The 57,671-nt window shown below is 52.0% G+C and carries 50 protein-coding genes (2 of these 50 running past the window's edge); 32 read left to right on the top strand and 18 right to left on the bottom strand.

The annotated features are described in order from the left end of the window. The 4 genes from D9N13_RS07350 to D9N13_RS07365 form a co-directional block, all read right to left on the bottom strand. On the bottom strand, positions 1-140 hold the beginning of the coding sequence (locus D9N13_RS07350) for an efflux RND transporter permease subunit (protein WP_290587759.1). Its footprint begins 2,281 nt before the window's first position; the window shows 140 of its 2,421 coding nt (coding positions 1-140); the start codon lies at positions 138-140; its stop codon lies beyond the left edge, outside the window. Positions 141-195: 55 nt separating this feature from the next. Next, a complete protein-coding gene (locus tag D9N13_RS07355; protein ID WP_290587761.1) occupies positions 196-1,218 on the bottom strand; it encodes a formylglycine-generating enzyme family protein in 1,023 nt (340 codons plus the stop codon). A 28-nt stretch (positions 1,219-1,246) separates the two neighbouring features. Next, entirely contained in the window at positions 1,247-1,873 is a 627-nt protein-coding gene (locus D9N13_RS07360) for a response regulator transcription factor (RefSeq protein ID WP_290587763.1), read from the bottom strand. 338 nt (positions 1,874-2,211) lie between these two features. After that, a complete protein-coding gene (locus D9N13_RS07365; RefSeq protein WP_290587765.1) occupies positions 2,212-2,919 on the bottom strand; it encodes an START domain-containing protein in 708 nt (235 codons plus the stop codon). 164 nt (positions 2,920-3,083) lie between these two features. On the opposite strand from D9N13_RS07365, the gene D9N13_RS07370 reads away from it, so the two are divergent. Then, complete coding sequence (locus tag D9N13_RS07370) at positions 3,084-4,775, top strand: HAD family hydrolase (protein WP_290587767.1); 1,692 nt, start codon at positions 3,084-3,086, stop codon at positions 4,773-4,775. Between the two features lie 17 nt (positions 4,776-4,792). Here the strand turns inward: D9N13_RS07370 and mdoH are convergent, their stop codons facing one another. The 8 genes from mdoH to D9N13_RS07410 all read right to left on the bottom strand — a co-directional run bounded on the left by mdoH (position 4,793) and on the right by D9N13_RS07410 (position 18,687). Then, positions 4,793-6,670, bottom strand: a complete 1,878-nt coding sequence (gene mdoH / locus D9N13_RS07375; RefSeq protein WP_290587769.1) for a glucans biosynthesis glucosyltransferase MdoH — start codon at positions 6,668-6,670, stop codon at positions 4,793-4,795. Further along, complete coding sequence (locus D9N13_RS07380; RefSeq protein WP_290587770.1) at positions 6,639-8,252, bottom strand: glucan biosynthesis protein; 1,614 nt, start codon at positions 8,250-8,252, stop codon at positions 6,639-6,641. Before D9N13_RS07380 ends, mdoH begins: the two co-directional genes overlap by 32 nt. Positions 8,253-8,497: 245 nt before the next feature. After that, a complete protein-coding gene (locus D9N13_RS07385) occupies positions 8,498-9,994 on the bottom strand; it encodes a hypothetical protein (RefSeq protein WP_290587771.1) in 1,497 nt (498 codons plus the stop codon). Positions 9,995-10,409: 415 nt separating this feature from the next. Then, positions 10,410-12,032 (bottom strand): carboxylesterase/lipase family protein, encoded by a 1,623-nt coding sequence (locus D9N13_RS07390; RefSeq protein ID WP_290587773.1) that lies wholly within the window; start codon positions 12,030-12,032, stop codon positions 10,410-10,412. Between the two features lie 101 nt (positions 12,033-12,133). After that, a complete protein-coding gene (locus D9N13_RS07395) occupies positions 12,134-13,057 on the bottom strand; it encodes a DNA-binding response regulator (protein ID WP_290587775.1) in 924 nt (307 codons plus the stop codon). Further along, a complete protein-coding gene (locus D9N13_RS07400; RefSeq protein WP_290588152.1) occupies positions 13,054-16,422 on the bottom strand; it encodes an ATP-binding protein in 3,369 nt (1,122 codons plus the stop codon). Before D9N13_RS07400 ends, D9N13_RS07395 begins: the two co-directional genes overlap by 4 nt. A 125-nt stretch (positions 16,423-16,547) precedes the next feature. Beyond that, positions 16,548-17,627, bottom strand: coding sequence for an AAA family ATPase (locus D9N13_RS07405; protein ID WP_290587777.1), 1,080 nt, complete (start codon positions 17,625-17,627; stop codon positions 16,548-16,550). 16 nt (positions 17,628-17,643) lie between these two features. Next, positions 17,644-18,687: an aliphatic amidase gene (locus D9N13_RS07410; RefSeq protein WP_290587779.1), complete on the bottom strand. Its 1,044-nt coding sequence runs from the start codon at positions 18,685-18,687 to the stop codon at positions 17,644-17,646. Positions 18,688-18,914: 227 nt separating this feature from the next. Here D9N13_RS07410 and urtA point away from each other — a divergent pair, with 227 nt between their 5' ends. From urtA to D9N13_RS07445, 7 genes are all read left to right on the top strand, one after another. After that, entirely contained in the window at positions 18,915-20,147 is a 1,233-nt protein-coding gene (urtA, locus tag D9N13_RS07415) for an urea ABC transporter substrate-binding protein (RefSeq protein ID WP_290587781.1), read from the top strand. Between the two features lie 75 nt (positions 20,148-20,222). Then, on the top strand, positions 20,223-21,149 hold the full coding sequence (gene urtB, locus D9N13_RS07420) for an urea ABC transporter permease subunit UrtB (RefSeq protein WP_290587783.1): 927 nt from the start codon (positions 20,223-20,225) through the stop codon (positions 21,147-21,149). A 12-nt stretch (positions 21,150-21,161) separates the two neighbouring features. Beyond that, positions 21,162-22,301 (top strand): urea ABC transporter permease subunit UrtC, encoded by a 1,140-nt coding sequence (gene urtC, locus D9N13_RS07425; protein WP_290587785.1) that lies wholly within the window; start codon positions 21,162-21,164, stop codon positions 22,299-22,301. A 3-nt stretch (positions 22,302-22,304) separates the two neighbouring features. Then, positions 22,305-23,060 (top strand): urea ABC transporter ATP-binding protein UrtD, encoded by a 756-nt coding sequence (urtD, locus tag D9N13_RS07430; RefSeq protein ID WP_290587787.1) that lies wholly within the window; start codon positions 22,305-22,307, stop codon positions 23,058-23,060. A gap of 13 nt (positions 23,061-23,073) precedes the next feature. After that, positions 23,074-23,760 (top strand): urea ABC transporter ATP-binding subunit UrtE, encoded by a 687-nt coding sequence (gene urtE, locus D9N13_RS07435; RefSeq protein WP_290587789.1) that lies wholly within the window; start codon positions 23,074-23,076, stop codon positions 23,758-23,760. Between the two features lie 45 nt (positions 23,761-23,805). Further along, positions 23,806-25,035 (top strand): formamidase, encoded by a 1,230-nt coding sequence (gene fmdA, locus D9N13_RS07440; RefSeq protein WP_290587791.1) that lies wholly within the window; start codon positions 23,806-23,808, stop codon positions 25,033-25,035. Between the two features lie 30 nt (positions 25,036-25,065). Continuing rightward, complete coding sequence (locus D9N13_RS07445) at positions 25,066-25,416, top strand: zinc ribbon domain-containing protein (protein ID WP_290587793.1); 351 nt, start codon at positions 25,066-25,068, stop codon at positions 25,414-25,416. A 58-nt stretch (positions 25,417-25,474) separates the two neighbouring features. On the opposite strand, the gene D9N13_RS07450 is transcribed toward D9N13_RS07445, so the two are convergent. Then, entirely contained in the window at positions 25,475-26,203 is a 729-nt protein-coding gene (locus D9N13_RS07450) for a glutathione S-transferase family protein (RefSeq protein ID WP_290587795.1), read from the bottom strand. Positions 26,204-26,295: 92 nt separating this feature from the next. Between D9N13_RS07450 and D9N13_RS07455 the strand changes: the two genes are divergently transcribed. The 4 genes from D9N13_RS07455 (at position 26,296) to D9N13_RS07470 (ending at position 32,611) form a co-directional block, all read left to right on the top strand. Beyond that, complete coding sequence (locus D9N13_RS07455) at positions 26,296-26,757, top strand: flavodoxin family protein (protein WP_290587797.1); 462 nt, start codon at positions 26,296-26,298, stop codon at positions 26,755-26,757. Between the two features lie 200 nt (positions 26,758-26,957). Further along, on the top strand, positions 26,958-29,375 hold the full coding sequence (locus D9N13_RS07460; RefSeq protein ID WP_290587799.1) for a PAS domain S-box protein: 2,418 nt from the start codon (positions 26,958-26,960) through the stop codon (positions 29,373-29,375). An 86-nt stretch (positions 29,376-29,461) separates the two neighbouring features. Then, positions 29,462-31,693, top strand: coding sequence for a YgiQ family radical SAM protein (locus tag D9N13_RS07465; RefSeq protein ID WP_290587801.1), 2,232 nt, complete (start codon positions 29,462-29,464; stop codon positions 31,691-31,693). Between the two features lie 12 nt (positions 31,694-31,705). After that, a complete protein-coding gene (locus D9N13_RS07470; RefSeq protein ID WP_290587803.1) occupies positions 31,706-32,611 on the top strand; it encodes a hypothetical protein in 906 nt (301 codons plus the stop codon). 11 nt (positions 32,612-32,622) lie between these two features. On the opposite strand, the gene D9N13_RS07475 is transcribed toward D9N13_RS07470, so the two are convergent. Then, positions 32,623-32,796, bottom strand: coding sequence for a hypothetical protein (locus tag D9N13_RS07475; RefSeq protein WP_290587805.1), 174 nt, complete (start codon positions 32,794-32,796; stop codon positions 32,623-32,625). Positions 32,797-32,884: 88 nt separating this feature from the next. Here D9N13_RS07475 and D9N13_RS07480 point away from each other — a divergent pair, with 88 nt between their 5' ends. The 11 genes from D9N13_RS07480 (at position 32,885) to D9N13_RS07525 (ending at position 47,341) form a co-directional block, all read left to right on the top strand. After that, on the top strand, positions 32,885-36,442 hold the full coding sequence (locus D9N13_RS07480) for a hypothetical protein (protein ID WP_290587807.1): 3,558 nt from the start codon (positions 32,885-32,887) through the stop codon (positions 36,440-36,442). Between the two features lie 147 nt (positions 36,443-36,589). Beyond that, complete coding sequence (locus D9N13_RS07485) at positions 36,590-36,964, top strand: hypothetical protein (RefSeq protein ID WP_290587809.1); 375 nt, start codon at positions 36,590-36,592, stop codon at positions 36,962-36,964. Next, a complete protein-coding gene (locus D9N13_RS07490) occupies positions 36,957-39,083 on the top strand; it encodes a caspase domain-containing protein (protein ID WP_290587811.1) in 2,127 nt (708 codons plus the stop codon). Before D9N13_RS07485 ends, D9N13_RS07490 begins: the two co-directional genes overlap by 8 nt. Before the next feature lie 132 nt (positions 39,084-39,215). Continuing rightward, positions 39,216-40,364, top strand: a complete 1,149-nt coding sequence (locus D9N13_RS07495) for an ABC-three component system protein (RefSeq protein ID WP_290587813.1) — start codon at positions 39,216-39,218, stop codon at positions 40,362-40,364. Between the two features lie 7 nt (positions 40,365-40,371). Next, positions 40,372-40,875, top strand: coding sequence for a three component ABC system middle component (locus D9N13_RS07500; protein ID WP_290587815.1), 504 nt, complete (start codon positions 40,372-40,374; stop codon positions 40,873-40,875). A 5-nt stretch (positions 40,876-40,880) separates the two neighbouring features. Next, positions 40,881-42,881, top strand: coding sequence for a DUF3732 domain-containing protein (locus D9N13_RS07505; RefSeq protein WP_290588154.1), 2,001 nt, complete (start codon positions 40,881-40,883; stop codon positions 42,879-42,881). Positions 42,882-43,131: 250 nt separating this feature from the next. Beyond that, positions 43,132-43,800, top strand: coding sequence for a hypothetical protein (locus D9N13_RS24235; RefSeq protein WP_317622474.1), 669 nt, complete (start codon positions 43,132-43,134; stop codon positions 43,798-43,800). Then, positions 43,791-44,681 (top strand): hypothetical protein, encoded by an 891-nt coding sequence (locus D9N13_RS07510; protein WP_290587817.1) that lies wholly within the window; start codon positions 43,791-43,793, stop codon positions 44,679-44,681. Before D9N13_RS24235 ends, D9N13_RS07510 begins: the two co-directional genes overlap by 10 nt. Positions 44,682-44,790: 109 nt before the next feature. After that, positions 44,791-45,258, top strand: a complete 468-nt coding sequence (locus D9N13_RS07515; protein ID WP_290587818.1) for a DUF2269 family protein — start codon at positions 44,791-44,793, stop codon at positions 45,256-45,258. Then, positions 45,255-46,256 (top strand): DUF4166 domain-containing protein, encoded by a 1,002-nt coding sequence (locus tag D9N13_RS07520; protein WP_290587820.1) that lies wholly within the window; start codon positions 45,255-45,257, stop codon positions 46,254-46,256. Before D9N13_RS07515 ends, D9N13_RS07520 begins: the two co-directional genes overlap by 4 nt. Then, on the top strand, positions 46,253-47,341 hold the full coding sequence (locus D9N13_RS07525) for a saccharopine dehydrogenase family protein (RefSeq protein WP_290587822.1): 1,089 nt from the start codon (positions 46,253-46,255) through the stop codon (positions 47,339-47,341). The genes D9N13_RS07520 and D9N13_RS07525 overlap by 4 nt, the downstream gene beginning before the upstream one ends. Positions 47,342-47,414: 73 nt before the next feature. Here the strand turns inward: D9N13_RS07525 and D9N13_RS07530 are convergent, their stop codons facing one another. Further along, positions 47,415-48,149 (bottom strand): YopT-type cysteine protease domain-containing protein, encoded by a 735-nt coding sequence (locus tag D9N13_RS07530; RefSeq protein WP_290587824.1) that lies wholly within the window; start codon positions 48,147-48,149, stop codon positions 47,415-47,417. A gap of 286 nt (positions 48,150-48,435) precedes the next feature. Beyond that, on the bottom strand, positions 48,436-49,167 hold the full coding sequence (locus D9N13_RS07535) for an SDR family NAD(P)-dependent oxidoreductase (RefSeq protein ID WP_290587826.1): 732 nt from the start codon (positions 49,165-49,167) through the stop codon (positions 48,436-48,438). 99 nt (positions 49,168-49,266) lie between these two features. On the opposite strand from D9N13_RS07535, the gene D9N13_RS07540 reads away from it, so the two are divergent. From D9N13_RS07540 to D9N13_RS07580, 9 genes are all read left to right on the top strand, one after another. Then, the gene (locus tag D9N13_RS07540) at positions 49,267-50,205 is read left to right on the top strand and encodes a LysR family transcriptional regulator (protein WP_290587828.1); all 939 of its coding nucleotides are present in this window, start codon (positions 49,267-49,269) and stop codon (positions 50,203-50,205) included. Then, positions 50,202-51,413, top strand: a complete 1,212-nt coding sequence (locus D9N13_RS07545; protein ID WP_290587830.1) for a winged helix-turn-helix domain-containing protein — start codon at positions 50,202-50,204, stop codon at positions 51,411-51,413. The genes D9N13_RS07540 and D9N13_RS07545 overlap by 4 nt, the downstream gene beginning before the upstream one ends. A gap of 96 nt (positions 51,414-51,509) precedes the next feature. After that, the gene (locus tag D9N13_RS07550) at positions 51,510-51,992 is read left to right on the top strand and encodes an AAA family ATPase (protein WP_290587832.1); all 483 of its coding nucleotides are present in this window, start codon (positions 51,510-51,512) and stop codon (positions 51,990-51,992) included. A gap of 239 nt (positions 51,993-52,231) precedes the next feature. After that, positions 52,232-52,747 carry a hypothetical protein gene (locus D9N13_RS07555; RefSeq protein ID WP_290587834.1) on the top strand — a complete coding sequence of 172 codons (516 nt, stop codon included), beginning with the start codon at positions 52,232-52,234 and terminating at the stop codon, positions 52,745-52,747. A 51-nt stretch (positions 52,748-52,798) separates the two neighbouring features. After that, on the top strand, positions 52,799-53,455 hold the full coding sequence (locus tag D9N13_RS07560; protein WP_290587836.1) for a hypothetical protein: 657 nt from the start codon (positions 52,799-52,801) through the stop codon (positions 53,453-53,455). A gap of 90 nt (positions 53,456-53,545) precedes the next feature. Further along, positions 53,546-53,842 (top strand): ArsR/SmtB family transcription factor, encoded by a 297-nt coding sequence (locus D9N13_RS07565; RefSeq protein ID WP_290587838.1) that lies wholly within the window; start codon positions 53,546-53,548, stop codon positions 53,840-53,842. Positions 53,843-53,929: 87 nt separating this feature from the next. Beyond that, complete coding sequence (locus D9N13_RS07570) at positions 53,930-55,138, top strand: serine hydrolase domain-containing protein (protein ID WP_290587840.1); 1,209 nt, start codon at positions 53,930-53,932, stop codon at positions 55,136-55,138. Positions 55,139-55,242: 104 nt separating this feature from the next. Next, positions 55,243-56,427: a WD40/YVTN/BNR-like repeat-containing protein gene (locus D9N13_RS07575; RefSeq protein WP_290587842.1), complete on the top strand. Its 1,185-nt coding sequence runs from the start codon at positions 55,243-55,245 to the stop codon at positions 56,425-56,427. Positions 56,428-56,432: 5 nt separating this feature from the next. Further along, positions 56,433-56,711, top strand: a complete 279-nt coding sequence (locus D9N13_RS07580; RefSeq protein ID WP_290587844.1) for a hypothetical protein — start codon at positions 56,433-56,435, stop codon at positions 56,709-56,711. A gap of 24 nt (positions 56,712-56,735) precedes the next feature. Here D9N13_RS07580 and D9N13_RS07585 read toward each other — a convergent pair whose 3' ends face one another. Both D9N13_RS07585 and D9N13_RS07590 read right to left on the bottom strand, forming a co-directional pair. Next, a complete protein-coding gene (locus D9N13_RS07585) occupies positions 56,736-57,035 on the bottom strand; it encodes a glutathione S-transferase N-terminal domain-containing protein (protein WP_290587846.1) in 300 nt (99 codons plus the stop codon). A gap of 32 nt (positions 57,036-57,067) precedes the next feature. Continuing rightward, a protein-coding gene (locus D9N13_RS07590; protein ID WP_290587848.1) for a VOC family protein crosses the window boundary here: on the bottom strand, positions 57,068-57,671 show its 3' portion. It continues 200 nt past the right edge of the window; the window shows 604 of its 804 coding nt (coding positions 201-804); the start codon falls outside the window, past its right edge; it ends in the stop codon at positions 57,068-57,070.

Raw genomic sequence — 57,671 nt, forward strand, 5'->3', positions numbered from 1 at the left:
AACGTAAGCTTGGTCAACTGATATCCAAACAGCAACACAACTGCAACTATCAAGGCCGACGTAAACCATTTGTGCCGTATCACGAAGCCGAATAAATGATGCAGAATGGCATGTAGCGGGCGACTTCCTGTTGCGTTCATTGTCAATTCCTTATTCTTTTTGGTTTGAGCAAGTCCAATGTAACCCAACTACAAACTAATTCCGGCGGATGTCTTCTGCCAGTCTGAAGCCCATCACGTAAAGCTCAGAGTCATACCGGCCATGACGGCGGGTGGTTCTTGCCAGATCACGAAAGCGCATATAGCTACCCCCGCGGGCGACCTGATAGGGCCCATTCTCCACATACAGATCGTCCTGAATCAGGGCATCCCCCTGATAGGCGAAGTAGAAACTCGACGTATACTCTTCCACATTGCCGGCCATATCCAAACAACCGAACGGGCTGCGCCCCTTCGGAAACAAGCCCACCGGTGTGGTATTAATCAGCCCGGTTTCCAGTGTATTGGCGCAATCTTTCTGGTACTGATTACCCCAGGGATACTCCAGTCCGCAAGGGCCTTTGGCTGCGAATTCCCATTCCGGCTCCGTCGGCAACCGAAACGCCCTTCCCGTGGTTTGATTAAGCCAGTTTATATAGGCATTGATGGAATCAATAGAGATTGAATGTACGGGATGATTGGCTAAATGAGCGGGAAAAACCTTGTACCGCCAATAGGGAGGACATTCAGCATATTTGTTCTCGTCCATATACCGTTTGTACTCAAGATTCGTGACCGGGTAGCGCCCGATTCGAAACGCCGACAACGCCACATCCGTCTCCGGAGTCTCCTTGAGTATCCACTCTTCCAACACCCCGATATCGGCAAACTCCTGTGCCACTGCGCGGGCTTTTTCCGCAGTGATTCCCAAGCGAAAGGTGCTGGCAGGAATATCCACCATGGATGGATCAAGTGGTTGAATACGCGGATCTCCCAGCGCGTTGATAACAGATGCAGCAAGATAACGCTCTTCAAAACTGCACTCGGCAGACTCCAACACCGACAAGTACCTGGGCAGCTCTGATTTTAATGATTTATGCAATGCGGTTTGCTCATGCTCCACATCATTACTTTGAAAGTAATCCGGCAGGTTCATGGCTTTTTCCGGCGCCACAGAATTGATATGCGATATGGATGAATTCAGCAAGCGGAAGCCCGTGAGGCAGTACTCTTCACTCATAACCCTGAGATCCTTCTTCTTTATCTGATTAGTTGTTGATGCTCATAACAATCAGCTCTGCGCGACCACTGATCGACAGTTTCTGATAGATACGGCTTAAATGAAGCTTTACCGTTTGTTCGCTGATACACAAGCGACAAGCAATATCCTTGTTGCGCAAACCACCGCAAACAGCATCGGCGACCATCTGTTCACGGGGGGTAAGACATTCACTTAGTATGGATGCCTTCTCTACCACCGGTTCAGTGGAACGGAACGCCATGCCCAGAACCTGACGACTGTACCAAAGCCCGCCACGGGCGACTTCTTCGATGGCTTTTTGCAGATAGGGTAGATGTTGGGGAAGAAACAGATAACCGGCAACACCGGTTTTCAGAAGATGCACAACCTGCTCACATTTTAACGGCTCGCCAACAAATAAAGTGGGCCAACCACTGGTAAGGCCTTCATTGCAAAAGGGAAGGCGGGCACCGTTTTTAACGGCGTTATGTTCACAGATCACAACACCGGTTCCGGTGTCGGGGTTGCCATAACTACGGTAGTTGTAGCCTACCGTGACGACACTATCGATCGATTCCAATACGCTGCTCAGCATATTCTCAACAATCGAATCCTTGATCTTCAAAGCGACCGGAATCACTTTGCTATCCCACACACAACCATCCATGTTAACTGTCACTTCTATAATTGTAGTAATAGTCGATGATCAGTCCCGTAATGTGGAAATCAACCCGAACTGCAGATCGATTCTTGGAAAGCATGCGGGCACGCAGCACACTCCAACAAAAAATAAAAAAATTACGAGCTGTTTATGATTAATCTGTTTTTGTTTTTCGAGCAAATACTACTCTGCTTTTATTTGGCTGTGAAGAGTATTCAACCATTATTTTCGAAGAGTGAGAGCACCGCGGAAAAAAACTTATCAGTCAAATTCAGCCTCGCACCATTCAGGTTCATGACGCACCCTTTCAGGGGCGCAATAGCATTCGGTCACTAACAGACGGCATTGGAAGGCGCACACTCCAGCTGCGCAAGCTGGCTTTTTACCGGTTCGTAAATCGCTGACAATGCATCAAGGCGCGCCTCATCACCGGGCCCATGTGCCTGAAGCACTTGCTTTAACCCTTGCAACGTTTGCAACGGTCCATCTATTGCAATCAGATTGGACAACCAGCGCGGCACACTGCCACCGGGATCCACGTAGGTGGTGAATATCACGCGGGTTCCCCCGCTGGGCAAAGGTATCACATCAAAGGCATTCTCCAGTCTGGGTATGCGTACATAGCCATCATGCCGGGGCTCCATTACGGTTTTATTTTCGGTGAGTATGGTAATGGTCTGATCGTGCACCCGCACTTTGCTGTGTGTGTATACATCACGATCCGACACCGGCCAGACTGCTTTGAAGTTCAAATACAGCCCGCCACCCTCTACCCGCCGCGCCGACGTGCAGCGAAACACCCATTGCGGATACAGGTCAACCCGGTCCAGAATGGTGAGCACTTCCAGCCAGGAATGATCCAGATCCACTTCACCACGAAACGCTTTTACCGCGGCGCCTGCCACCGGTTTTACCCAGGTGCGCACCTCGGTTGGATCCTGCGCTGATCTCACGCTTTCCCATTCACTGCCGGGGTCGGCCCATGCGGAGCCGAGCATCAGGTTATAAATCAACAATATTGACAAGGTAATTAGTCGCATGGGGGCCTCCGGACAACGTGGCAACTTGCACTGTTACCACCTAAGCACAAGTATATTCATCGAATCAAGCTTTCCGTTACTCTGCTATCTCCAGCGCTCCAATTGTGCCCCCATCAACAAACTGCTTTATACTTTGCAGGTTACCGCATCAGCCAGGAGTCAACATGAACAACAGCACCAGCTTGCCCATTCCCAAGCACATTCTGTTTGACTGGCATGGCACCCTGGTGGACACCCAGGACGCCATGATCGCCGCCCTGGAAGAAATGTTGCCGCAACTGGAGGAACTACACCTGATCGACCGGCTGCAACCGGAGGAGCAGTGCCTCAACAAGGACGATGAAAAACTGGTGCGTTACATCCGTCTGTTTCGCCGCCTGCACCCCAAAATTCTGGCAGAGCGGCGCAATAGCCGAACGGAAATTTTCAATGCCATCTTCGGTGATGACACCGATGCCAAAAACCTGGCGCACCGGGCGTATAATAAGTGCTATCGCAATTATTTCGGTAAGGTAAAGCCCTTTCAACAGGGTGTGCGGGAGTATCTGGCGTCTATCAAGCGCCTGGGAATCACCATTGGTGTGGCCACCAATCGCAGCCGCGAATTTTTCCAGCACGAACTGCGCACCGTGGATGACGGTTCCTGGCCGCGGCTTGTGGATCTTTCCACCTGTGCGGACGATGTCACCTATTACAAACCTGACCCTCAGGTGATTCGCTATGCCCTGGCCCAAATCGATACCTACCCACGGCCCGAAACCTGGTATATCGGTGATAGCTACCTGGACATCGTGACCGGACGCGAAGCCGGTGTCACTGCGATTTTTTACAACGGTGGTTGCCGTACTCCGCAAGAACTTAAGACATTATTTGGTGATGATCCCCGGTATCAGCCCGACGCCATCATCAACAGCTTTGAAGAGTTGATGGATTTACTGGAAGCTGTGCAACGGGATAACCCCAGTGCCTTTGAGAAAATCGTCAGCAAAGCCCGGCCTCCGGCATTTCCTGCTCCCGAACCCCCTCCGCAACACATAGAGCCGGACTGGCATCCTTCAGTTGCGCAACTGATACCACCTTCCATTATTCTGTTTGACTGGCACGCCACACTGGTGGACACCCTGGATGCAATGTACCGGGCAGTGGATGATATGCTGCCGGAACTGGGCGAGCATGGATTATTACAACGCATGGTAGATCCACAGCAAAGCAAATCGCCGGATGATGCCAGGCTGGTGGACTATGTACGCCAATATGCGCAGTTACACCCAAAAATCAAAGCCGATCGTAAAATCTCCCGTACTGATATTTTTGAGGTGTTGTTCGGCGAGGATATGGAAGCCAAGCAAATCGCCCATAAAATTTTTAACCAGCACTACCGCAATCATTTTGGCACAGTGCTGCCCTTTGAACCACAGGTGCGCAGTGTGCTGGTTGGATTGAAAGCGTTGGGTTTGCAATTGGGTGTTATCACCAACCGTGACCGGGAATTTTTTGAACACGAAGTGCAAGCCGTGGAAAACGGTACCTGGGCCGATCTGTTCGACACCATGGTGTGCGGTGATGATACGGTGAACCGCAAGCCACACCCGGACCAGTTAATTGAATCAGCGGCACAGCTGGGTCGCGAACCTGCTATGGACATCTGGTACGTGGGTGACAGTACCACCGATATAATTGCGTCCAAGGTGGGTGGTTTCACCGGCGTATTTTTCAACGGCGCCCAATGGGATCTGAACTGGCTGCACACAATTTTCCCCGGCAACCAGCGCTATCCGCATAAGCCGGATGTGGTGGTCAATGACTTTTCCGAATTCTGGGCATTGGTGCTGGCCTGTCTGCGTAACGCCCGCTGAAACGGAACCCCGTGGAGTCAGGCAATGGCCAGCGCCGACCGGGTGCGCGCTACAGATACCGGCTCTGGTTTACCCAACCGCCAGGACAGAAATTGAAACTCCGGCTTGGGCCTGATTTCAGCAGGAATGGCCAACAACCCAACCCGGTTCAACCAGCGTGATGGCTGCACAGCGCTGCTGAACCGCACCAAAGGGGCAGACAACACCAGCCCAGCCAACACAGGGCTCAACCACCAAAAAAACAGCGGTGAATATACATAGGTTACGCTTCCCCACACCAGTGCCAGCACAGACAGCGGCCCGGTTTTCCTCAGCGTTTCCTGCCAGCTCAGGGTTCGCCCCTCCCTGGGCTGGGCGTTCCAGTTGACTTTTGTTCCCAGCAGAATGGCAAGGACAAAATAGCTGTGAAACATCATCATCAGGGGTGCGATCAATACCGCAAATACCGCTTCCAGGATGGCACTGGTGAACAGTTTCAGACGCCCGCCGTACTCATCACTGTTGCGGGTCAATCCAATCAATAATCCCATAACCTTAGGCAGGAACAACAATGCTGCCGTCAGCACAAACAGGGAGATGATCTGATCACTCTTTGAGATCTGCCAATCGGGGAACAGCTGATATTGCTGTGAAAAGAACTGATTACTGGACAACGCACGCTGCACGGCATCCACGCTGCTCAACACCAGCATCAACATCCAGATCAGTGAGCTGATATAGGCTACGGCACCAAAGAACAGATGCAGACGGTTTATAAAGGTAAAGCCCGTAGCCCCCAGCAAAGCCAGATGCTGGATGTTACCTTGGGCCCAGCGCCGATCCCGCACAGCGTAGTCCAGCACATTACAAGGCAGCTCCTCGTAGCTGCCCTTGATATCCGCTCTCAACACTACCTGCCAGCCCGCACGCCGCAATAGCGCCGCTTCAACAAAATCATGACTGAGAATGTCGCCACTGAACGGCCCTCGGCGGTGGCGCAAACGGGGTAGCGTGCAATGCTGCATAAACGGAGCGATGCGAATGATCGCATTATGCCCCCAATAGTTGGCACTGTCGGTTTGCCAGCACGCCATACCGGCTGCCAGCATCGGGCTATACAAAGTACCGGCGAACTGCAGAAAACGACCGAACAGAGTTTGTTGGCGAATGGGAAGTGGTACGGTCTGCACTAAACCCAGCTTTGGATTTTCGAACATGGCCTGGGCAAGCTCCAACATACAGCGACCGGTCATGATGCTGTCCGCATCCAGTACAATCATATTTTCGTACTGATTTCCCCAGCGCTGACAGAAGTCATAGATGTTACCCACCTTGCGCCCCTCGTTGCGGACACGCCGCCGATAGAATGTATAACGGCCAAGCTGGCCAAGGCGCTTCTGCAATGCCCGCCAGCCTTTCCGCTCAGCCGCGATGATGTCGGGATCCTGCGAATCACTTAACAGATAGAAATCAAAGTGGGCGATTTGTCCGGTGCGCGCCAACGAACGCAGGTTCGTTTCAAAGCCCGCCAGAATCCGGTCCGGATCTTCATTATAAACCGGCATCACCACCGCCGTTCTCACCGGCAAGGGGGTGAATGCGTGGTGTTCGTTCGGTGCCACAGGCAAAGGGCGCAGGGTTAACGGGTCCAGGTGCATGAGATTCAGGATGAACCCCAGGGCTGCACTCCAGAACGAATACACAATCCAGGCGAAACTGATGGTGAATAAACACAACAATGCCATCTCCAGAGGGAGCAACCCGTTAGGGCGCAGGATATCCAGCATCAACGCCGACCCTGCCAGGGTAGACGCCATCACCAGCGCGAAGAACAGTACCCGACGCAACCAGGGCAAGGGCGCGTTAAGCGCGCAAGACTCGACCTCACTCGGGGATATCACCTGCATTCCAGACATAGCTCCATACCTCACTTAACCGTTGGTTGCGCAACTTCAGGAACAAACGCATGTCCGCGGGCTTGTCCTCTTCGGTTTGAACTTTGAATGACGCCCGCCATGCACCGGTAGCCGCCAGTTTCGTTACCACCAGATCACTCACCTTGCCTGCGTTCACGCTTAGATCCGCTTCAACCTCTTGTTCATCGCCAAGCTGGGACAAGGCGTCCCCTTGGAATTCCACAATGAACTGGCGGTGGGTTTGAGGCGGACGTTCCTGGCCCGGAATGTAACCCCATCCGTTTCGGGTTCGAACCACCTTTGCCAATTCGGCATGACCCGGCCCCTGATTAACGGTGCTCATACGATAACGAATCTGGACAGCATCACCTTTACGGATTTTTTTATCGGCCACCCAGTACGCCACGATGTTGTCATTGGTTTCACTGTCGGTGGGAATCTCCACCAACTCCACGCGCCCGCTGCCCCAGTCTCCCAGGGGTTGAATCCACACACCAGGCCGATCATGATAATGGGCTTCGGCATCCAGATAACGTTCAAAGCGACGGTCACGTTGCAGCAAACCAAATCCCTTGGGTGTTTTACCCTGAAAGGAAACCACGCTTAAGGTGCTGGGATTATTCAACGGCCTCCAAATCCATTCGCCGTCTGCGGTGGCCAATAACAAGCCATCGGAATCGTGCACTTCAGGCCGATAGTCATCTTCACCCACTACACTGTTTTCCCCGTAAAAAAACATGCTGGTTAAAGGCGCAAGCCCCAACTTGTTAATGTCGTTGCGGGCAAAAAGCCTGGCCTCCACCAACATCTCGGTATTGACCCCCGGGGTAAGTTCAAAGCGGTAAGCACCGGTCAGTGATGCGCTGTCCAGCAACGCATACATCACCAGTGTATTGGTCTCGTTCTGCGGCGGCTGCAACCAGAACTCAACAAAGCGCGGGAACTCCTCGCCGCTGCTTTCCGCGGTATCCACGGCAACACCTCGAGCCGACAATCCATACACCTGCCCGGGGCCTACCAGCCGAAAATACGAGGCGCCCTGAAATACTGCCACTTCGTCTTTGTAGTTCTTGGAGTTCAGCGGATAGTGAACACGAAAACCGGCGTAGCCCGGTGCCTCTGATTTTTCAATTTTCAGATCCGCCACTGGTTTGCCCAGTGTGAAGTTGGATCGGGAATAGGGGAATGGCTGCACGCTCCCCTCTGGCGTCAGTGTATTGATTTTCACCCGGTTACGAAAAATAAAACCGGGATGAAAGAATTGAATTTCAAACGGAGATTGTTCACGCCACAGGGCTTTTTCCGGATCGAAGCGTATGGCTCGATACTGATCATAGGTAAGTGACGTCAGTGATTCCGGTAAGGTGTCCGCATCTTCCTCATAGGGCTTATCCGCCAGCGACAGCGCCACCTTAGCCAACGTGTCCAACGACACCGGCTCCGGTACGGAAGTGGAAGAAATCCGGCCCTCGGCCCGCAACGGGCCGGCACAACACCAGAGCAGAATCAGAACTAACAGTTGGCTTGTACGAGAATAATACACTACGTCGCTTGCTCCACTTCGATTCGCTGTCTTCTTCATCTGACTGAAGATCACCTGGCAGGTTCCTCTGCCGGGAAATGCGGAGCAATTTCTTTGCCATACCGGAAAGCGTTCAATCAAAAAGGCGGAAATAGCCGTCAGCGCAGATGCCTTGGCGACCACATCCCGACTTTAATCACGATAGATGAGGCGTAAGGTGGAAACAGCGGGCTCAGCCTGCTTAAGCAATTGAATAGTTTTCAAATTTTTGCGACAAAATTACAGCAACCGCATAAGCGGGATGATCAGTACTGCCCCCAGAACAGTTCAATGCCCACCGCTGCCGACCAATGTGACAACTCAATGTCGTTGGCCAGATCAAATTGACGATTAAATGAACTGTGTAGGTAAATATCCAACGCCGGCTGCCGGCCCCGTTCCGGCACCGCTTGCCAGGTAATGCGCGCATTACCGGAATGTGAGCGAAACTGAGTGGCCAGGTCATCACCAAGCCCTTGGGAAAGGGCATGATCACCGTAATAGTATTCCATCTGCATGCTTAGGTTACGGGGTAAATCACCAATGAATGCTTGCATTCCATAATTTCGATACTGTTGTCGGTTGGCAAATTCCGTTTCCACTTGATCATTCCAGCGCGCATTGAGGTTCATCCAAAATCGCTTGGTGGGTGACCATCCCAACAACAATTCAGCCGTTTCATGGACCTGATCAGAGGGTTGCTCCCAGTCCTGTACAGAGGCATCCAGACTCAATCGCCGGTGATCCTGTTCACTGATCAAATAATCAACGCTCCAGCGCCACTGCTCATAGTCAAACTTCAGGTTGACACCCGCTTCATCGGCTTCCTGCAACATTTCGTAGCCTTGCAGCGCAACCACATCATGGGTCTGCCATTGGCTCACATGATAATAGCGCGCCGACAGCATTGGCCTGCCCAGGGGCAAGGGAAAGGGATTCTGCCACTGGTAATTCAACTGCAGCCCGGAGCGGTTCAAAGTGGGATCAAAGCGGGTCATACCCACTGCATCGCAGTGGCCTTCCTGCTTCCATTCCAGCGCCACCCCCAGGCCACGAAACTCCGATTGAAACTGGAGCTGGGCCATATCCACGCCCCTCACCGGCTCCAGATTCCCCAGGCTGTAGAAATTCCGATCTACCGCACGGTACAACGCGGTGCCCTGCCAGCGATCCAACCAGCCACTGCTGAACACACCATCAGAAGACACCGACACTTCGGCGGTCATGGCACGCCCCAGGGTATTTTCCATAGCATTGTTCTGGTTTTCCAGGCGTTGCTCTGAACTGGCATACTCGATGCGGGTGCGCAGGCTATTATCCAGCCATTGTGTCTGGGCGCCCAGATTCCAGCTGTTGGCTTCCTGCTCCGTTGGCGGGTTAAACAGGTAATCTTCTTCACTCCATTGCAATCGGCCACCGATGTAGCCCATCTGTATTTCCAGCGGTTCCCCTACGCCCACCGCCAGCGTCCCGCCGTAGTTCAGTTCGCTGGGGGTTCCCGGATTGGCAACGGCCGCAAAACCACGGGAATCGGCCCCACGATAGGTGAACACCTGCGCGCGATACGCCCCCTTACGGTCATAAATCTCCGCCGCCCGACCGGGGCGCGAAAAGTTGGCAAACAACAGATCCTGACGGGACACGGCCAGATCGAGATATTGATACTGCAATCTTGGCTGTTGGGATGGCAATTCCGGAATCATCACGGCCTTGTCTTCCTTTGACACCACCGCAAATGCCGAACCCGGATACAGGCACCACATGCCTACCAGCACAGCGCAGAGAACGGCGGGACAACGACGGAGAAACGGAAAAAACCACGGAAAAATCATGTCTTTTAAGGCACTACTACTTTTAGGGGCGCTACTGATGCAAGGGCGCTACTAATTCAAAAGCTCTACGAGTTCATAAGCACTATCAAAAGGCAACTACGATTGTACAGACTGAGGAACTACTCCCTGAGGATAGGCCAGACAACGCAAATTAAAAGCGGAGAAACAAACTTTTTTAAGTTTTTTTGTGATCTATTCCAGGGTCTTCAGGAGAGCGCCCCGGAAAAAGCAGCTGAGGGGGTAATGAAGAGCGCAGCGCTGATTGAATAGCGCGCAAAACAGGCCCATGGGAGGGGCGGGAGTGGCTGGCCTTACTCGAAGCACCGGTCAGGGCCAGCCAATGGGATTAGAAACCGTAACCCACCTGAAACCAGTAGTCACAGGCACCCTGGCGAAAATCGGTGCGATTCTCAGGTTGGCCACTGATTACCAGGTAGTTGTTAAGTGCCGGATCATACGCATTCCATACCGGTACTCCATCACCATTGGGATTGCCGTTGCGGGCAAAATTACCCCAGGCCTGCTGGAACAGATCCCGCACGGTGCGATCGGACGGGGTCAGAATGGCGCTTAACAACGGAAATTCAAACAGATAACCGATATCCGCTGTATGAAACACACCTAATGGCGGAGCATTCTTCTTGAATCCCAGAGCGATCACTTCCATCACCACACTGAATACATCCTGCTCCAGAGAATACATCCAGACATCATTGAAAGCGCTGTAGCGGCGCGCCATGTTCAACGTGGGGCACTTCATAATGAGATCACCCCGCATATCGGCGTGGGCAGAACCGGCATTCTGATAATCCGCAAACGGATAGAGCGCGACAATGTCGTCGCCCTGCCCGGGATAGCGTTGCTCCATAAAGTCGGCATAGCCCCCTGCGTCATCCGGGTGCGCCAGAAACCCGGCAAACAAACTGCCTTCATCCTTATTGGTACCGAGCAGAATCGGAATGTCGTAACCGCGGTTTTCCGTCACCAGATCAACCGGGCTGGCGGGGAATACATCACCATCCACCACCAGGCCGGGCCGGAAAGGCCATTCTTCCAACAGCCAACCGAAGGAAGTAAAAAGATTGAATTTTATCACATCACGAATGGCCGCAATGGGCAGAGCTCGGGCACACTGCAACGGCTCTGCCGCATCCAGACAACCCAATTCCGCCAACAGCTTCATGCCCTCCTGCTGCGCCTGCTCCTGCGTCATGATCCCCAGTGTGTCACAGGCACCGCTTTGCATAATGGCCTTATGCATCAATCGCTGGGGGGCGTGGGTTTTGGGTGATGCCAGCAAGGCACAGGTATTGGTGGAACCGGCGGACTCACCAAACACGGTGACGTTGCCGGGATCACCGCCAAAGGCAGCAATCTCTTCATGTACCCAGCGCAACGCCGCCTGCAAATCCTTAATGGCCTGGTTGCCGGACAGGGCCTCACCCGACCCCAGTGCCGGCAATGCGAAAAAGCCGGATACCAGTAGCCGATAGTTGACACTGACCACCACTACATTCTGTGATTGTGCCAACTTGCGGCCATCGTACTGCAATTCATTACTGGAACCGGCGGCCTGGGCGCCACCGTGAATCCAGAACATTACTGGATGGGGGCCTTCCCCCGCCGGTACCCAGATATTCAGGGTGAGACAATCTTCATTGGGGGTAAAAGCCGGTATGCCCGTGGCCCACTGGATGCAGGCATTACCCTTGAGTTTGGCATCCCGCACGCCATCCCAGGGCTGCGGTGGCTCCGGGTCTGCCCAGCGCAGTTCACCCAGCGGTGGCTGGGCATAGGGAATCCCCAGGTATTCCAATACGTTGCCGTCACGCTTACCGGCCACTACACCATAGCTGGTGCTCACTTGCGGCTCGCCGCCGCAACCGTAAAGGCCCATTGCCAACAGCCATACTGCACCACACAAAGATGCGCCCCGGCGGCCGGTACCACAAATAAAATCCAGCAACATACGTTGTCCCACCTATTGTTATTGTGGGCCAAGCATAACGATTCATAACGCTCAATGATTGTACGAAAGGGCCGAACATACTTCGGTAAAGCCCGTGCCGATCAGCCCAGGCGCCCGCTTTCGCTGAGCAGGCGAATAGCCACAGATGCTGCGGCTGTTCGGTTTTCCACACCGAGTTTCCTGAAAACCTGTTCCAGATGCTTGTTCACCGTGCGCGGGCTCATTTCCAGAATCTGGGCAATCTCCCGATTGGTCTTGCCGTTGGCAATCCATAACAGCACCTCCGCCTCACGATCGGTCAGGACAAATGCCTTCTTCAATGCATCTTCATCTGTGCCCCCGTCCTCTTCAAAGACACGAAACAGGTGCTCATTGGTGTTGATCTCGCCCAGGTACTTGCATTGCAGCTTTTTCAGCGGTGCATCCAGTGGCAGTTTGCGGCCCTGCTCCGGCTGCCGGCTCAACCAGGCCCGCAATAAGGGCGCCAGAATGGAGTCCAGCCATTTGCTGTCCACCAACGCGGCCTCAAACAGGGCAAACACCTGCGGCGTCGCCCACAGCATCTGACCGGAAGAATCCGTCGTAAAGATATTCTGGCCGGCGGTATCCAATGCCATTCTGGCGCTTTGCGTCATACGGGCGTTGGAAAGATGTACCCGCATGCGGGCCACCAACTCCTGTGGGTTAATGGGTTTGGCTATATAATCCACGCCACCGGCTTCCAACCCCATGACGATGTGCTCGGTATCGCTTAAGCCGGTCATGAAAATAATCGGTGTGTTCTTGAGGTTGGCATCCTGTTTCATTCGGCGACAGGTTTCAAAGCCATCGATGTTGGGCATGATGGCATCCAGCAACACAATATCCGGTGTCATCTTGCCGGCGATATTGATCGCCTGTTCTCCATCCAACGCGATCAGCACCGTCAATCCCTCTTCGTCCAGCACCTGGCTTAACATACCCAGGGTTTCTGCGGAATCGTCCACCACCAGTACGACGTCTGATTTATTCTCGTTAGGGATCATGCTGACTTCACCTGATGTAATTTCAGAATATTCTCCATCCTTACTTGTCGAATCGCCGCTTCCAGATAACGGACGAAGGCCTCACTGGTGTTTGCATCCTGCTTAAGCTCTTCCAGTTTTTTACGCAATCCCTGCAGATGACCAATCTCCGCCATGGCCTGCAACTGAACCAGTATGTCCGGGTCCGGCAAATCCTGCCCGGCCAGGGTTTGCGGTGCCGACTCAAGGGGCATACTGATATCACTTTCGTAGATCCACTGCAGCTCCAGCAATCCACCCAGGCGCTCCAATAACGCCTGTACCCGAACCGGCTTGATCAGATAATCATTGTGGGGTTTGACCACGCCCTCCTCATGCTGACCTTCGCGCGCGTCGGCGGAAATCATCACAATCGGCACCTTGACCCCCTGTTCCCGCAGGCGACAGGCCAGCTCCCAGCCATTCATACCCGGCATGTTCATATCCAAAAGGTACAGGTCCGGTTGCCAATGGGGGATCAGCGCCAAACACTCTTCCGCATCCTTGGCTTCCGCCACAATAAAGCCGATGGGCTCCAGAATATTGTTAACCAGCGTGCGGTGGGTTTCATCGTCATCCACCACCAGTACTTTTTTTCTTGCGCCGACATAACTGCGGATGGTTTGTTCCAGTGCCGGTGCCACCGAGGGTTTGGCAATACTGGACAGCATCAGCGCCACCGTAAAACGACTGCCCACCCCGGGCTCACTCTGCAATGAAAGATCCCCCCCCATGATATCGGTGAGCAGGCGGGTAATGGTCAGGCCCAGCCCGGTTCCGGGTGCCGGCGCCACACCGGGCTCACGAATACGCTCAAAGGGTTTGAAAATTTTCTCTACATTGTCCGGGCTGATGCCGACTCCGGAATCCCGCACCACAAATTCAGCCACCTGATTGCGATAGCGCACTTCCAGTGTCACTTTACCCTGCTGGGTAAACTTGATGGCATTGGACAACAGATTGATCAGGATCTGACGCAAGCGTTTTTCATCCGTGGCGACGTATTCCGGCAGGCGGCTGTGGCAAACGTACTCAAACGCAATACCCTTCGCTTCTGCCTGCAAGCGGAACATGTTGACCAACTGATCCATCAGTTTGGAAAAGCGCACCTCATTGCGATGCAAATCCAGGCGCCCGGCTTCTATCTTGGAAATATCCAACAGCCCTTCGATCAAATCGGAAAGATGTTCACTGCTGCGCAGAATAACCCCCACTGCCTCACGGCGCCCCTCGGGAATGGATTCATCTTTCTCCAGCAACTGGGCGTAGCCCATTACTGAATTCAGTGGCGAGCGCAGCTCGTGGCTGATACCGGTGAGATAACGGCTTTTGGCCTTATTGGCAGCTTCGGCCATCTCCTTGGCCTGCTGCAATTGCAGGTCCGTTTGTTCATGGGCATAGATTTCCTGCTGCAGCAGTTCGGTTTGCCGTTCAGTTTCCTCCTGCGCAACCAGGCGGCTTTCGTGCGCCAATACAAACAACCAGCAGGCAACGCCCACCACGATGAGCGAGATAAAAAATTCCTTCCACAGCAATACACCAATGATGTCACGCACCGTTTCATCAGGCACCGGCATCTCGAAGTACACCATGGTCAATACCAGGGCGATGAACAATGAACAGAGCGACATCAACGCCATAAAGTGGCCAAAGCGCGAATTCATGCGTGCCACAATACGCTCCGGGAGCACGGCTCCCAACAAACTCAGCATCTGCTCCGACATGCGGGCGTGGGGTTTACAACGATCCTGGCAGCGGGCATCCAGCGAACAACACAAAGAGCAGATATGCCCCCCGTAGGCCGGACACTGGGCAATGTCCTCTGCTTCAAAACTGTGTTCACAGATACAACAGGTGGCCATACCGTTATCGGTATCGATGCGCTCCGGTTCACGGGCAATGTAGTAGCGGCCACCGGTGGCCCAGGCAATCAACGGTGCAAACACAAAAGATGATGCCAACGTCAGATAAGGTGCCAGCGCCCGCGCTGTTTCACCAAAACTGCCCATGTGCGCGCTGATGCCCACCAGGGTGGCCAGTATCATGGACCCAAAGCCAACCGGATTGATATCGTATAAATAGGCGCGCTTGAACTCGATGGTGGCAGGGCTAAGCCCCAGGGGCTTATTGATGATCAGATCCGCCACCAGAGAGCCCACCCAGGCCACAGCGACAATCGCGTACACACCGAGAATTTCCTCCAGCGCCTTGTAAATTCCCAGTTCCATCAACAGCAAAGCGATGATGACGTTGAAGATCAACCACACCACCCGACCGGGATGGTTGTGGGTCAGACGGGAAAAGAAATTGGACCAGGCAATAGAGCCGGCATAGGAGTTGGTCACATTGATTTTAAGTTGGGAAAGAATGACAAAGATGCCGGCTATCGCCAGCGCGATCTGCGGCGAAGAGGTAATGTAGCCAAAGGCCACTCGATACATACTGGTGGGGTCGGACGCATCTTCCACCGGAATACCATGCCCCAGGGCCAGTACCGCCAGAAACGAACCGGCGAAGATTTTCAGGATCCCGGCCCAGATCCAACCGGGGCCCGCCACCAGCATGGCAAACCACCAGCGCATCGGTGACACCTTTTCTTTGGGGGGCAAAAAGCGCAGAAAATCCACCTGTTCACCGATTTGCGCGATCAGTGAAAAAATCACCGACGACGCAGCACCGAACAGCAATATATTAAAACCGGTGCCGCCCTGTTCCTCGGTGCCGGTGAATTGGGTCCAGTCCTCCACGGAGGTCATATCATCCAGGCCAATGTAAATAAACGGCAGCAATTGCAGACAGACCCAAAGCGGCTGGGACCAGAGCTGGAAACGGCTGATCAATGTAATTCCGTGGGTCACCAGGGGAATGACAATCAGGGAGCTGATCAGATAGCCAATGGACAACGGGATCTGGAACAGTTGATCCAGCGCCATGGCCATGATGGCTGCTTCCAGAGCAAAGAAGATAAATGTAAAGGAGGCATAGATTAAAGACGTGATGGTGGAGCCGATATAGCCAAAGCCTGCACCACGAGTGAGCAAATCGATATCAATGCCATATTTTGAAGCATAGTAGCCAATGGGTAACCCGGTAATGAAGATCAGAAAGCCCACTGCCATTATCGCCATGGCGGCATTGGTAAACCCGTAACTGAGGGTGATGGCGCCGCCGATGGCCTCCAGTGCTAAAAACGAGATCGCGCCCAACGCCGTGTTGCTGACCCGGGCCGCAGACCAGCGGCGTGCACTTTTGGCGGTGAAACGCAGCGCGTAATCTTCCAGGGTTTCGTTGGCCACCCATTGGTTGTATTGACGCCGGACGCGAAATATTCTCTGCCTTGCCGCCATATCCCCATGCTCAAAATCAGTCACCAGCCATCCCTGAAACAGCGGGAGAATCAAGCACTCCCCCCAGCCACCTCCTGTGTGACCCGGAACAGGGATCAGAGCAATTTACATACCAAACAAACTTTCTAAGCCAGATGGCAATGAATGCCATTCGCCTGCAGCGATACCACGCATTGACGCGACGGCCCCCGACCGGCAGCGCCGGGGTTGGCGGGTGCCAAGGCGCCGCCAGCCAGCAAGGATGAGGACAACGGCACCAACAATTGATCCCGCACGCAGCGGCGCAGGGCACGGGCCCCGTACTGTGGATCAAAACCCCGCTGAGCCAGCAGCTCAATAACCCCGGGCTCAACCTGCAACACAATTTGTTTCTTGGCCAGATGTTGATTCAGCTTTCTTACTTCCAACTCAACGATCTGACGAACATGGTTGGTTCCGATGGGGGCAAACAATTCAATACGATCTATGCGGTTAAGAAATTCGGGATCAAAGTGCTGTGCCAACGCTGCTTCGAAATGGGCTTGCCTGTTGGATTGCCGACGGCTGAGAAACCAACGCTGCCAAGGGGAAGCAGCCTGTCGACGTTGCCATTGCTGTGCCCCCAGATTGCTGGTCATAAACACCAGGCAGTTGCTGAATGACAGCTCGCGGGTTCCCGACGCCAAACGCAAACGGCCATTATCGAACACATTCATCAGGCTGCGCGCCACCTCCTGGCTGGCTTTTTCCACCTCATCGAACAACACGATCCCCGGGCGGCTGGCACTGCCCAGAATGAGTTCTTCATTGATCAGAGTGGTGTTTTCCTTGCTGCCCACATAACCCGGCGGCGCACCTGTGATGGCGGCACTGTAGTGGCTCTGGGAAAGGGTGTTCATATCAATTCGGCAAAAGGCCGCCGCGTCACCGTGAATACTCTCCGCCAGCAACCGCACCATTTCCGTTTTACCCACACCGGTGTTGCCCAGCATCAACATCACCAACAGCGGTCGCCGCGAATCCGCCAGGCCGGCTTTCACCACATTCAGTTGCTGGCACAGTGATTCCACCACATGATCCTGCCCCACAATACGTGCGCGCAGTGCATCGGCAATGGTCTGTGGCTCGAATGCAAAACGGGATTGCGCGATGGTACTGCGTTTTACCTCCTGCGCAACCTCGTGCTGAATTCGATTGTGCTCCAACACCTCGTTAATGAACGGCATGATTCATACGGCAAGCCTAGCCCGCAGTCTTTTCCTTATCCGCCACCGGCAGCTCGCCCACCGGGCAGTCGGCAACACCAACGGTGGACCGGGTCAGCGCCTCCACATCCTGCTGCGCCTTTTCCGCGTCCATCACCCAGGTGCGATAGAACTCGAACGGGCAATCGGCCACCCCTTTATCGCCATCACCGGAGTTGTAAACACCGGTGTAGCCGCGATGCAGTAATTTGAAAAGATGATTCTGGGATTGATCGTTGGCACGGGCATCGCGAATCTGGGATACCGATAGCTGGGCGTACTGTACGCCCATGTCTTCCTCACCACATTCACCCAGGGTGCGGCCGTCAAAGCCAATAATGGCGGAATGCCCAAAATAGGAATACACACCATCAAAGCCGGTGGCATTGGCCACGGCTACATAACTGTTATTGGCCCATGCCATGGTTTTAGCCATCATCACCTGCTGTTCCTTGGCCGGGTACATATAGCCCTGACAGCGGATGATCAGTTCGGCTCCGCGCATGGCACAATCCCGCCAGATTTCGGGATAGTTTCCGTCATCGCAGATGATCATGCTCAGCTTCAGGCCCTTGGGGCCTTCCGTTACGTAAGTGCGATCCCCCGGATACCAGCCTTCGATGGGGCACCAGGGAATGCATTTACGGTACTTCTGAACGATTTCACCCTCACTGTTGATCAGCACCAGGGTATTGTAAGGTGCCTTGTTCGGGTGCTCCTCGTGCTGCTCACCGGTGAGTGAGAAAACGCCCCAGGTATTGGCCTGCCTGCAGGCGGCGGAGAAAATTTCCGTTTCCTCTCCCGGTACCGTGGCAGCGGTGGCCATCATTTCATCCTTGTCATACATGATGCCCATGGTGCTGTACTCAGGGAAAATCACCAGATCCATGCCCGGCAAGCCCTGTTTCATGCCAATCATCATATCGGCAATCCTGCGTGCATTATCCAGCACCTCTGCTTTGGTATGCAGGCGCGGCATCTTGTAGTTGACCACTGCTACACCTACCGTGTCCGGACTACTGGAAATATCACCGTGCCTCATACCTTGTACTCCTCTTGCTACCCTTTGGCTTTCCGCAGCAACACTACTGCATGCCCCGGAACTCTGCCTATGCGTCAAATGACGTAGATGCTTGAGTCATTCGGCGAATGTTCCAGCGCAGGGGAAACGGCAATACTGCCAATCCATGACACGATGCCTTGCGCCTGTGCGCTGCCGACGGGCATTTGAGTGTCAGATTTGGGTCGTAATTCACAAGAGGTCGAACCATGTTGTCCAAAACCCTTAGCTCCAAGCTTAAAAAAACTGCGCTGGCACTCTCTGCCGGCCTGTTTCTCACTCCAACCATCTCCCATGCCGATGCTGTTAATACCACCGGTTTGGCAGTGACCGACGACACCGTTACCGTTGGTATTCTCCATTCTGTCACCGGTACCATGGCCATCAGTGAAACCGGCTCGGTACAGGCAGAAAAGCTGGCCATCGAACAGATCAACGCCATGGGCGGTGTACTGGGTCGCAAGATCGAATACATCCAGGAAGACGGCGCCAGTGACTGGCCTACCTTTGCGGAGAAATCCAAAAAACTGTTGGTGAACGATAAAGTGGCTGCGGTATTCGGTTGCTGGACATCCGCTTCCCGTAAGGCGGCACTGCCGGTATTTGAGCAGTATAACGGTATGCTCTACTACCCCACTTTCTACGAAGGGCTGGAACAATCACCCAACGTAATCTACACCGGCCAGGAAGCGACCCAACAGATTCTGGAAGGTCTGGACTGGGCTGCCCAAACCAAAGGGGCGAAGAAATACTACCTGCTGGGCTCGGACTACATCTGGCCCCGCACTTCCAACAAAATAGCCCGCAAGCACATCGAAAACGTGCTCAAGCAAAAAGTGGTGGGTGAGGAATACTATCCACTGGGTCACACTCAGTTCAACTCCGTGATCAACAAGATCAAGCTGAAGAAACCGGATGTGGTGTTCATCTCCGTGGTGGGCGGTTCCAACGTGGCGTTCTACAAGCAGTTGAAAGCCGCTGGCATCGACATGACCAAAGAGAAGCCTCTGTTCCTCACCATTTCCGTTACCGAAGATGAAATCCTGGGTATCGGTGGTGAGAATATTGAAGGCATTTACGCTTCCATGAAGTATTTCCAATCCCTGCCCAACGAAAACAACAAGAAATTTGTTGAAGCGTTCAAGGCAAAATGGGGTAAAGACATCGTTATCGGTGACGTAACCCAGGCTGCTTATCTCGGCCCCTGGTTGTGGAAGGCAGCGGTGGAAAAAGCCGGCTCCTTTGACGTCGACAAGGTGCGTGAGGCATCACCGGGCATTGAATTGACAACCGCACCGGAAGGCTATGTGAAGATTCACAAGAACCATCATCTGTGGTCCAAAACCCGTATCGGTCTGGCACAGCCTGACGGCCAGTACAAAGTGGTTTACGAAAGTGACGAGCTGATCGAGCCCGATCCGTTCCCCGAAGGTTACCAGTAAGGCAACGTCTGGTGGCGCCCGCATACGGCGCCACCATCCTTCTCCATCTCTTGGTAGTAACATCTGGAGGCTGCTATGTTTGCCGAATACACTGCGTCAGAGCTGACATCCATATTCGCCATGCAAGGCTTTGCTGGCTTGATTCTATTCTCGGTGTTCGTCCTTATGGCACTGGGGCTCGCGATCATTTTCGGTCAAATGGGAGTGATCAATATGGCACACGGAGAATTCATGATTCTCGGTGCCTACATTACCTACTTAACATCCAATGTATTTTCAGAATACGCCCAACCCCTGTTTGGAGGTTATTTCTTTGTCGCCATGCTGCTGGCATTTATCGCGACCTTTGCCTTGGGGGCGTTAGTGGAATGGGCCATGATCCGGCACCTCTACAAACGCCCGCTGGATACTCTGCTGGCCACCTGGGGGCTGAGCCTCATTCTGCAGCAATTGTATCGTACCGTATTCGGCCCCCGCGAAGTGGGTGTCACCCTGCCCGACTGGCTGATGGGGTCCTACCCTCTCAGTGACATGATTGAAATCCCCATCAATGGCATTTTTGTCATGTGCATAACGCTGGTGATTTCTGTTGGTGTTTACCTGTGGATGTATCGTTCACGCTGGGGCGGCCAGGTGCGTGCGGTGGTACAGAATCGTGAGATGGCCGGCGCCGTGGGCATCAACACCGAAAAAGTTGACCGTATTACCTTCGCCCTGGGCTGTGGCATTGCCGGTGTTGCCGGTAGCGCCTTCACCATGGTGGGCTCCACCGGCCCCACCTCGGGTCAGCTGTATATTGTCGATACCTTCCTGGTGGTGGTTTTCGGTGGTGCATCCAGCCTGCTGGGTACCATTGCTTCAGCTTTCACCATCTCTCAGGCCCAATCCACGATGGAATTTTTCTTAAGTGGTTCCATGGCCAAAGTGCTCACTCTGCTTGTGGTGGTCGGCATCCTGATGCTGCGTCCACAGGGTCTGTTTGCACTGAAGATTCGCCACTAGGAGGCGCAGATTATGTCTTACGGTTTACGTTCGTTTCTGCCAAAGAATGACATGATCAACATACTGCTGCTGGCCGTATTGATCATGGTGATCTTTCCCTTAAGCATGGATATTTTCCGCCTCAATCTGGTGGGTAAATATCTGTCCTACGCTTTCGTTGCCCTGGGCCTCGCCCTGTGTTGGGGTTACGGCGGTATTCTCAGCCTGGGCCAGGGTGTATTCTTTGGCCTGGGTGGCTACTGCATGGCGATGTTCCTCAAGCTGGAAGCATCCTCGCCGGAAAACACTGCCATTCAGTCCACTCCCGGGATTCCCGATTTCATGGATTGGAATCAGTTGACCGCACTGCCCTGGTTCTGGGAACCGTTCCACAGCCTCGGCTTTACCATGATCGCCATCATTGCGGTGCCGGTAATCTTCGCCTTTATCGTCAGTGTGGCCATGTTCAAACGCCGGGTGGGCGGAGTGTACTTCGCCATCATCACGCAGGCCATCGCTGCGATTCTCACCATCCTGATCATAGGTCAGCAGGGTTACACCGGTGGCGTCAACGGCATCACAGACCTGCGCACCCTAAACGGCTGGGACATCCGCACCGACGAGGCAAAGTACGTGCTCTACTTCCTCTGCTGCACCTTGCTGATCGGCTCATTGTTGCTGGCGCAATTCGTACGCAAAAGCAAACTGGGGCGCCTGCTGGTGGCCATGCGCGACAAGGAAGACCGGGTGCGTTTCTCCGGCTACGACGTTTCCAACTTCAAGATCTTCATCTTCTGTCTGGCGGCGGCATTATCTGCCTTGGGTGGCGCTATGTTTACCCTCCAGGTGGGTTTCATGTCACCTTCGTTTGTCGGCATCGTACCCTCCATCGAAATGGTGATCTTCTGCGCCGTGGGTGGCCGCCTGTCACTATTGGGCGCGGTTTACGGCACCCTACTGGTGAACTGGACCAAAACGGTGTTCTCGGAATCCTTCCCCGAGCTGTGGCTGTTTGGTCTGGGAGCACTGTTCATTGGTGTGGTACTGGCCTTCCCCAATGGCCTGGCCGGTGTCTACAGCACTTACATTGAACCCCGCCTCAGCAAGTGGTTCAAGGATCTGCGATCCATGCGGCCACCGATGGCATCCTCCACCGCTGATACCAGGAGCTGAACCATGACAGCCACCACTATGGGTAAAGACTTTGTGTTGTCGGTGGAAGGGCTCACCGTGTCTTTCGATGGCTTCAAGGCCGTCAACGACCTGTCCTTCTACGTGGATGAAAACGAGATTCGCGTCATTATCGGACCCAATGGCGCGGGTAAAACCACAGTCCTGGACTTGATTTGTGGACGCACCAGAGCCACGGACGGCTCGATCAAATTTCGCGGCAAAGAGCTGACGAAAATGAAAGAGCATCAGATCGTGCACGCCGGCGTGGGCCGCAAGTTCCAGACCCCTTCCATCTACGAAGACCTGACGGTGTTCGAGAACCTGGAAATCTCGTTTCCCCGTGGACGAAACGTATTCGGCGCCCTCATGTTCAAGCGTGATCAGGAGGTGATTGACAAAGTGCATGAAATCGCCGAGCTGATTTTCCTCAAGGACGACCTGAACAAGCAGGCCGCCCTGCTCAGCCATGGCCAAAAACAATGGCTGGAAATCGGCATGCTGCTGATTCAGGACCCGGAGCTGTTGATGCTGGATGAGCCGGTTGCCGGCATGTCCGTGGCAGAACGCAAGCAAACCGCTGAACTGCTCAACAAGATCACGAAGAACCGCTCGGTGATCGTGATCGAGCACGACATGCAGTTTGTTGCCGACATCGCCAATCGAGTGACGGTCCTGCACCAGGGCAAGGTGCTGTCCGAAGGCTCCATGGACAAAGTGCAGAACGATCCGAAAGTCAAAGAAGTGTATCTGGGACACTAAGAGGAGTATCACGATGTTATGCGTATCCAATCATAAAGTGTCCTACGGTCAGAGTGAAGTGATCCACGGTTTGAATTTCGATGTCAAACCCAACGAGATTGTCGCCATCATGGGCCGTAACGGTATGGGCAAAACCACGTTAATGAAATCCCTGATCGGTGTGCTGCCGTCGGAAGGCAGCATCACTCTGGACAACGTGGAAATGGCCAAAATGAAAAGCCATCAGCGGGTGGCCGGGGGCATGAGCTTTGTGCCTCAGGGCCGTATGATTTTTTCCACCATGACGGTCAAGGAGAACATCGAAACCGGCCTCACCACCACCCGCGAAAAACAGGTGCCGCAGGATCTCTATGATTTGTTTCCGGTACTGTTGGAAATGAAATCCCGTCGCGGCGGTAACCTGTCCGGCGGTCAGCAACAGCAACTGGCCATTGCCCGGGCACTGGCCAGCAAGCCCAAGATGCTGTTGCTGGATGAACCCACCGAAGGCATTCAACCCTCCATCATCAAGGATATGGCACGCACTCTGCGCCGCATACGGGACGAGAAAGGCCTGTCCATTGTGGTGTCGGAACAGGTGCTCAGTTTCGCGCTGGACATCGCCGACCGCATTCTGGTGCTGGAGAAAGGTGAAATTGTCGCGGAAGAAACCCGCGCCAATGTTAATGAAGAAAAGATAGCGGCGTATCTATCGGTGTAAGCGTAGAGAGCCCTTGAACAAAACCACTGTCTGGAGACTTGAACCATGGCTGAAACCATTATCAAAATTGATCTTAACAAATCGCCCTACGATCAGGACGACATTCACAATCGCTGGCACCCGGACATTCCCATGGCGGCAATGGTTAAACCCGGTGACGATTTCATTATCGAGTGTTACGACTGGACCGGTGGCCAGATCAAGAACGACGATGACGCATCCGATGTGCGTGACGTCGATCTTTCCCAGGTGCATTTCCTGTCCGGCCCGGTGGGTGTCGAAGGGGCCGAGCCCGGTGACCTGCTGGTGGTGGAGATTCTCGACATCGGCGCCTTTCAGGAAAGCCTGTGGGGTTTCAACGGTTTCTTCTCCAAGCAGAACGGCGGCGGCTTCCTCACCGAACACTTTCCGGAAGCCCAGAAATCCATCTGGGATTTCAACGGCATGTTCACCAAATCCCGCCACGTGCCCGGCGTTGAATTTGCCGGCCTGATTCATCCCGGCCTGATCGGTTGCCTGCCTTCCAAGGAAATGCTGGAAGAGTGGAACAAACGTGAGAAAGAACTCTACGACACCGAGCCCGATCGCGTTCCCGGCCTGGCCAACCTGCCCTATGCCGAAACCGCCCACATGGGTAAATTGACCGGTGCCGAGCGCGATGCGGCGGCAGCCGAAGGCGCCCGCACAGTACCGCCCCGTGAACACGGCGGCAACTGCGACATCAAAGACTTATCCCGTGGTTCCAAAGTTTACTTCCCGGTTTATGTGAAAGACGGCGGCCTGTCGGTGGGCGACCTGCACTTCAGCCAGGGCGACGGTGAGATCACCTTCTGCGGTGCCATCGAAATGGCCGGCTGGATTCACATGCGCGTGGATCTGATCAAAGACGGCATGTCCAAGTACGCCATTAAAAATCCGGTGTTCATGCCCAGCCCCATCACACCCAAGTACGATGACTACCTGATCTTTGAAGGGATTTCGGTGGATGAACAGGGCAAACAACATTACCTGGATGTCCACATCGCCTATCGCCAGGCCTGCCTCAACGCCATCGAGTACCTGAAGAAATTCGGTTATTCCGGCGCCCAGGCTTACGCCATTCTGGGTACCGCTCCGGTGCAAGGCCACATCAGCGGCGTGGTGGACGTGCCCAACGCCTGCGCCACCCTGTGGTTACCCACGGATATCTTTGAATTTGATGTCAAACCCAATGCCGATGGGCCGAAGAAAGAACTGGATGGGTCCATCGATGTGCCCCTTGCTCCGGATAAATAAATAGCCGCAAACACGTAACAGGAGATTTTTATGCCGGTTTACGATTACAAATGCAAAGACCATGGTGTATTCCAGGAGTTGGCCACCATGGCGGATCACGACAAACCCTGCCCCTGTCCGCAATGCGGACAGCTGGCGGCCCGGGTCATCATGATTCCGCCGGAGTTTCTCAAAATGAATTCCGAGCGCCGACAGGCATTCGAGACCAATGAGAAAGCCCAGCATGAACCGATTTTCTCCAGTGATGCCTCACGCAGGATCGACAAGCGCGATGGTGGCTGTGGATGCGGTGATCACAAGAAGCGTCACTCCAAACTCATGTACACCGCCCGGGGGGAGAAATTCTTTCCTTCCATGCGTCCATGGATGATCAGCCACTAGGCTGACCTCAGCAGCCGTGCCTTTCACACGAACTCAGGGCACGGCTGCATCCTTGCTTTCACCGATGCTGCTGATAGATCTTTTCTGCCCAGGCCAGCTGGGGTGCCAGTGCCCTCACATCGGACTGCAACGGTTCCGGCATGGCCGCAGGCCAAGCCAAGCCGTATTGGGGCGGCATAAACAAAGGTGCCAGCAGGGCCGCGGCGGTTAAATCCGCACGACTGAAACGCTCGCCCACCAGATAGGATTTTTCATCCAGGGCATCGTTCAAACGCTCCAACGCCATCAACATACTCTGCCGCGATTTGGCGGCCGTCGCCTCATTGATGTCCATCAGCTTCCGCATGGTACGGGATAGTTTTGGAAACACCACCTTCAGGAACGGCTTGGCCCAGAACGGCCCGCCCGTGGCAAAAAAACCGATCACCAAATCGGGGTGCTGCAGCAACGTGTGATACACATAACGCCGCAGGTGCACACCGATCTCCCGATCCAGATAACGCTCCCACTCCAAGGCGAACTGCGCATCGTGAGAATTCACCGGAGTGAGTTTTTTCTCCGGAAAATGCTCATCCAAGTACGTAATGATCTGCTCAGAGCCCTGCACCGAGCGGCCATCGTGCTCCAATATGGGCACCGAGGAACGGGCCGCCAGTTTTTTGGTGGTTTTAACATGCAATCCGGGAAGCAGATTTTTGGTGGTGTAATCCAGACCTTTATAATCCAGCGCCCAACGGGCCTTTTCGCAAAAGTGCGAAATTGGAAACTGATACAGTACAAGTGCCATAATGTTCTCTATTAATTATTTTCATTGCAGGGGTTGTTTTACCATACTGCAGGAACAACGCCTATCAGAGAAGCACCAAGCCGGGATACAGTATGAAGAAATTATTGGTGGTAGCCCACACCCCGTCCGAGAACACCCGCAAGTTGGTGGACGCCGTTCTGGAAGGCACCCGCCACCCCTCCATTTGCGACGTGACCGTCAAGGAGGTGGCGCCACTGCACGCCATCGCCCAGGATGTGCTGGATTGCGATGCCATCATTCTGGGCACCACCGAAAACCTGGGCTATATGAGCGGCGCCCTGAAAGACTTTTTCGACCGCATCTACTATCCCTGCCTGGAAGAAAAGCAGGGCCTGCCCTTTGCCCTGTTTGTGCGGGCCGGTCACGACGGCACCGGCACCTGCCGCGCGGTGGACTCCATCACCACCGGATTACGCTGGAAAGCCGTGCAACCCACCGTGTTGTGCCGGGGTGAATGGGACGACCAGTTCCTTGAACAGTGCAAACAACTGGGAACCACCATGGCCATGAGCCTGGACGCCGGCATCATCTGACTGAAATCCAGACAAACACGGCAACCAGCCTAAGCCAATCAGGCAAAATCACCGATAAACCACACCATTTTGAGGCCCGTTTCTCTTTCACCACCCGCGCAGGATTCGCGAATCCCGGCAGCTGCTTCTAGACTTGAAATACTAGGCTTGTAACAACAGCCTGATTTTATTCATGGAAGCCAATTCAGAGGGATTTGATCATGTTCGCGAAACTGATGGCAGCACTGAACGGCACAGCCGGGCGGCAGACAGAGCAACGCCTTGCTGAACTGGAAGCCGTGTTGCAAGCAGTGGACAAGACCCAAGCCCGCATCGAGTTCGACCTGGACGGCATCATTCTGGATGCCAACCGGCAGTTTCTGGATTTGATGGGTTACCGGCTGGACGAGATTAAAGGCAAACATCACCGCCTGTTTGTCAGCGGCGATGACGCCAACAGCCCTGATTACAAGGCCTTCTGGGTCAATCTGCAGCGTGGTGAGTTCCAGTCCGGTGAATTCAGGCGGCGTACCAAAGATGGTCGCGAGGTGTGGATTCAGGCTGCCTACAATCCGGTGTATAACGCCGAGGGATGCGTCACCCACTGCGTCAAGTTTGCGGTGGACATCACCACCCAGAAGCGGGAACGACAGGCATTACTGAGCCAATTCGACGCCCTAAACCGCTCCCAGGCGGTGATTCAGTTTGATCCTGAAGGCAACATTCTCGAAGCCAATCAAAATTTTCTGGATGCCATGGGCTACACACTGGAAGAGATTCAAGGCCAGCATCATCGCATTTTCGTGGGCCAGGAATACGGCCAAAGTCCTGAGTACCGGGAATTCTGGAACCGCCTGCGCCAGGGTAAATTTCAATCCGCCACTTTCCAGCGCTTTGGCAAGCACGGTAAAGAAATCTGGATTCAAGCCACCTACAACCCCATTCTGGACGAAAACGGCAACACCGTCCGGGTCATCAAGTTCGCCACCGACGTGACCGAACAAACCCTGAAAAATGCCGATTACTCCGGCCAGATTGAAGCCATCTCACGATCCCAGGCCGTCATTGCATTCAACCTGGATGGTACCATTCAGAACGCCAACGATAATTTTCTGCAGGTAATGGGCTACACACTGGACCAGATCAAAGGCAAACATCACCGTATATTCGTTGAAGCCGGTGAACGCAACTCCCCAGACTACAAAGCATTCTGGCAGGCCCTGAATGCAGGCAAGCACTTCACCGGGGAATACAAACGCATCGGCAACAATGGCCGCGAGGTGTGGATTCAGGCATCGTACAACCCCATTCTGGATCTGAACGGCAATCCGGTGAGAGTGGTGAAATGCGCCACCGACATCACCGCAGACAAACTGCGCAACGCTGATTACCAGGGCCAACTGAATGCCATTTCCCGCTCCCAGGCGGTGATCGAGTTCGAACTGGACGGCACCATCCGCTACGCCAACGACAATTTTCTGAAAACAATGGGTTACACCCTGGAAGAAGTCAAAGGCCAACACCACCGCATTTTTGTGGACGATGCCTACGCCAAATCCGCCGAATACCAATCCTTCTGGCAAGCACTCAATGCCGGTGAATTCTTCAGTGAAGAGTACGAGCGAATTGCCAAAGATGGCAGCCGCATCTGGATTCAGGCCTCCTACAATCCGATATTCGATGCGTCCGGCAATCCCTACAAAGTGGTGAAGTACGCCACCGATGTGACCCAGCGCAAATGCGCCGTCAACGAAATCAGCAGTTGCCTGCTGGCACTGGCGCAGGGGGATTTGAGTCAGCGGGTTAACGGCGAGTATCAGGGCGAGTTTGAGCAACTGAAAACCGCGCTCAATTCCACCTTTGACCGCCTGCAGAATCTGGTGGCCAGCATCCAGAGCGCCGCCACTGACATTCAGGTGGGCGCAACGGAAATTCAAAGCGGCAACCTGGATCTAAGCCGCCGCACCGAAAGCCAGGCGGCATCACTGCAGGAAACGGCCTCCAGCATGGAAGAAATGACATCGCAGCTGAACACCAGCACCAGCAACGCAAACAGCGCCAACGAAACCGCCAAAACCGCGCAGGAATCCGCCACCAAAGGCAAGGCCGTCGTGGACGCCACCATTCAGGCGATGCAGGCCATCTCCACCTCCAGCAAACAAATTGCCGATATCATCGGCACCATTGATGAGATCGCCTTTCAAACCAACCTGTTGGCCCTGAACGCCGCCGTGGAAGCAGCCCGTGCTGGTGAGCAGGGCCGTGGTTTTGCGGTGGTGGCCGGTGAGGTGCGTAACCTGGCGCAACGCTCCGCCGCCGCTGCCAAGGAAATCGGGCAACTGATCAAAGACAGCGTCAACAAGGTGGAGACCGGCACCGAGATGGTGCTCAAATCCGGTGAAACACTGGAGGAAATCATTGCCCAGGTGGTGAAAGTCACCGAGCAGGTATCTGAGATCGCGGACTCCGCCTCGGAACAACTGGTGGGGATACAACAGGTGAACCAGGCCGTCAGCAGCATTGATGAATCCACCCAGCAGAATTCCGCATTGATGGAAGAGGCCACCGCCGCCACCACCTCCATGGTGGACCAGGTGGACAAGATGCATCAGGAGTTGAGCTTTTTCAAACTGGGCTAATCAGGCAAACTCAAGATCGTTGGTGATATGGCGGCAGTTCCGCTAAAATTGGGCCATTCTTCGTTCAGCAGTCCTGTGTTTACCTTATGCAAGCAGCCAAATCCCTGTTTACCTATCCGCGCTATTGGGCGGAATGTTACGGCACGGCCCCGTTTTTACCCATGTCCCGCCGGGAAATGGATGAACTGGGCTGGGACAGCTGCGACATCATCATCATCAGCGGTGACGCCTACGTAGACCACCCCAGCTTCGGCATGGCGGTGATCGGCAGGTTATTGGAATCACAGGGATTTCGCGTGGGCATCATCGCCCAGCCGGACTGGCACAACGCCAACGATTTCCAGAAACTGGGCAAGCCTAATCTGTTTTTCGCCGTATCTGCCGGCAACATGGATTCCATGATCAACCGCTACACGGCGGACCTGAAGATTCGTCACGACGACGCCTATACCCCCAATAACGAAGGGGGTAAACGCCCGGACCGGGCGGTGCTGGTTTATACCCAGCGCTGCCGCCAGGCCTACAAGGATGTGCCGGTTTTGATTGGTGGCATCGAAGCCAGCCTGCGCCGGATCGCCCATTACGACTACTGGAGCAACAAAGTTCGCCGCTCGGTGCTGATGGATGCCAAAGCCGACCTGCTGGTGTACGGCAATGCCGAGCGGGCAGTGGTGGAAGTGGCCCATCGCGTGGCCGCCGGACAAACCATGAAAGACATCCGCGATGTGCGCGGTACCGCCTGCCTGCTGCATGAATTGCCCGGCGACTGGGAAGTGAAAGATTCCACCCGCATTGATCAGCCCGGCAAAGTGGACCCCCTCTACAACCCCTATCAATGGGAACAGACCAACGAAGCCCTGGAAGCCCCCTGTGCCAAAGGTGACGGCGGCGACAGCCCAGCCGACGCGCAGGTGGTGCATATCCGCCCCGCCGCCGGCAGCAAAAAACAGTTTGTGTCGTTGCCCTCCTATGAAAAAGTCAGCAAAGACCCGGTGCTGTATGCCCACACCTCGCGGGTGCTGCATCTGGAAACCAACCCCTCCAACGCCCGCACCCTGGTGCAAAAGCACGGTGACCGTTATCTGTGGATGAACCCGCCGCCGGTGCCGCTCTCCACCGAGGAACTGGACGACGTATTCGAACTGCCGTTTCAGCGGGTGCCACACCCGGCATACGGTGACGCACGCATTCCCGCCTACGAGATGATTCGCTTTTCCGTCAACATCATGCGCGGGTGCTTTGGCGGGTGCTCATTCTGCTCCATTACCGAACACGAAGGCCGGGTGATCCAAAGCCGCTCGGAAGATTCCATTCTGCGCGAAGTGGAAAAGATCCGCGACATGACACCGGGCTTTACCGGCACCATCTCGGACCTGGGTGGCCCCACCGCCAACATGTACATGCTCAACTGCGTGAGCGAAGAGATCCATCAGAACTGCCGTCGTTTATCCTGCGTGTTTCCCACCATCTGCAAAAATCTGGTGACCGATCACAGCCCAACCACAAGGCTGTATCGCCGGGCGCGGGAACTGCCGGGCATCAAACGCATCATGATTGCCTCCGGTCTGCGTTACGACCTGGCGGTGCTGGATCCGGAATACGTGAAAGAACTGGTGAGCCATCACGTGGGCGGCTATTTGAAAATTGCACCGGAGCACACCGAAAGCGCGCCCCTGTCGAAAATGATGAAACCAGGCATGGGCACCTACGATCAGTTCAAGGACATGTTTGATCGGTTTTCCAAAGAGGCAGGCAAGGAACAATATCTGATTCCCTACTTTATTGCCGCGCACCCCGGCACCCGTGATGAGGACATGCTGAGCCTGGCCTTCTGGTTGAAGAACAACGGCTTCCGCGCAGATCAGGTGCAGAACTTTTACCCCTCGCCCATGGCCATGGCCACCACCATGTACCACACCGAGAAAGATCCTATCCACCGGGTAAACTACAAAACCGAAAAGGTATTCATACCCAAGGGTGAAAAGCAGCGGCGTTTACACAAAGCGTTTTTGCGTTACCACGATCCGGATAACTGGCCCCTGTTGCGTGAAGCGCTGAAGAACATGGGCAAAGCCCACCTGATTGGTTACGGCAAGAAACATCTGGTGCCACCGACTCAACCCGCCAATCACCCAACGGCTAAACTGAATTCAGCAGACAATAAAACCGGCCGGCGCAAAGCCAAACCCGGCGGCACCCGGGCCAAAGCGGGCCGGGGTAAAATCCTGACGCAACACACCGGCCTGCCGCCCCGTAGCGGTACGGCGGCGGCCAAGGGCAAAGCACGCAAAGGTACCAAAACAAAAACAACAAAATAGGGAACCACCAGCATGACCATACCAGCGCCCCGATGGGCAGCGCTGGGGCTGGCTGCGGGTTTGCTCAGCGCCTGCAATCAACCCCTGGACGTAACACCGCTGCCACAACCCCTTTTTGATGCGGAAACACAGTACCAACTGCAACAAACCCAGGCCACCAACCTCACCAGCGTATTGCAGAAAAAACAGTTGCTGAACAGCAGCGGCAGCGGCCCCCAAAGTACATCCCCCTACCACCCCCTGAGCTTCCTCGACTTCACCACCTGCTGGAATGATCCCAACTGTTACTACAGCATTACCGCCACCGGCATACCCGTGCAGGCGTTTCCCGCCAGAGAAGACGTACGCCAATGGTGGCTGAACCGCCTGCCGGCACCAGATCAGGCCGCCGTATGCGGTGTGCGCTTTGATCCCAACAATCCCGGCCAATACCAACTGGCCAGTTTTGAAAACCGTAATGCCCTGAACAGCACAGCGGGCTTTATACTCACCCACTACCAGGCCTGCGGCACCTGCTCCACCCTGCAGGATCTGGCCGTGTACGGCTCGCTGGATCTGACCATCATGGCCAAAACCTGCAGCAAACGCCTGGGCTTCAATAACAAAAAAAGCTGCATGCAGGAAATCGGATTTACCGAAGCCTGCGCTGAAAGCTGGGCCTATAACGCCGACAAAACCACCCAATCCTGCCTGGTACTCTGTGTGCAGGAGTACGGCTTGATCCCGCTGCTTACCGGCACCGAATCCAGCGACAACACCAATAACGGTGAACTGAATCAATGCCTGCAATGCGACGAGATGATGGCAGGCCCGGGGTTTCAATACGCCGCCGGGCGTACTCGCCGCAACTCCGGCATTGAATCGGAAATCGAACGGCCGGATGAACAGGTGTATGAGGTGCGGCACGACTATTTTTGACATAGCCATGTTCAGCTCCTCACCGCCAACGCCAGATAACAGACGGCCGCCAACCCGCTGACAACCAACTTATCCAGCCCCAGACAACCGGCGCCGTAGCTCAAAAACAGGCAAAAATACAATGCACGGTGCAACACTGAATGCTTACCCAAAACCTGCAATGCCTTTTTAATGCGCTCGAACATGTTGATTCTCCAGACAGTTTTATTACACACTCTGGAAATACTGCCTGCAGGATTGGGGTAGAACAGGTGACAAAGGGGGATAGATCCGGTGACAAACGGGGACAAACAGCCTGCCGCCGGCAACAGCAGCCTGGGAGAACAAATGCAGGAGCTGATTGTTCGCTATCGGCATGGGCAGGGGCTGACTCAGGAAGAGTTGATATGGTGCGTATTTTACGATCATCAGCCGGACGCGGAAAAAGCCAGAACCCTGGACCCAAAAGGCTTTGAGAGCAAACTACGGGGATTGAAGCGGCTGGAAGGCGGCAAATCGGACTCACCGCAAAAACGCACCTGCGCCCCTTACCTGACCTCCATGGGCTACAGTGGGGAGCAAATCACCCAGTTCTTTTTGGGTAAGCCCCTGCCCAACCTCAGCGCACCGGAAGCCACTGTCGCCGATTCACCACAACCGGTTTTTGAAGTACCCAAAAGTCGTAACAACATCTTTCACTACCTGCACCGGCTAATTGAAAAACCCCTGGGACGCGACCAGGAGTGGCAGCAGCTCTGCAATTTTCTCTCCGATGCCCCCGGTTTTCAGTGGCTGCAGATCGCCGGTGTGGGTGGTCAGGGCAAAAGCCGGCTGGCCTGGGAGCTGATCACCAGGGCCCACGAAATGGGCTGGGCCGCGGGGCCGCTGACCTTTCAGCCGGGCACCCAGTTTGACCGTTGGCAGAGCTGGCAGCCCAACCGCCCCCATTTGCTGATCGTTGATTACGTGGTGGGGCGCGAACCGGAAATCAAAACCGTTTTGGACGCTCTGAAAGTACGGTCCGCGGAATTCCAGCACCCGGTGCGACTGCTGTTCGTGGAACGCCAACCCTGGGATGGCCGCCCGTTGGTCGCGATCAACGAACCCAAAAGCGAAAAATCCAGCGACAAACTGGAGATCGGTGGCCTGGCGGAATGGTTTATTGAGCTGGCCGACGACGATGAAGGCGAGGATCTGCTGGCCTACCGCAGCCCGGACAACAACGGCCAGGTGTTTCTGAAAAAGTTATTACCCCGGGATCTGGTGGATATTGTCCGCCAGGTGGCAGCGCACTTCGGCACCGAGCTGACCTTGGAAAGTGACGCCATAGCCGCCCAGTTGGAGCACATCGATAAAGAAGGCCGGCCCCTGTACGCCTATTTTCTCGGTAAAATTCTTGCCGACGATCCCAGTGCCGAGAATCTCAATCGGGAGGGCCTGTTGGACAAGGTCATTGAACGAGATTTCAAAGACCGCTGGAAGCGGGTCTACGACCAACCCAAACCGGCCCTGGATTCCGACCCCGAAGCCCTCAAACTCGCCGTTATCGCCACCATGGCCCAAGGCGTGGACAGTAAAACCCTGGCATCGGCCGGTATCATTCCCCACCCGGATTCTGCCACCCGGCGCACCGCCCTGGTGATCACCGACGGCGATACCCGATCATCCGCCCACGGAGTTATTTTTGATATTCCACCGTTGCTACCGGATATTCTGGGGGAATGGTTTGTGTTGTCGGCATTGGATCATCACGGCCTGTGCCCCGAGCGCATTCTGCAGGCCGCCCAAATCAAACCGAAACCCTTGTCGGCCTTTATGCAAAGGTTAACCCAGGATTTCTTTGATCACCGCATTACCCAACAACTGCTGAACATCGAGATCAATCCCGGCCCTTATTGGGAAGCACTGAAAGACGTGGCGGTGGATATTTCCAGAAAGTACATCAATGGCAGGCAAGCATTACCCGGTTGGGTCATCACCCTGCTGGAACAGGTGCCCGCCGATAAGCAGGGGGAAGCCCTGGCACTGATGGGGGTTGCCCACTTTTACGGTTTAACAGGAACCATTGATTACGAAAAAGCCTTTGCAGCCACACAAGAAGCTGCACAGGCCAACAACATTACCGCCATGCATAACCTGGGGATTTTCTATCACAACGGCTTTGGTGTGGAACAAGATCTCGCAAAGGGCACCCAATGGTTTATTCAGTCCGCAGAGGCCGGATACGCCGATGCCATGGACAACCTGGGCAGCAGCTACCGCTCCGGCCAGGGCATTGAGAAAGACCTGGACAAAGCCTTCTATTGGTTCAGCAAAGGGGCACAAAGTGGCAGCCTGTATGCGATGAACAACCTGGCACAGTGTTATGAAACCGGGCTGGGTGTGGCTGCGGACACAGCACAAGCCCGGTACTGGTATGAAAAAGCCGCCGACCAGGGATTCAGTGCCGCCATGATCAACCTGGCCAAAATGTTTGAGCAAGGCAGTGACGGCAAAACCGATCTGGAGGCGACCGTTCACTGGCTGGAGAAGGCCGCCGCAACCGGCGACAGCACCGCCATGTACAAGCTCGGCAATCTGTTTGAACGCCACCACGGGCCCGATTACGATCAAGCCGAGCGGTGGTATAAAAACGCCGATGCAGCAGGCCATCCGGACGCAAAGCTGCGGCTTGGCTTATTCTATTCCAAACCCGAGGTTGCCAAACCGGCCCAGGCGGAAGACTGGTTCACCCAGGCCGCCCACCTGGGGGACGTTAATGCCATGGCGGCTTTGGGTTATTTTTACTGCCACCAAAACCCTCCGGATCGGGCCAACGCCATCGCCTGGTACAGCCAAGCCGCCAAGGCCAAACACGCCGGTGCCGTCAACCAACTGGTGGAACTGCTGTTACAGGGTGATGAAGCAGACCAAGCACAGGGCCTGTATTGGCTTGAGCAGGCCGCTGAAACCGGCAATACCGATGCCATGTACAACCTGGGAGTGTGCTACCAAAATGGCCAGGGTGTGGCGCCCGACCTGGAAGCCGCCTACCGCTGGTACGAAAAAGCCACGCAATCCAAATACCAACACAAACCGGCGCAGGATATGCTGCGCCAACTGAAACTGATGAACGGGCTGGTGGGCAAAACCAATGTCATCACCAAATCCAACCGGCTTTTTTCCATTGCTCTGGAACACGTTTGGTATGCCCGCCCCCCGCTTTCGGGAGACTGGCAGGATCTGACGAACATCGAACTGGAGCAATATCAGGCCGCTTTGAACTGCGCCCTGGATACCGCACAGCTGGACTCGGCCGTGGCACATCATCAATGCAATGCGGTTCGCCGCTTACCGCTTTCTTTCTACCCCGGATTTGATTTGCTGGACATACAATGGCTGCAGGCAGATCCCTTGCGGGTGAAATACTGCTGTGTTCTGGCAGGCGCCAAGGGTGGAGCCGTATTAGAGGGGCACGCCCATTTCATTCACGCGTTTAATCCGCAGCACCTGGATCTGACCCGGGACGAAGCCGCCCCCATTGCCTACCTGAACTTCTTTTGTGCCTTCGACCGGCAAAAGAAAGATCGCTTTCAACTGGTGACCAATGTGGATGAACTGAACTGGCCAACCAATTCCAAGATCAAGATTCCTGAAACACTGCGGCAAAGCCTTCACCCGATCCGGTATGTTAGCGGCCAATTCAACAACGAAGGCAGGCAGCGTTACCAAGCGCTGGTGCTGTGGCAAAAATCCCTGTTGCAATGTGAATTCAACGTGCATGAAGACGGCGAGATCACCATGGAAGCCTCGACAACGCTGTTTAAGAACTTGCCCGTTTCCCTGACCCGTTACCAGGGGGCGTTTCGATAGGAAATTGCTGACGATGGGTTAAACTGGTGATCAGGCGTCAATCAAACCGGTAATATTACCAGTTTAGTTGACGAAACCGCGACGACTGAGTTTAATCAGAATATTAAGCCCAGCATTTATACGTTTAATTCAGGGGCATTGGGGACCATGATCACACTTACTTTGGCAAGCGACCAACTGAGTGCTGAATTGCTGTATGAAGAAAGCCTTCAATTAATTCACACGCTGCAAACAGAATCCGATATTCAGGCTGAGCTACCCCAGCCGAGCACCCAGGCGGGTGCCAAAGGCGATCCCGTGACCATCGGCACCATCGCCCTGACGTTTATCTCCAGCGGCGCCGCAGTGGCTCTGTTTAAAATCATCGAAGTCTATTTATCCAAAAACTCATCGCTGGATTTTGAGCTGGAAAAAGCAGACGGCAGCAAACTCAAACTGAACGCATCGAACCTCAGCAGCGACTCCACCAACGCTGTGCTGGCCCAGCTCACCACCTTTTTGGAAAAAGACAACAATGGCTAGAAGGGCCGTGCTCATCGGAGTCGGCGAATACGAAGACGAAAAGCTTGCCAATCTGCGCTGCCCGGTACAGGATGCCCGCGGTTTGAAACAACTGCTGGTGGACAAAGACCGGGGTGAGTTCTGCAACGTTGAACTGCTGGAAAACTGCGACTCAGCCGCTGCGTTAAAAACCATACACACCGAATTACGACAAGCCGACAAAGACGACTTCTTTCTAATCTACTACTCCGGCCACGGCAAACGCAGCACCGTGGGTGACCTGTACCTGGCCACCTCGGATACCGTAAGCGATGCCCTGGAATCCACCGCACTGGAAATCAACAAGGTCAACAGCCTGGTGAAAGCCTGCCGCTGCCGCCGGGTTTTACTCCTGCTGGACTGCTGTTACAGCGGCGCTGCCGGTGGTGCCATTGCCAAAGACAGCATCGAAGATCAACTGCGTACCGCCAGCGAAGGCAGCGGCATCTACCTGATCACCGCCTCCACCGGCATCCAAACCGCCCTGGAAAAAGAGGAAGACGATTACAGCGTATTCACCAAACACCTGCTGAGCGGTATCCAGAGCGGTGAAGCCGACATCGACGGCAACGGCGTGATCACCATCGATGAAATGTACGACTACCTGTACCGCAAAGTGAAGGAAGATTCCCATCAGGAACCCACCCGCTGGAGCCTGGATGGCCGGGGCACCATCGTGATCTCGAAAAGCGGGCGTGTGCCGCGCCAGGAACGGGCCAGAAATCTGCAAACATTGCTGTTTCGGCTGAAAGAGGATGAGCGGATCACCTCCGCCATCTTAATTGAGGCACTGGCCATCTGTGAGCGGGAGCGTGATGAACTCAGCCCTGTGGAAAGGGCGAAAGACACCCTGCTGAATAAATTATTGAATGACAGCATCAGCCCCCTGGAGTTTTCGTTTGCCTGGGTGGAATTGCGGGAGCCTGCTGAAGAACCGGTGACCCCCGTTATTGAAAAGCAGCAGGATGAAGCACAGCTGGAACCTGCTGAAATCATTCATCCCCCCGCCACACAACCCAGCCGCTGCACACTGTCAAAGGCTGAAACCATTAATGTTTGGATTCTGCTTGTAATTTCACTTTTGAGCTTCAGCATCACTGAAGACCTATGGCTTCATGGAGGCCTGTTTTCATTTCCAGTGATGCTGCTGTTGGGGCTGCGTTACGGCGTAAACGCGTTCAAAATCGGCTTGCTTTTGGCCCCCATCGGCATTGCCTCGCTGCAATTTGGGCCGTTTTCTTTGGGCTGGGATTATTACCTGCCTAATATGCTGATACTGTACCTGGCCGGAAAAACCGGGGATAACCCCGATTGGCTACCGGCGCTTGCCTCGAAAATGCTCACCCCCTGGGTGGCAATGCTGGCATCGTGTATTTTCCTATTGAACGCGTATTTTGGGGCGCAGTTTGAATCAATCCACGTGAACTTTAACCTGGGGGCCGTATCGGTACTGCCCATCTTCTGTATGTTGATGTATTTGCTTTCACCACAGAAGACTCTATTCAAAGCATTACCATTTTTTATCATCCCCATGATCGCCCTGATCGCAAACCTATTGGCAAATGAACAAATCTTTTTACTCAAAGTGAACGATTGGAACCAAGGTATATCGATCTACTACTGGACAGCGGCTGATCTGGTGTACATAGGAATCGTTGCCTTATATTCACTGAAAGTACGGGCATCCATCCTAAGCGACTCAGGCCCACCCGGTGTTGGCGCTTTCATGATTGCTTATGGTGGTTTTCTCTACTACCTGGTATCAGGATTGATTTCCTGGATGATGCTGAATGCGTTTCACTCAACAGAAGACACATCATTCAGCATAGATACAGTGCAAAAACTATTTGGGTGCGGCACTCCATCCTTCTACTCGATGCTAATACTGTTCTTCTTGTGGGGTGTTCACTTTGAATACAGCAGAATAAAACTGCTTTCTCTATTTGTTTCCACCCTGCTTATACCAATAATTTACGCAGGTACTGTGGGCGACATGATAGCAAAAGGTATTGATCTGACCCTTCCATTTGCAATTACACTTATGACCTATTTGGGTTATCGCTGCAGGCAGGGGCTTGCGCGTTATGTTTTGGTGGAGTGAGTGTGGTCGGTGGGGTGTGGGTCGGGTTTCGACCCAAAGCGGACGTTAGTTATACTTCCATAGGTATTCGGGGCGCTAGTATAAGAATTACGATGCCGACAAATTTATAAAAAGAATCGAAGGAGTTTTCATATGCCTACCGCAGCAGGACAATTACTAGGATACCAGCTCCAGCTCCAGCGAGCACTAGTACACTTGCTGCAATCGGGCCGTGGATCGTCAGTAAGCATTGAGGTTACCGGAGATGTATCGGTACTGCTCAACAATGGCGGTAGCATTGAAGAAGAAGATAAGTCATCTGTTAACAGCAATCCAGTTACGGACAAATCGACCGACCTTTGGAAAACATTCTATAACTGGATTAACGCCCTGAACGACGGTTCGCTAGATTTAGTGAAAGCAAAATTTATTTTATATTCTAATCACAAGGGCAACAAAGGGATAGTCAATACATTATCGGAAGCACAAAGTGTTGAAGAGATAGATGCATGCGTTGAGAAAGTCGAGGGACTATTCGCATCTCTGGATGAATCTCACCCTATCCATTCTTACCTTTCACACATTCTTGGTTTTAAAGACATTTTTAAATCCATAGTTCAGTCGTTCGAGTTTGTTGTCGGCAGCAAAACAGGTAGTGAAGAGATAAAGCAGATTCTGTCGGACATGATTTTAATATCTTCTCATCATGTCGATTATATCCATGATGAGCTAATAGGCTGGATAACAAATTCTGTGATGACCAAGATCGCTTGCGGAGAACTTGCAATCATACCGTGGGAGAAATATCAGTGCAGATTTTTGGTCCTGTTCGAAAGAGTAAGGACTAGAGAATTAATTGATTTCACTAAGGAATACGCAGCCGAACATGAGGATGTGTTAGAGCAGTTCAAGGAATATCCAATATATTTAAAACAACTACAGATAATCGAAATTGAAGATGGTGAACAAATTTCTGCGGTATCCGATTTTCTTCGTAGGAAGGTTAATGCGGATAAATGGATAGAGAGCGAATTGATCGACGAGGCATCCGCTATAGAGTTCGAGGAAAGCCTTAAAAGCTATTGGAACAGCACTCTTAAGAGAATTTCCATTACCGAAAAATCACTAAAGCCGGAAGAACGTGGGCAGCTACTGTATTACGATTGCAAGGAAAGGCGGGCAACAATAGGAAGCCAGACGGTTCTTTCTCATTTTGTTAGCGGAACTTACCACAATCTGGCAAATGAAAATTTATTGGGGTGGCATGAATCATGGAAAGATCTGCTGAAGGATGGCAAGTAGGATACATATGAGCAATCTAGCTGAAGAAGTGAGAATATGGAATACCCCGATTGTTGGGTCGTATGTGCTTTGGCGTTTTACACGGGGATATACAGATCATCATCCAGAAGGTCGACCACCAATCCTATTATTGCATTTTCTTGCATCTGCAATATTAACGAATAAGCGTCTTAGTGATCCTGTCACTAATATTAGGAAAGACCTCGCTTCCTACGCACGGAGCTTTATTGATAAAAAGGACATCGATCTTTTACTTTCGATTCAGGATCGCGTGAACAAGACGAGATCTTACACTTTAAGTTCCATAGACCTGGCGATTCAGCATGGTTTGCTGTTTCTCAATTCTGAGGATGCCTGTCTTTACCCTAAAATCCTTTCGGGAAAACCGAGCCGGGGTATGACACCAAAGCAAAGTGTTAAATCTTTAGGGAACAAAGCTGAGACGTTAGGTAAGTGGTTTTCAGCCCACTCTGTCAGTCAGGTTGCTACGTTATTAAAGGTGGTCTTATAGTGAATATGAAGATAAGGAAATTGATTGTCTGGCCGAAAGATTCAGCTTTTCCTCCCAGAGAAGTAGTGTTCGAGCTTAACAAGGTCAACGTTATTACCGGGGCGTCACGCACCGGAAAGTCTGCAATTATACCAATCATTGATTACTGCCTTGGTTCAAGTTCGTGCAGTATTCCTATTGATACAATCAGAGACTACGCATCTTGGTATGGCGTCGTGGTCCAGCTCGACCAGGATCAGATACTCATTGCAAGGAAGGTGCCGGCTGGTAGCGATCCATCTGATGAGTTTTACTACCAAAAAGGAACGACTGTTACGATTCCTCCCGTGCTGGCAGACAGGAATGCTTCGATTGAGGATGTCAAGCACTCATTGAATGAAATGGCCTTGCTTCCATACTTTAGTCTCGACCCGGACGAAGCATCACAAAATAACTTTAAAGCCCGCCTTAGTATTCGAGATCTGATGGGCTTTGTATTTCAGACACAGGATATTGTCGCAAACCAGAATATTTTATTTTACAAAACTCATGCTCACGAGCACCGCGAAAAACTACGTACCTGGTTTCCTTTCATCCTTGGTGCGGAGAACGTTGATGTTTTGAAGGCCCGGCAGCGATTACAGGTACTTGAGCGTAAGCTAAACAGATTGCGGCGAGAGTTTGAAAAAGAGCGTGCGATTTCGGAAGAGTGGAAATCCAACATATTTGGACATCTCATGACTGCGGTTGATTATGGGTTGCTCGAAGCTGAATTTTCTCAGTCTGATGATCCTGCGAGGCTACTAGAGGTCGGTAAGGAACTGGTTGAGAAAAGCCCAGACAAACCTCGAGTTGGCGAAGCTCAGATTCAGGCGTCAAATGAAGAGCTTATAAAGCTTGATGCACAGGACGATGACCTAGCTTCCCAGATTGCACGGATAAAAAAGCGCCTAGAAGAGGTAAAAAGACTTAAGAGCGGCTTTACCGATTATGGCTCTGTTGCTAGAAAGAAAGCCGACCGCCTCCACCTTTCTAAATGGCTGACAGACGTAGCGGAGCATACAGAAAGTTGCCCTGTATGTGGTGAGGCCAGCCATTCTAACGCACTTAGCGAAATCAACAAGATTTCATCCGTTCTTAAAGAGTATGAGGATGAAGCGAGTAAATTTCAGGTCATTCCTACCACTTTTGACAGAGAAGAGCTGAGGCTAAAGCAGGACTTAGAAGACGTAATAGAGAAAAGGGGTGCGCTCCAGGAGCGATATGATCGGATCGTGCAGAAAGATGAACAGGCCAGAAACGGTTTTTATAGAAACAAAGAGATGTATATCTTTCTTGGCCATTTCCGTTCCTCTTTGGAACGATTCGAAAAGCTTGTTGAAGGGGGTGACCTTGAAAACCAAATCCAGCTGCTTCAACAGGAGTATGATCAATTGAAACCGCTGGTGAATGAAGGTGCTATATCACGAAGGATAGCGTCTGCGACCGATAAAATTGACGAGCTTATGCTTTCTTATCTTCAGCACCTTGATGTTGAAGAAAAATACAGGCAGTCGAGACCAAAAATAGACATCAAGGAACTAACTATCAAAGTCCGGGGTAATGAGGGAGATTGGCATTTCCTTGCTGAAGTTGGCAGCGCTTCTAACTGGGTTTCTTTCCATATAGCAGCGATGTGTGCATTTCAGGAGTTCTTTGCGAGCTTACCCGGCTCTAGCGTTCCCAGTTTTGTCATCTTCGATCAGCCAAGTCAGGTTTATTTCCCAAAAATTCCATTAGTTGAGGGGAGTGAAAAGGAGGAAGACTTTAAATCCTACAAGGATGAGGATTTTTACGCTGTAAAGAAAATATTTAAGACTTTGTCAGAGTCTTATTCAAAACCGGGTTCTTCTTGGCAATTTATCGTTCTTGATCATGCGGATAAGGCTATATATGGCGACATCATAAATATTCACGAAGTTGATGAGTGGCGCGAGGGGAAAAAGCTCATACCGCCAGAATGGTATACTGATTTAGAGAGCGCCTAAGAGAGCTTAGAAATTTTGGTATCCGCTTTCGGAACACAGAAATATAAGCTTCGATAAAGTTTGGAGCTTTTTAATGTCCGCTCCTGGCCGGAAGCAGAATAAAGTTTTGCCATCTACTATTACATAACCCAGAAAGAATTCGATATAACATTCGAGTGAAGGCTACATTACGTTGCACTTAACTAGGTTATTGAGAACATAATTATCACAGTTCAGTCTTCTAGATATGCATTGTGATCAAGGTATTTATATGCAGCTCTATTGCTATAAAATGACTCACGACACCGGTTTTGCTCCTAATCCATTCGGTAGAACGTTAACACTCGTTACCTGCAAGCCCATGATAAGAAAGTGTAAGAAAAAGGGCCAATGGATAGCAGGGTTCACCTCAAAGACGTTAACAAACGACAAAGTGGGCGAAGAGCGTCTCATCTATTTAATGAAGATTGGTGACAAAATTCATATGCGAGACTATTTTTTCGATTCTTTGTTTAAGGATAAAATTCCTGACATGAATGCGCCTGGGCCTGTCTCAAAAGCGGGCGATAATATTTATAGGCCCTTAGTACAGGGAGCATGTGAATACACTCATTTTGAGCAGATTAGAAATCCAAATCACTGGGGCATAGACGAGCCCAGCCAGTTTGACCTGAAACGTGACATTTCGGGGCAATTCGCATTAATCGCAGATGAGTTTTATTACTTTGGTTCCCGAGCACTAGCAATTCCCACAGATTTTCGGCCTTGCGTGCCAAAGGGACAGTCTGCACACGGGCGTCTGTCGCCTCCCGACCAAGCCGAGCGCTTCATCAAATTCATAAGACAACACTATAAGCCTGGGCGGCATGGAAGTCCCACCAGTTGGCCAGAATCGGACTTTGAGTATAAGTCCACGTGCGGATCAAAGCGATGCGTATAATTCTTAGCAGAAAAGGGTTTGATTCTTCAGCTGGTGGTTGTCCGAGTCCGATTTTTCCAGATGGCCGACTTTTCTCATTACCTATACCGGATAAAACATCCCCTATCGTCTATAGTGAAATACATTACGATGATATTGATGTCGGTCAATTGGTATCGCAGCTTACACGAGATCCCAAGCGGGCCCATCACCGCGCCCATCTGGACCCAGACTTACGTAAAGAGGCACTTAATAGGCAGCCAGGGTGGCGACCACTACTGGGTCAAACCGGGAGTGCACAGGGGCATTTAAACAATCAGTGCATCGTTGCTGGCGATATATTTCTTTTCTTTGGATCATTTCGTCCTGTCGAATTTATGGATGATAGATGGAGATTTATACATCACGAACCACCTCGCCATGTCATTTGGGGCTGGTTACAAATTGGTGAAATATTGAAGGTCGACAACTTGGGCGAATCCAGTCTTAAATGGGCTCGTTATCATCCTCACTTCGCATATAAAAGTGATTCGGCTAATACTCTCTATCTTGCATCTAATGTCCTCAGCATTAGAGGGCAATCGACAAAAATAAATGGGGCTGGTGTTTTTCCTCACATCCGAAAAGACTTGCTACTTACTAAACCTGGCTCAACAAAGCAGACCTCTTGGCAATTGCCACATTGGTTTTTCCCTTCAGATGGTATCTCCAAGCTTAGCTTTAATCCAAATGTGAATCGCTGGTCGCTAGCGGGCAATTTTTGCTATTTGGAAAGCGCATCCCGGGGACAGGAGTTTGTAATTGATGCCACGGGCTTAGAACAAGCTGAAGAATGGATATTAGCTCTATTAGGCGAGACAAATAAAAGCTCACGGCTGCGAGAGTTTAAGCAAAACATGTAGAACTGGCATCTTTTCGCCCTTTGCAGACGGAATCCCTAATGTCCGCTCCTGGCCGCCCTCAACCCCAATCCAGCCTTGACGATATAGGCTAATTGTTGATGATGAATGCATGGATTTATATACCGGAATAAAAACACTTCATATTATTAGCTCTACCATATTGTTCGGGACGGGAATTGGTATCGCATTCTTTATGTTCCGTTCTTGGTTTACGGATGATATCCAAGAAAAGCTATATGCCACTAGGAACACAGTTCTTGCAGATTATCTGTTCACTTTCCCAGCTGTTGTTGTGCAACCTATATCGGGCATAGCTCTCATTCATATGGCAGGGTTCGATTGGACGGCTTATTGGCTGGTGGCAACCTACATCATCTATATCGGCGCTGGGTTGTGTTGGCTGCCTGTTGTTTGGATACAAATCCAGCTCAAAAATATGTGTATAGCGGCTTCTGAAAGTGGTTCTGAGTTGCCAGAGAGATATAATAAGCTTTTCAAAATATGGTTCTTTCTTGGATGGCCAGCATTTTTAAGCCTGGTTGCTGTATTTTATCTTATGGTGGCAAAGCCCGTATGAGCGCTTTAAAGGAAAAGGATGGAGTGTGGTTTGTGTATGATGGAGATTGTCCTATCTGCACACATGCCGCAGAAGCATTGCGCATAAAGCAGGAATTTGGCTCTCTATCTTTGCTCAATGCTAGGGAAGCCGTAGATGAGCCACTAATAGATGAGATCAATAAGCGGGGATATGATCTTGATGAAGGGATGGTGATCTACGCTGATGATCAGTTTTATCACGGAAAGGATGCTTTGAAGTTTGTGGCCAAGTATGGCGAGGCCAATAGCCTCTTCATGTTCGCCTCTAAAGGCCTCTTTTGGTCAGATACACTTTCACGGCTTATATATCCCTGGATGAGAGGAACACGCAATTGGCTACTCCGTCGAAGGAACGTCAGCCGTATTGATAACCTCAATCTAAAGAAAGAGCCGACATTTAAATCCATTTTTGGCAAGGATTGGGATAACTTGCCTCCAGTCATGAAGAAGCACTACGCAAACCATCCATATTCAGCCGAAGTAACCACGGTTGAAGGTGTATTAGAAGTGTTCTGTAAGCCCCCCTTGTTGTGGTTTTCTCCTTTGATGAGATTGCTGGGACAAATCCCAACATTCAATGAAAAAAATGTCCCTGTGACTGTACGGTTTGAGAGCGACTTAAATTCCAAAGCGTTTCATTTTAACAGAAGCTTTAAATTCCTAGGACGTAAGCCCTATGTTTTTCATTCGCGGATGGTCCAGATTAACGATAATGAGCTCATCGAAATCATGAAATTTGGCCTGGGATGGCGAATGAAGTATTCATGGGATGGAGAAAAGGTCGTTCTGGCGCATAAAGGCTATGCTCTTCAGCTTTTTGGTCATCTTATACCGCTACCGTTAACAATAATCATGGGGGCTGGTAACGCGGCGGAATACCCAGTAGATGAGAACACGTTTGATATGGAAGTTAGCATCACCCATCCATGGTGGGGCGAGGTGTACGGTTATAAAGGGCGTTTTGAGGTACTAAATTGAAACGTGTTCTTATCATTGGTGGGTATGGTAATTTCGGCAGTTTTATTTCTCGAAGCTTGGCAAAGCACAGCAATATAGATCTTGTTATTGCAGGGCGGTCTTTGGATAAGGCCGAGGCTCTAGCTCAAGAAATCAATGCGAAAGCAGCCGGGATTGATATTCACAATAACTTCGAGGCGCGATTGCAAGAAATTAAGCCTGATATTGTTATTCATACTTCAGGGCCATTTCAATCACAGGGTTATGATGTTGCGGAAGCCTGCATCAATTGCCATGTTCATTATGTTGATTTGGCAGATGGACGAGAGTTTGTCTCTGGAATTGGCAGCCTTGATCTAAAGGCTAAGCAAGCTAATACACTTGTCGTGAGCGGTGCCAGCTCTGTGCCTTGTCTCACATCAGCGTTGATTGACCACTACAGGGATAGTTTCAAGACTCTAGAGAGACTTGATTACGGAATAACGACAGCGCAAAAGACCACTCGTGGTGTTGCGACCACCGCAGCCATACTGAGCTATACCGGAAAGCCGTTTAAAACCCTCATTGATGGCAAAGAGAAAGATGTTTATGGCTGGCAGGGGCTGCGCTCACGGAAATATCAGGGGTTGGGTTGGAGGTTGCTTGGAAACTGTAATGTTCCGGACTTGGAGCTGTTTCCTAAGATGTATCCTGAGCTTAAAACCATACGGTTTTACGCTGGCTTAGAGCTTCCTTTTATTCATGTCACCCTATGGGCCTTCTCATGGCTGACTCGCATTGGCCTGGTGAAAAGTTTGGAACCCTTAGCGCCAATTCTTCTCAAGCTATCGTTTCTCTTCGACTGGTTTGGAAGTGCGAACAGTGCTTTTCATATGGATTTAACAGGAAAAGATAAAAATGGCGGGGATAAGACTATACGATTTGAATTAACAGCCCGAAGTGGTGACGGCCCATTTATACCCTGTATGCCCGCTATTTTATTGGCGAAGAAATTGGTCAATGATGAAATAGAAGATAGGGGTGCAAGACCATGCGTTGGAATGATCAGTAAACAAGAATATTTAGATGCTCTTGTAGGTATGGATATTAGCTGGACAGAAAGCTAAAAATCAGACGCTGATAAGCACTTTCGGCGAAAGGTATAAGACCCTTCGCCGCCTTTGTTTTACACGAAATCGTCTACCAGTTTGGTCGCACCCGACGTGCCAGCGGTTGAATCTCATAACGATCCATTCCCATGCGTGCGTTATATAAATTCTGCGCAAACAAACGCAGGAATCGGAAGAAATTTTGTTTATCCTCAAACCAGTACTCACCAAAGTTCGGATCAAAAAAGCAGGCGTCCTCTCCGCGCCCGCCAATCCAGGCGGCAAATGCGTGTCCACCTCCAGCCCCATGCAGCACGATCATGGCATAGGCACCGGACACTTTTTCGAGGTCGTCGCTCAAGCCCGCCCAGTTCACCACTCTCCCCCGCGTATTGGTGTTGCGCGAGCCCGGCAGACTGGTTTGCTGAAAAGCGTTGGCACCACGTCCGATATTCATGCGCACGGGGATATTGAGTGAGGTTCTCACTTTGATAATGTCATTGACCGGGCTGCCCAGCCAGATCAATGCGTCATCAAGCCTGCCTCGCCATTGCCATTGGCATTGCTTGATGTGAGCCAGAAGCCTGAGGTCCAGCGGTATAAAAGAGTGGCCGTTGTTGATGGCAACTCCGCCCAGGTGATTGACGAGGGAATCGTCCCAGGCGTGGTAGCGAATCCAGTGGGATGCAAGCCCAAGACAAATGCCTTGGCCCATATCCACGCCACCCATTCGCGCCATGCGCTGTACGGGTGGAAGGCTTTGCGATAAATCCCACGTGCAGATGCCGTGATACTGTTCTGACAGATGGTCGATAAGTGCGTACATACGTTTTCTTCCTGTTGGCAAATGGTTATTGATGTCTTGTTACCAGTTATACGGCGCACTTGCGGGGAAAGTTGCACAGGAAGGGGGTTAGATTTTGTGAATATTACCAAAATGCGGTACTGCAATGTTTTTGTTCATGATGAGGCGGGCACTGACGCGGCCTGGAGCGGCAGGAGCGGATGACTGCTTTGCAGTATCGGCTTCTCGCCCAAACCCGAAGCACTCTAACTCAATTGAAGGAATTTCGGGTTTGCGCGCTTTTCATTGTCGGTTGGCTTCCCTATAACTAAGCACCTGTAAACTGGTATTGTAACTGCCTGGGGTTGCTCTTCCACAATTCACCCACTTCTTTTCCATGGCCTGGGAAAATATCCATAATATCATCCGCCACCTGATCCAGTATCTCAGTGGCTATTATATTAGGATCATCTTTGTCTTCTGTTGTAACGGCGGCCAACATTTCGGTATCCATACCTCCAGGAAAGGCAGCATGAACTTTTATATTTTCTTTCAGCATGGTACCTCGTACTGCTTGTGTGGCCGAATAGGCAGCAGATTTGGAGGTGGCGTAACCGCCAATACCAGCCTTGCTTGCCAGAGATACGATTGAAAGGATATTCACAATCCGAGCTGCATTATGTTGCTTCAGGTGTGGATAGAATTCGCGTATTACACGTAACGTGCCGAAATGATTCACCTCCATATCCTGATTTATTTCCTCCATGGGCATAGTCAGCACATTACCAAAGTGTAATATTCCGGCATTGTTTATGATAATCGATGCATCCCGTGCTGCTGAAACCGCTGCTTCAACGGATTGCCTATCGGATAGCTCCATAGTCAGGGGGATTATTTTACCGCCACTGATTTCAACCAAATCACGTAGTGAATGCTGATCACGGGCCGTTGCATATATCTTATGGGCACCGCGCTCCAGTAGTTGCGTGGCCAGATGCTTGCCCAGGCCACGTGATGCCCCCGATACAAAAACCACTTGCGATTGATAGATATTGTTCATGCTGCCTCCTTACCTTCTCTATTTGGCCTCCATGGTAAAAAGTGCATACTGATCAATAAAGTCATACTAACTCATCATATTAATGCATATAATGCATTAATGGATACTGAGATTCTTCATATTTTTATCGACGTTGTACATGCCGGCTCTTTTGCTAATGCCGCAAAAAAGCGCAATCAAGATCCGTCCTCAATTTCCCGCGCCATAGCAGCTCTGGAAACTCAGCTTGATGCACGCTTGTTTCATAGAACGACAAGAAGCATTACGCTAACCGATGCAGGAAGGATCTATCTAGCACGAGTAGCTCCCATTTGTGATGAGCTGGCGCGTGCGGAAGACGAGATCAGATCAGCCCAACAGCAGATCAAAGGGCGTATACGGTTTTCCACCTCAGTGGCTTTTGGCCAGACCTGGATTGTGCCATTGCTGCCTGAATTACGGCAGCAATATCCTGATCTTGAAATTGATATGAATCTCAGTGATCGTAATCTGGATATTATTGATGAACGGCTCGACTTTGCCATTCGCTTAAATAAAGTTTCTGATAACCGATTCATTCGCAGCCGCTTAAAAGATACCAAATATCGCGTTTGCGCATCCCCTGACTATATCAAAAACAACAGCAGGATCGGCTCACCGGAACAGCTTTCTGATCACCAGCTTATCGTATTCGATTTGCCCAATTATAAAGATAAATGGCGCTTTAAGTGTGGGCGAAAAAAAATCAAAGTGATTGATGTTTACGGGCAGATTACGTTGTCCAATGCGCTTGCAATCCGGGATTGCACACTACAAGGATTAGGTATTTCTCTGCTGGCGGACTGGTTGGTGGATAATGATATCGCTTCCGGCAAGCTGATTAATTTGTTTCCCGAACATGAAGTGTCGGCGGAAGATTTTGACTCCGGCATCTGGGTGATTTACCCGGAGCGGGCATTTCTTCCTACCAAAACGAGGGTTACCATTGATTTCATAAGGGCTAAACTGGCGCAAAAATATGATGACAGGCAACCCAGCAAAAGGTATCCCATTGAGTGATCAAAGTTAACAACTCAAAAGATCTGGCGCGTTTGCGGCGCCTTTGCCTGTCTGCACAAGGTTTACTTCAAAGCCAACCTTTTGGGCAGGGTTTGGCAGGGGCACGCAAAGCAATTAACCACTTGGGCTATGTGCAAATCGACACCATATCGGTTGTAGAGCGCGCCCATCACCATGTTTTGCATTCCAGAGTACCCAAATTTAATCCCGCCATGACCAATCAAATGTTGGTAAACGGTGACATCTTCGAATATTGGACTCACGCTGCCGCTTTTATTCCTATCTCCGATTTTCGCTTCTCATTACCGTATAAACATGCAATTAAAAGCGGCCAAACCCACTGGTATAAAACACCCAATAGAAAACTCATGGCGGAACTGCTGGCTCGCATACGTTCCGAGGGCCCGTTGCGATCCCGCGACATAGAAACCAACAGGCCAAAGAACTCAGGGTGGTGGGATTTAAAACCCGCCAAAAAGGCCCTTGAGCAATTGTATATGGAGGGGGATCTCATGGTGAGTAACCGCGAAGGATTCCAAAAGACCTATGATCTGACCGAGAAAGTGTTGCCCTCCCATATCAATTCAAAAATGCCTGATACGGAGGAGTTTGCAGCGCATATTGTAGATCAGCAGTTACGTTGTCATGGCTTTGCGTCACTGAAAGGGATGACTTACCAGCGCCGGAATTCCGGCCTCAGGAAGGCAGTAAAAGCCCTGGTAAACGATAGGTTGGCGCAAGGCACGCTAGAGCAAATACAGGTTGGTGGTGATGTGTTCTTGATGGAAGCCGATGCCCTGGAGCGCCGCCTGCCCAGGCTGAATAACCGCCTTTTGATTCTCTCACCATTTGATAATGCCGTGATTCAGCGTGAACGGCTTAAAACGCTGTTTGAATTTGACTATCAGATCGAGTGTTATGTACCTGCCGCCAAACGTCAGTACGGTTACTTCAGTTTACCGTTACTTTATCAGGATCAGTTTGTGGGCCGGATGGATTGTAAAGCACACCGAAAATCCAGGCACCTGGAGATCAAAGCACTCTATTTTGAGCCACACCATTTTGATGAGTCTGCAGTTATTGCGGCATTCGCAGATGCCGTCACAATATTTTGCCGGTTTCAAGAATGTGATTCTGTGTCGTTAACGAAGATCCACCCCAAAAGTCTAACCCGGCAATTGCATCATGCGTTAAAGCCACTGGCATGAACAGCACACTAAGTTAGGAATCGTACTAATTTGATTGATTTATGATGTCATTTAGTTTGATCATTGTATCCCATAGAAATGTAGCGAGAGAATGAAATGTTGATGATGTTATGCGGTAAAATGGGTGCAGGAAAATCGACTAAATCCACAGAGCTGGCAAAGGAGCGTAACGCGGTTCTGCTTTCGGAAGATGAATGGCTTGAATCTCTATACCCCAATCAAATTCGCAGCTTAAATGACTACGTGAAGTACTCAACGCTGATCAAACCGTTAGTCAAATCTCTTGCCCAAAGTATACTAAAATCGGGCTCAAACGTAGTGATGGATTTTCCCGGGAACACCGTCGCACAGAGGGCATGGCTTAAAAGTGTATTTTCCGAAATTGGTGCTGATCACGAATTGGTTTACCTTGAAGTTCCAGACGAGGTTTGTTTAGCGCGAATAGAAAAAAGGCGCAATGAGCAACCAGAACGTGCCGCTACCGATACCGAAAATATGTTTTTTCAAGTGACCAAATACTTTGTTGAACCTTCTGCTGACGAGGGTTTCAACTTAACGACTTTGAAGCTAAATGTATAAGGTGCGCTTAGTAACACATCACTTCCGCACCTGGCCCGATCATGCAGCATTAAACACCTGTAAAAGAGCAATATCACCCATTTAGAATGTCATTTTCTACTACCCCCTCTGATTACTGTTTACTAGGCTTTAATCACCCATAATGTGTCTTCGCTAATCAGCAAAAAAACACGCAGGAAACACAATCGTTGACATTATCAACAGTGGCTATTGTCCATATTTAGCAAGGAGTGCTTTTTATGAAAAATCAAACAGTTAATTTGGCTATAGTGAAGCAACTACTTTCCGTGATAATCTCGGCAACCATTTTTGCTACCCCAACTGCCTATTCAGAAGAAGACGGAAAGGTATACGCATCTTCTTTTTGTGAGGCGGCACCCACCACTGAACCTGACAGTATTCAGCACTGGGGCGGCGCTTTAATCAATACTTCTACCTCAGTTAAGATTCTAGTTAATTGCCCCATAGTAAAAGATAAAGTTTTTTCATCATCACAAGTCAAGGGAAGCCTGGAATACACCATCAAGCAGGCGTCGGAAGTCAATAACACAGCCTGTTTATGGGCTTCACTTAAAAGTCTGCGTCCGGGGAATGGAACGGTATACACACAAAACGCGGGCGATTGTGGTGCGGAAGGAGGTAGCAAAACGATTTATTTTGATCCCATGCCAGTCCATAGCCGTGGCTATCTTTACCTCCATGTGTATATGCCTCCTGGCTCCGCCATTCTCTCCTATCGCGTCGATGAACTATAAACAGAACCATATTAATCCTCAGGTAATGAACCGCTCTTTAAGGAGCAAACCATGTGGCAGCACATCACAAGCCTTCTGTTTCTTCTTGCCGTGGCATTCAGCGTGGTTTGTTGGAATGGGTTTGCAATGGAAAGTGCACACAATGTTACTTCTTCAAGCCCTACCAATACCGTGCAACAAATCACCCACTTGACAGAGTCCAATAACAGGCTGCAGTATCAAATCGCCGATCTAAGACAAGATATCGAACAGCTGAAACAACAAGTCACACAACTAAACAAGGCGCCTTTGGAGCCACAACAAGCGCTTGGTGACACAAGCGGCACAACAGCTCATGAAGCCCCCCCCGAGCCCCAGCCCACGCACCCACTGGATCACGCCGATACAATCCTGGAAGCACGGTTTGCCGAAGACCCTCTTGATCCTAACTGGGCAAGCTTCGCTGAGGCGGAAGTCAGCAATAGCATAGTGAGTGTTACGTCAACTCAGTTGGATACAATTCAATGTCAATCCACCTTATGCCTGCTATCGGTTCGCCATGACAGTGTCGGAGCTGAACTTACGTTTATGATGAGCCTCGCAAACCTGAGTTCGTTTGCCAATGGGTTTTCATTTACACAGCGCACAGAACATGAAGATGGCTCTGTGCATAACGTTATTTTTATTTCACGGTCTGGCCATGCGTTGTTTCCCGCGCACTTTGAATAATACCGATTGATCCCTGCCATCCAATTTATCCCTTGCCATGAGGCATTTTTAAGTCTATATTTCGGAATATTACGATATATGGATCACATCATGTCTGCACAAGTTTCGGCAAACGATGCCCTGCTGGCGTTCTCCAAAGCCCTGGCCAATGAAAAGCGCCAGCAGATTCTGCTGGGTATCTTTACCGATAAGCAGGAACATACCGTAGGTGAGATTGCCGATCGGGTGGGGATTGCCCCATCCACGGCGTCCGAGCACCTCGCGATTCTCAAGCGGGCCGGCGTGTTGCTGGCTCAAAAGCGGCAAAAGGAGGTGTACTACCAGGTGAACAAGGCCCGGGTGCGTGAGCTACTGGCAGTGATTCAGCGCTGGTTGAACTGTTGTTGATTTTTCTTTGATCAATCATATCGTTAATTCCCGAAATATAAAAATATATCGCCTGCTGTGCAGGTGAACAAACTGTGGAGAGTGGTAATGACATTACGTGGCGTGTTAACAAAGTTGGCGGCTCTGGTAGTTGCCCTGATGGTGATCATCGGTGGGAATTGGTTTGCCGGTTATGCCTGGCCAAAGCTTACCTTTCTATGGCCGAGCCAGGTGCAGGAAAACTTCCGACATCTGGCACAGGTGTTTCCCGTGCGCGAGATAAAGCAATCCAATGCACCTGTACCGTGGCAGACCGCACCCAAGCAACTGTCAGTGAATTACCGCTACCATGATCAACCCCATACGCTGGAGGCCTTTCTGCAGCGCAGTGCAACCACCGGTTTTCTGGTGATTCACCAGGGCAGGATAATCGACGAGCGCTACTTCAACGGATACAACCGAAAAAGTCAGGCAACCTCCTTTTCAGTGGCCAAATCGTTTGTTGCGACGCTGGTGGGCATAGCGCTGGAGGAAGGCCTGATTGGTAGCCTTGAGGATGAGATCACCGATTATGTGCCGTCGTTGCGAAGGTCGGGTTTTGCTGGGGCCAGTATCGCAGATGTGCTGCAGATGTCGTCCGGGATTGATTTCAGTGAAGGTTACGATGATGATAGCTCCGATGTGATTCGTATCTTTGATCAGATGTACCTGTGGCGTCATGGCATCAACGACATTGCCGGCCAATTTGGCAGCAGTGCTGCACCGGGTCGTCAATTTCATTACGCCAGCATCAATACCCAGGCACTGGGCATGCTGGTGAGCACCGTCAGCGGCCAATCACTGGCTGACTATCTGCAGGATAAGCTCTGGCAGCCGTTGGGCGCCACCGGGGATGCCAGCTGGATGACGGATACGCATGGTAACGAAGTGGCGTTTATGGGCCTGAACGCCACCGCCCGTGACTTTGCCCGGCTCGGCCTGCTGTACCTGAATCAGGGGCGGGTGGGCACGCAGCAGTTGCTGTCTGAGCAGTGGGTGCAACGCGCCACCACACTGGACAAACCCTGGCTGCAACCGGGGCAGATTGACCAGGATTGGGGGTATCAATACCAGTGGTGGGTGCCGCGGGGGAACCAGGGCGATTTCAGTGCCATTGGCATCTGGGGGCAGTTTATTTACGTCAATCCCAAAGCCGATCTGGTGATTGTCAAAACCAGTGCGGATGCGAACTTCAAACCCCATGAGTTCGAGGCCATGACCGCGTTTCGTGCAATCGCCAATAGCCTCACGGATAACGGGTGGGTATGGGCAAACTGAAAAAGTTGCCTGCGATTGTCGAAATCGAATTCGCTGATTCGACCAAGCATAAAGCGATTCGATTCCGCGTAAAATTCAGCGTAAAAAAAGGGAGGGCTAAATTCATGTCAGATACCATTTTATTGGGCACCCGCAAAGGTACCGTCATTGTGGAGCGAAACTCATCCCGATGGCAGGCCCGGCCCATTGTGCACCAGGGAATCCCGGTCTGCTACGCCGCACGTGATCCCCGCGACGGCACCTTGTGGGCCTCACTCGATCACGGTCACTGGGGGCCCAAGTTATCCCGATCCCGCGATGGCGGCACCACCTGGGAGGACGTGTTGTCACTGAAGTACCCGGAGGGGGCACGCCACATCATTCAATATCTGCCGACGCCGGATTTCGATCCGGAGGCCCCGGCGGGGGAGCCTCAATATAAGGATGCCACGGTTTATAAGATCTGGAGTATCGCGTTTGGCCCGGCAACACAACCCGGCCGGCTGTACGCAGGGACCATTCCCGGAGGATTGTTTGTCAGCGATGACGGTGGCGATTCCTGGGAGCTTAACCGGCCTCTGTGGAACCATGAAAGTCGCGGTGGCGATCTGTTCAAGGGTGAAGCAACCAGTACCACCCATTGGGGTGGCACACCGGCAAGCATTGACTACGGCGTATTCGAGCCGGGCATTCATTCCATCGTGATTGATCCACGCAATGCCGATCATCTGTATGTGGCCGTATCTTCCGCCGGTATACTGGAAACCAAAAACGGCGGTAAAACCTGGGTAGGCCGCAACAAGGGCATGCGGGTGGATTACCTGCCCGACCCGGAAGCAGAATGGGGGCACGATCCGCATTTTGTTACCGCCTGCCGCGATCAACCGGATCACGTTTGGCAACAAAATCATTTCGGCGTTTACTATAGTGATAACGGTGCACAGTCCTGGAACAAGGTCAGCCTGCCGGATGCCGGTGTGCATTTTGGTTTTCCGATTGCAGTAGACGCGCAGGACGGACGCACCGCATGGGTGGTGCCTGCGCGGGCAGACTCAGAACGCATGGCACTTGATGGCGGCTTGTTCGTGGCGCGGACCAGCGATGGCGGGCAATCCTGGCAATCGTTTCGCAGCGGCCTGCCGCAGGAGAACGCCTACGACATAGTATTCCGGCACGGATTGGATGTGGCCGGGGATTGCGTGTGTTTTGGCAGCACCACCGGCAACGTCTATTTATCTGAAGATCGCGGCGAGCACTGGCACTGCCTGGGCAACCATTTTCCACCTGTGTATTCCGTACGATTTGGTTAAGAACAATGCCCACCGTAGAAATGACATCCCATCTATACCGGTTCTTCCCCGCACTCGAACAGCGTGAGATTCGCGTGCGGGCCGGCTCCATCGCTGAAGTATTAAAAGCAGTGGACGCGATCGCCCCCGGGTTCTCCGATTACATTCTGGATGAGCATGGTGCTCTGCGCCGGCACGTCAACATCGCCATTAACAATACGCTGGTTGTGGACAGAAGCACCCTCTCCGACCAGGCCACCGAGGATGCAACCGTTTATATTTTTCAGGCATTAAGTGGCGGCTGAATTGATTGATGGTATGAAGGCACCCTACCACCTAAGCCCGCTGCCGATCGGTTGCCTCGAAATGGGCAATCTGATCGGCATACGCTTTTTTAAATGCAGGCCGGCACCGCTTTCGAAAAGTGACAGTGCTCCATCACGCAGGAACGGCACCTGCCCGAACGGTTGCTGAGCAAGATGATTGGTTTCACGATCATCAAAGGGGATTGTCTCTACCCGGTATGGAATTTCAGCTTCCTCACAGGCCCACCGCAGCCGTATATCGCGCACAAAGCCCCGTGGAAGCTCAGGCACCCAGTCTAACGTCCAGATGGTCAGTTCGCTCATATCAAGAATCCTCTGTTGCGAATCCGCTATTGTTATTGGGTTTGAATTCTCGCGCCCACCAACGCGAACAACGCTCCCTGTGGGTCAATACCTTTGACGATAAAGTCTCCTCCGGGGATCTCATCGGGGCCATGCAGGATTTGACCGCCATGCTCGGTGATGGCGTTGTAGGCCACGTCGATATAGGCGCAGCGAAAATAGTAGTGCCACATGGGTACCGGCATGGCCTCCGGTTTGGGCATCACCGCACCGATTACGCCGTTGTGGCGAATAAATTCATAACGGCCCGCTGGCCCCATTTCCATCTCACCATCCTTAGTCCAGCCAAATTCCCTGAAATAAAACGTTTTCGCCGCTTGTGGATCAGGGGTGATGAGTTCATTCCAGGCGCAATGACCCACCCGAGGCTTGTCTGCGGCAAATGCCAGACTGGTTTCATCACTGCGCCCCCGCATGACATAAAACGGCGTGCCCTGTGGATCGGTCACCATCGCGATGCGGCCGACCTTGGGTATATCCGTGGCGGGCATCTGCAGCTGGCCTCCGGCTAAGACGATGTCGGTCACAGCCCGGTCCACATCATCAACGCCGATGTAACCCAGCCAAACCGGCTTGGCACCACCCTGGATCATTGCA

Source organism: Ketobacter sp. GenoA1 (genome assembly GCF_003671475.1).
In the GTDB taxonomy this organism is placed as follows: Bacteria; Pseudomonadota; Gammaproteobacteria; order Pseudomonadales; family Ketobacteraceae; genus Ketobacter.

What these genes read in the sequence shown, in the direction of transcription:
- D9N13_RS07370 (WP_290587767.1), top strand. Translation starts at nt 3,084, where the DNA reads ATGAACAACAGCACCAGCTTGCCCATTCCCAAGCACATTCTGTTTGAC.
- D9N13_RS07455 (WP_290587797.1), top strand. Translation starts at nt 26,296, where the DNA reads ATGAAGAAATTATTGGTGGTAGCCCACACCCCGTCCGAGAACACCCGC.
- D9N13_RS07365 (WP_290587765.1), bottom strand. Translation starts at nt 2,919, where the DNA reads ATGCGACTAATTACCTTGTCAATATTGTTGATTTATAACCTGATGCTC.
- urtC (WP_290587785.1), top strand. Translation starts at nt 21,162, where the DNA reads ATGTCTTACGGTTTACGTTCGTTTCTGCCAAAGAATGACATGATCAAC.
- D9N13_RS07500 (WP_290587815.1), top strand. Translation starts at nt 40,372, where the DNA reads ATGAGCAATCTAGCTGAAGAAGTGAGAATATGGAATACCCCGATTGTT.
- D9N13_RS07530 (WP_290587824.1), bottom strand. Translation starts at nt 48,149, where the DNA reads ATGTACGCACTTATCGACCATCTGTCAGAACAGTATCACGGCATCTGC.
- D9N13_RS07555 (WP_290587834.1), top strand. Translation starts at nt 52,232, where the DNA reads ATGAAAAATCAAACAGTTAATTTGGCTATAGTGAAGCAACTACTTTCC.
- D9N13_RS07575 (WP_290587842.1), top strand. Translation starts at nt 55,243, where the DNA reads ATGTCAGATACCATTTTATTGGGCACCCGCAAAGGTACCGTCATTGTG.
- D9N13_RS07565 (WP_290587838.1), top strand. Translation starts at nt 53,546, where the DNA reads ATGTCTGCACAAGTTTCGGCAAACGATGCCCTGCTGGCGTTCTCCAAA.
- urtA (WP_290587781.1), top strand. Translation starts at nt 18,915, where the DNA reads ATGTTGTCCAAAACCCTTAGCTCCAAGCTTAAAAAAACTGCGCTGGCA.
- D9N13_RS07410 (WP_290587779.1), bottom strand. Translation starts at nt 18,687, where the DNA reads ATGAGGCACGGTGATATTTCCAGTAGTCCGGACACGGTAGGTGTAGCA.
- D9N13_RS07550 (WP_290587832.1), top strand. Translation starts at nt 51,510, where the DNA reads ATGTTGATGATGTTATGCGGTAAAATGGGTGCAGGAAAATCGACTAAA.
- D9N13_RS07560 (WP_290587836.1), top strand. Translation starts at nt 52,799, where the DNA reads ATGTGGCAGCACATCACAAGCCTTCTGTTTCTTCTTGCCGTGGCATTC.
- urtD (WP_290587787.1), top strand. Translation starts at nt 22,305, where the DNA reads ATGACAGCCACCACTATGGGTAAAGACTTTGTGTTGTCGGTGGAAGGG.
- D9N13_RS07450 (WP_290587795.1), bottom strand. Translation starts at nt 26,203, where the DNA reads ATGGCACTTGTACTGTATCAGTTTCCAATTTCGCACTTTTGCGAAAAG.
- D9N13_RS07490 (WP_290587811.1), top strand. Translation starts at nt 36,957, where the DNA reads ATGGCTAGAAGGGCCGTGCTCATCGGAGTCGGCGAATACGAAGACGAA.
- D9N13_RS07515 (WP_290587818.1), top strand. Translation starts at nt 44,791, where the DNA reads ATGGATTTATATACCGGAATAAAAACACTTCATATTATTAGCTCTACC.
- D9N13_RS07445 (WP_290587793.1), top strand. Translation starts at nt 25,066, where the DNA reads ATGCCGGTTTACGATTACAAATGCAAAGACCATGGTGTATTCCAGGAG.
- D9N13_RS07485 (WP_290587809.1), top strand. Translation starts at nt 36,590, where the DNA reads ATGATCACACTTACTTTGGCAAGCGACCAACTGAGTGCTGAATTGCTG.
- D9N13_RS07400 (WP_290588152.1), bottom strand. Translation starts at nt 16,422, where the DNA reads ATGGCGGCAAGGCAGAGAATATTTCGCGTCCGGCGTCAATACAACCAA.
- D9N13_RS07380 (WP_290587770.1), bottom strand. Translation starts at nt 8,252, where the DNA reads ATGAAGAAGACAGCGAATCGAAGTGGAGCAAGCGACGTAGTGTATTAT.
- D9N13_RS07510 (WP_290587817.1), top strand. Translation starts at nt 43,791, where the DNA reads ATGCGTATAATTCTTAGCAGAAAAGGGTTTGATTCTTCAGCTGGTGGT.
- D9N13_RS07535 (WP_290587826.1), bottom strand. Translation starts at nt 49,167, where the DNA reads ATGAACAATATCTATCAATCGCAAGTGGTTTTTGTATCGGGGGCATCA.
- mdoH (WP_290587769.1), bottom strand. Translation starts at nt 6,670, where the DNA reads ATGTCTGGAATGCAGGTGATATCCCCGAGTGAGGTCGAGTCTTGCGCG.
- D9N13_RS07475 (WP_290587805.1), bottom strand. Translation starts at nt 32,796, where the DNA reads ATGTTCGAGCGCATTAAAAAGGCATTGCAGGTTTTGGGTAAGCATTCA.
- D9N13_RS07355 (WP_290587761.1), bottom strand. Translation starts at nt 1,218, where the DNA reads ATGAGTGAAGAGTACTGCCTCACGGGCTTCCGCTTGCTGAATTCATCC.
- D9N13_RS07520 (WP_290587820.1), top strand. Translation starts at nt 45,255, where the DNA reads ATGAGCGCTTTAAAGGAAAAGGATGGAGTGTGGTTTGTGTATGATGGA.
- D9N13_RS07385 (WP_290587771.1), bottom strand. Translation starts at nt 9,994, where the DNA reads ATGTGGTGCCTGTATCCGGGTTCGGCATTTGCGGTGGTGTCAAAGGAA.
- D9N13_RS07405 (WP_290587777.1), bottom strand. Translation starts at nt 17,627, where the DNA reads ATGCCGTTCATTAACGAGGTGTTGGAGCACAATCGAATTCAGCACGAG.
- D9N13_RS07395 (WP_290587775.1), bottom strand. Translation starts at nt 13,057, where the DNA reads ATGATCCCTAACGAGAATAAATCAGACGTCGTACTGGTGGTGGACGAT.
- D9N13_RS07460 (WP_290587799.1), top strand. Translation starts at nt 26,958, where the DNA reads ATGTTCGCGAAACTGATGGCAGCACTGAACGGCACAGCCGGGCGGCAG.
- fmdA (WP_290587791.1), top strand. Translation starts at nt 23,806, where the DNA reads ATGGCTGAAACCATTATCAAAATTGATCTTAACAAATCGCCCTACGAT.
- D9N13_RS07540 (WP_290587828.1), top strand. Translation starts at nt 49,267, where the DNA reads ATGGATACTGAGATTCTTCATATTTTTATCGACGTTGTACATGCCGGC.
- urtB (WP_290587783.1), top strand. Translation starts at nt 20,223, where the DNA reads ATGTTTGCCGAATACACTGCGTCAGAGCTGACATCCATATTCGCCATG.
- D9N13_RS07495 (WP_290587813.1), top strand. Translation starts at nt 39,216, where the DNA reads ATGCCTACCGCAGCAGGACAATTACTAGGATACCAGCTCCAGCTCCAG.
- D9N13_RS07390 (WP_290587773.1), bottom strand. Translation starts at nt 12,032, where the DNA reads ATGTTGCTGGATTTTATTTGTGGTACCGGCCGCCGGGGCGCATCTTTG.
- D9N13_RS07465 (WP_290587801.1), top strand. Translation starts at nt 29,462, where the DNA reads ATGCAAGCAGCCAAATCCCTGTTTACCTATCCGCGCTATTGGGCGGAA.
- D9N13_RS07470 (WP_290587803.1), top strand. Translation starts at nt 31,706, where the DNA reads ATGACCATACCAGCGCCCCGATGGGCAGCGCTGGGGCTGGCTGCGGGT.
- D9N13_RS07505 (WP_290588154.1), top strand. Translation starts at nt 40,881, where the DNA reads ATGAAGATAAGGAAATTGATTGTCTGGCCGAAAGATTCAGCTTTTCCT.
- urtE (WP_290587789.1), top strand. Translation starts at nt 23,074, where the DNA reads ATGTTATGCGTATCCAATCATAAAGTGTCCTACGGTCAGAGTGAAGTG.
- D9N13_RS07580 (WP_290587844.1), top strand. Translation starts at nt 56,433, where the DNA reads ATGCCCACCGTAGAAATGACATCCCATCTATACCGGTTCTTCCCCGCA.
- D9N13_RS07585 (WP_290587846.1), bottom strand. Translation starts at nt 57,035, where the DNA reads ATGAGCGAACTGACCATCTGGACGTTAGACTGGGTGCCTGAGCTTCCA.
- D9N13_RS24235 (WP_317622474.1), top strand. Translation starts at nt 43,132, where the DNA reads ATGCAGCTCTATTGCTATAAAATGACTCACGACACCGGTTTTGCTCCT.
- D9N13_RS07570 (WP_290587840.1), top strand. Translation starts at nt 53,930, where the DNA reads ATGACATTACGTGGCGTGTTAACAAAGTTGGCGGCTCTGGTAGTTGCC.